Source organism: Mesorhizobium marinum (genome assembly GCF_040813675.1).
GTDB classification, from domain to species: domain Bacteria; phylum Pseudomonadota; class Alphaproteobacteria; order Rhizobiales; family Rhizobiaceae; genus Mesorhizobium_K; species Mesorhizobium_K marinum.
In genome coordinates, this window is the sequence record NZ_JBFOCI010000003.1 from 1 (window position 1) to 57220 (window position 57220).

The 57220-nt window shown below is 66.0% G+C and carries 50 protein-coding genes and 2 tRNA genes (1 of these 52 cut by a window edge); 27 read left to right on the forward strand and 25 right to left on the reverse strand.

All coding sequences use genetic code 11. From position 1 onward, the window contains the following. Window positions 1-209 precede the first annotated feature (209 nt). Window positions 210-2000: an aspartate--tRNA ligase gene (aspS, locus tag ABUE31_RS10925; protein ID WP_367723633.1), complete on the reverse strand. Its 1791-nt coding sequence runs from the start codon at window positions 1998-2000 to the stop codon at window positions 210-212. A 185-nt stretch (window positions 2001-2185) separates the two neighbouring features. Between aspS and ABUE31_RS10930 the strand changes: the two genes are divergently transcribed. Further along, on the forward strand, window positions 2186-3433 hold the full coding sequence (locus ABUE31_RS10930) for an MFS transporter (protein ID WP_367723634.1): 1248 nt from the start codon (window positions 2186-2188) through the stop codon (window positions 3431-3433). Window positions 3434-3516: 83 nt separating this feature from the next. Further along, a complete protein-coding gene (gene rnd / locus ABUE31_RS10935; protein ID WP_367723635.1) occupies window positions 3517-4674 on the forward strand; it encodes a ribonuclease D in 1158 nt (385 codons plus the stop codon). A 32-nt stretch (window positions 4675-4706) separates the two neighbouring features. On the opposite strand, the gene guaB is transcribed toward rnd, so the two are convergent. The 3 genes from guaB to ABUE31_RS10950 form a co-directional block, all read right to left on the reverse strand. Then, a complete protein-coding gene (gene guaB, locus ABUE31_RS10940) occupies window positions 4707-6203 on the reverse strand; it encodes an IMP dehydrogenase (RefSeq protein WP_367723636.1) in 1497 nt (498 codons plus the stop codon). A gap of 153 nt (window positions 6204-6356) precedes the next feature. Beyond that, complete coding sequence (locus tag ABUE31_RS10945; RefSeq protein ID WP_367723637.1) at window positions 6357-7052, reverse strand: RlmE family RNA methyltransferase; 696 nt, start codon at window positions 7050-7052, stop codon at window positions 6357-6359. Then, window positions 7049-8383 carry a Ppx/GppA phosphatase family protein gene (locus ABUE31_RS10950; protein ID WP_437344110.1) on the reverse strand — a complete coding sequence of 445 codons (1335 nt, stop codon included), beginning with the start codon at window positions 8381-8383 and terminating at the stop codon, window positions 7049-7051. Before ABUE31_RS10950 ends, ABUE31_RS10945 begins: the two co-directional genes overlap by 4 nt. Window positions 8384-8709: 326 nt before the next feature. Between ABUE31_RS10950 and ABUE31_RS10955 the strand changes: the two genes are divergently transcribed. From ABUE31_RS10955 to ABUE31_RS10985, 6 genes are all read left to right on the forward strand, one after another. Then, window positions 8710-8783 (forward strand) — tRNA-Gln (locus ABUE31_RS10955). A 209-nt stretch (window positions 8784-8992) separates the two neighbouring features. Beyond that, window positions 8993-10252: an ABC transporter substrate-binding protein gene (locus ABUE31_RS10960; RefSeq protein WP_367723638.1), complete on the forward strand. Its 1260-nt coding sequence runs from the start codon at window positions 8993-8995 to the stop codon at window positions 10250-10252. A 29-nt stretch (window positions 10253-10281) separates the two neighbouring features. Continuing rightward, on the forward strand, window positions 10282-11220 hold the full coding sequence (locus ABUE31_RS10965) for a carbohydrate ABC transporter permease (protein WP_367723639.1): 939 nt from the start codon (window positions 10282-10284) through the stop codon (window positions 11218-11220). Next, window positions 11217-12059, forward strand: coding sequence for a carbohydrate ABC transporter permease (locus ABUE31_RS10970; RefSeq protein ID WP_367723640.1), 843 nt, complete (start codon window positions 11217-11219; stop codon window positions 12057-12059). Before ABUE31_RS10965 ends, ABUE31_RS10970 begins: the two co-directional genes overlap by 4 nt. Before the next feature lie 15 nt (window positions 12060-12074). Continuing rightward, window positions 12075-13130: an ABC transporter ATP-binding protein gene (locus ABUE31_RS10975; protein ID WP_367723641.1), complete on the forward strand. Its 1056-nt coding sequence runs from the start codon at window positions 12075-12077 to the stop codon at window positions 13128-13130. 235 nt (window positions 13131-13365) lie between these two features. Then, window positions 13366-13806, forward strand: coding sequence for a hypothetical protein (locus ABUE31_RS10985; protein WP_367723642.1), 441 nt, complete (start codon window positions 13366-13368; stop codon window positions 13804-13806). A 24-nt stretch (window positions 13807-13830) separates the two neighbouring features. Here the strand turns inward: ABUE31_RS10985 and ABUE31_RS10990 are convergent, their stop codons facing one another. The 4 genes from ABUE31_RS10990 to ABUE31_RS11005 form a co-directional block, all read right to left on the reverse strand. Further along, window positions 13831-15405 (reverse strand): FAD-dependent oxidoreductase, encoded by a 1575-nt coding sequence (locus ABUE31_RS10990; protein ID WP_367723643.1) that lies wholly within the window; start codon window positions 15403-15405, stop codon window positions 13831-13833. A 10-nt stretch (window positions 15406-15415) separates the two neighbouring features. Beyond that, a complete protein-coding gene (locus ABUE31_RS10995; RefSeq protein WP_367723644.1) occupies window positions 15416-16753 on the reverse strand; it encodes an MATE family efflux transporter in 1338 nt (445 codons plus the stop codon). Window positions 16754-16817: 64 nt separating this feature from the next. Next, complete coding sequence (locus ABUE31_RS11000; RefSeq protein WP_367723645.1) at window positions 16818-17978, reverse strand: mandelate racemase/muconate lactonizing enzyme family protein; 1161 nt, start codon at window positions 17976-17978, stop codon at window positions 16818-16820. A 126-nt stretch (window positions 17979-18104) separates the two neighbouring features. After that, on the reverse strand, window positions 18105-19019 hold the full coding sequence (locus ABUE31_RS11005; RefSeq protein ID WP_367723646.1) for a LysR family transcriptional regulator: 915 nt from the start codon (window positions 19017-19019) through the stop codon (window positions 18105-18107). A gap of 156 nt (window positions 19020-19175) precedes the next feature. Here ABUE31_RS11005 and ABUE31_RS11010 point away from each other — a divergent pair, with 156 nt between their 5' ends. The 7 genes from ABUE31_RS11010 (at window position 19176) to ABUE31_RS11040 (ending at window position 26490) form a co-directional block, all read left to right on the forward strand. Then, a complete protein-coding gene (locus ABUE31_RS11010) occupies window positions 19176-20372 on the forward strand; it encodes an aminotransferase class V-fold PLP-dependent enzyme (RefSeq protein ID WP_367723647.1) in 1197 nt (398 codons plus the stop codon). Window positions 20373-20409: 37 nt separating this feature from the next. Next, on the forward strand, window positions 20410-21513 hold the full coding sequence (locus tag ABUE31_RS11015) for an ABC transporter substrate-binding protein (protein ID WP_367723648.1): 1104 nt from the start codon (window positions 20410-20412) through the stop codon (window positions 21511-21513). A gap of 53 nt (window positions 21514-21566) precedes the next feature. Next, entirely contained in the window at window positions 21567-22490 is a 924-nt protein-coding gene (locus ABUE31_RS11020; RefSeq protein WP_367723649.1) for an ABC transporter permease, read from the forward strand. After that, on the forward strand, window positions 22487-23302 hold the full coding sequence (locus tag ABUE31_RS11025) for an ABC transporter permease (protein WP_367723650.1): 816 nt from the start codon (window positions 22487-22489) through the stop codon (window positions 23300-23302). The genes ABUE31_RS11020 and ABUE31_RS11025 overlap by 4 nt, the downstream gene beginning before the upstream one ends. After that, window positions 23299-24387, forward strand: a complete 1089-nt coding sequence (locus ABUE31_RS11030) for an ABC transporter ATP-binding protein (protein WP_367723651.1) — start codon at window positions 23299-23301, stop codon at window positions 24385-24387. The genes ABUE31_RS11025 and ABUE31_RS11030 overlap by 4 nt, the downstream gene beginning before the upstream one ends. 47 nt (window positions 24388-24434) lie before the next feature. Next, window positions 24435-25409, forward strand: coding sequence for an ornithine cyclodeaminase family protein (locus ABUE31_RS11035; RefSeq protein ID WP_367723652.1), 975 nt, complete (start codon window positions 24435-24437; stop codon window positions 25407-25409). 82 nt (window positions 25410-25491) lie between these two features. After that, window positions 25492-26490 carry a LysR substrate-binding domain-containing protein gene (locus tag ABUE31_RS11040; RefSeq protein ID WP_367723653.1) on the forward strand — a complete coding sequence of 333 codons (999 nt, stop codon included), beginning with the start codon at window positions 25492-25494 and terminating at the stop codon, window positions 26488-26490. A gap of 10 nt (window positions 26491-26500) precedes the next feature. Here the strand turns inward: ABUE31_RS11040 and rbsK are convergent, their stop codons facing one another. From rbsK to ABUE31_RS11055, 3 genes are read right to left on the reverse strand one after another with little or no spacing between them, the layout of a single operon-like run. After that, window positions 26501-27433, reverse strand: a complete 933-nt coding sequence (gene rbsK / locus ABUE31_RS11045) for a ribokinase (protein ID WP_367723654.1) — start codon at window positions 27431-27433, stop codon at window positions 26501-26503. A 6-nt stretch (window positions 27434-27439) separates the two neighbouring features. Next, window positions 27440-27895: an RbsD/FucU family protein gene (locus ABUE31_RS11050; protein ID WP_367723655.1), complete on the reverse strand. Its 456-nt coding sequence runs from the start codon at window positions 27893-27895 to the stop codon at window positions 27440-27442. Window positions 27896-27936: 41 nt separating this feature from the next. Further along, window positions 27937-28986 (reverse strand): ABC transporter ATP-binding protein, encoded by a 1050-nt coding sequence (locus ABUE31_RS11055; protein WP_367723656.1) that lies wholly within the window; start codon window positions 28984-28986, stop codon window positions 27937-27939. 283 nt (window positions 28987-29269) lie between these two features. Between ABUE31_RS11055 and ABUE31_RS11060 the strand changes: the two genes are divergently transcribed. The 3 genes from ABUE31_RS11060 (at window position 29270) to ABUE31_RS11070 (ending at window position 33034) form a co-directional block, all read left to right on the forward strand. Further along, window positions 29270-30913, forward strand: a complete 1644-nt coding sequence (locus tag ABUE31_RS11060) for an extracellular solute-binding protein (protein WP_367723657.1) — start codon at window positions 29270-29272, stop codon at window positions 30911-30913. Between the two features lie 103 nt (window positions 30914-31016). Next, complete coding sequence (locus tag ABUE31_RS11065; protein ID WP_367723658.1) at window positions 31017-32120, forward strand: carbohydrate ABC transporter permease; 1104 nt, start codon at window positions 31017-31019, stop codon at window positions 32118-32120. Then, entirely contained in the window at window positions 32117-33034 is a 918-nt protein-coding gene (locus ABUE31_RS11070) for a carbohydrate ABC transporter permease (protein ID WP_367723659.1), read from the forward strand. Before ABUE31_RS11065 ends, ABUE31_RS11070 begins: the two co-directional genes overlap by 4 nt. A gap of 37 nt (window positions 33035-33071) precedes the next feature. On the opposite strand, the gene ABUE31_RS11075 is transcribed toward ABUE31_RS11070, so the two are convergent. Genes ABUE31_RS11075 through ABUE31_RS11095 form a run of 5 tightly spaced genes read right to left on the reverse strand, consistent with a single transcriptional unit; the run spans window position 33072 to window position 37804 of the window. Continuing rightward, window positions 33072-33818, reverse strand: coding sequence for a creatininase family protein (locus ABUE31_RS11075; RefSeq protein WP_367723660.1), 747 nt, complete (start codon window positions 33816-33818; stop codon window positions 33072-33074). A gap of 2 nt (window positions 33819-33820) precedes the next feature. Further along, window positions 33821-34384, reverse strand: coding sequence for an SIS domain-containing protein (locus ABUE31_RS11080; RefSeq protein ID WP_367723661.1), 564 nt, complete (start codon window positions 34382-34384; stop codon window positions 33821-33823). Further along, on the reverse strand, window positions 34381-35874 hold the full coding sequence (locus ABUE31_RS11085; RefSeq protein WP_367723662.1) for an FGGY-family carbohydrate kinase: 1494 nt from the start codon (window positions 35872-35874) through the stop codon (window positions 34381-34383). The genes ABUE31_RS11080 and ABUE31_RS11085 overlap by 4 nt, the downstream gene beginning before the upstream one ends. Next, on the reverse strand, window positions 35871-36995 hold the full coding sequence (locus ABUE31_RS11090; protein ID WP_367723663.1) for a M42 family metallopeptidase: 1125 nt from the start codon (window positions 36993-36995) through the stop codon (window positions 35871-35873). Before ABUE31_RS11090 ends, ABUE31_RS11085 begins: the two co-directional genes overlap by 4 nt. Next, window positions 36992-37804, reverse strand: coding sequence for a BtpA/SgcQ family protein (locus tag ABUE31_RS11095; RefSeq protein WP_367723664.1), 813 nt, complete (start codon window positions 37802-37804; stop codon window positions 36992-36994). The genes ABUE31_RS11090 and ABUE31_RS11095 overlap by 4 nt, the downstream gene beginning before the upstream one ends. 156 nt (window positions 37805-37960) lie before the next feature. Between ABUE31_RS11095 and ABUE31_RS11100 the strand changes: the two genes are divergently transcribed. From ABUE31_RS11100 to ABUE31_RS11130, 7 genes are all read left to right on the forward strand, one after another. Then, entirely contained in the window at window positions 37961-38983 is a 1023-nt protein-coding gene (locus ABUE31_RS11100; protein ID WP_367723665.1) for an aldo/keto reductase, read from the forward strand. Window positions 38984-39060: 77 nt separating this feature from the next. Further along, the gene (locus tag ABUE31_RS11105; RefSeq protein ID WP_367723666.1) at window positions 39061-40599 is read left to right on the forward strand and encodes a UxaA family hydrolase; all 1539 of its coding nucleotides are present in this window, start codon (window positions 39061-39063) and stop codon (window positions 40597-40599) included. An 82-nt stretch (window positions 40600-40681) separates the two neighbouring features. Then, the gene (locus tag ABUE31_RS11110) at window positions 40682-42154 is read left to right on the forward strand and encodes a class I adenylate-forming enzyme family protein (RefSeq protein ID WP_367723667.1); all 1473 of its coding nucleotides are present in this window, start codon (window positions 40682-40684) and stop codon (window positions 42152-42154) included. A gap of 17 nt (window positions 42155-42171) precedes the next feature. Further along, a complete protein-coding gene (locus ABUE31_RS11115) occupies window positions 42172-42729 on the forward strand; it encodes a GNAT family N-acetyltransferase (RefSeq protein WP_367723668.1) in 558 nt (185 codons plus the stop codon). Next, a complete protein-coding gene (locus ABUE31_RS11120) occupies window positions 42722-42967 on the forward strand; it encodes a hypothetical protein (RefSeq protein ID WP_367723669.1) in 246 nt (81 codons plus the stop codon). The genes ABUE31_RS11115 and ABUE31_RS11120 overlap by 8 nt, the downstream gene beginning before the upstream one ends. A gap of 13 nt (window positions 42968-42980) precedes the next feature. Next, entirely contained in the window at window positions 42981-44042 is a 1062-nt protein-coding gene (locus ABUE31_RS11125) for a nucleotidyltransferase family protein (RefSeq protein ID WP_367723670.1), read from the forward strand. 16 nt (window positions 44043-44058) lie between these two features. Beyond that, the gene (locus ABUE31_RS11130; protein WP_367723671.1) at window positions 44059-45330 is read left to right on the forward strand and encodes an RNA polymerase sigma factor; all 1272 of its coding nucleotides are present in this window, start codon (window positions 44059-44061) and stop codon (window positions 45328-45330) included. A 5-nt stretch (window positions 45331-45335) separates the two neighbouring features. Here the strand turns inward: ABUE31_RS11130 and ABUE31_RS11135 are convergent, their stop codons facing one another. Further along, window positions 45336-46538: an MFS transporter gene (locus ABUE31_RS11135; protein WP_367723672.1), complete on the reverse strand. Its 1203-nt coding sequence runs from the start codon at window positions 46536-46538 to the stop codon at window positions 45336-45338. A 115-nt stretch (window positions 46539-46653) separates the two neighbouring features. Next, complete coding sequence (locus ABUE31_RS11140) at window positions 46654-48303, reverse strand: DEAD/DEAH box helicase (protein WP_367723673.1); 1650 nt, start codon at window positions 48301-48303, stop codon at window positions 46654-46656. A gap of 162 nt (window positions 48304-48465) precedes the next feature. On the opposite strand from ABUE31_RS11140, the gene ABUE31_RS11145 reads away from it, so the two are divergent. Further along, window positions 48466-49335, forward strand: a complete 870-nt coding sequence (locus ABUE31_RS11145; protein ID WP_367723674.1) for a TrmH family RNA methyltransferase — start codon at window positions 48466-48468, stop codon at window positions 49333-49335. A gap of 91 nt (window positions 49336-49426) precedes the next feature. Here ABUE31_RS11145 and ABUE31_RS11150 read toward each other — a convergent pair whose 3' ends face one another. Together ABUE31_RS11150 and ABUE31_RS11155 are read right to left on the reverse strand one after the other, a co-directional pair. Beyond that, a complete protein-coding gene (locus tag ABUE31_RS11150) occupies window positions 49427-49738 on the reverse strand; it encodes a BA14K family protein (RefSeq protein WP_367723675.1) in 312 nt (103 codons plus the stop codon). A gap of 139 nt (window positions 49739-49877) precedes the next feature. Next, window positions 49878-50051 (reverse strand): hypothetical protein, encoded by a 174-nt coding sequence (locus ABUE31_RS11155; protein WP_367723676.1) that lies wholly within the window; start codon window positions 50049-50051, stop codon window positions 49878-49880. 122 nt (window positions 50052-50173) lie between these two features. Here ABUE31_RS11155 and ABUE31_RS11160 point away from each other — a divergent pair. After that, window positions 50174-50248: transfer RNA gene (locus ABUE31_RS11160), tRNA-Thr, on the forward strand. Between the two features lie 2399 nt (window positions 50249-52647). Here the strand turns inward: ABUE31_RS11160 and ABUE31_RS11165 are convergent. From ABUE31_RS11165 to ABUE31_RS11185, 5 genes are all read right to left on the reverse strand, one after another. Further along, complete coding sequence (locus tag ABUE31_RS11165; RefSeq protein ID WP_367723677.1) at window positions 52648-53322, reverse strand: GntR family transcriptional regulator; 675 nt, start codon at window positions 53320-53322, stop codon at window positions 52648-52650. Between the two features lie 77 nt (window positions 53323-53399). Next, a complete protein-coding gene (locus ABUE31_RS11170) occupies window positions 53400-54404 on the reverse strand; it encodes a sugar-binding protein (protein WP_367723678.1) in 1005 nt (334 codons plus the stop codon). Between the two features lie 139 nt (window positions 54405-54543). Next, window positions 54544-55659: an ABC transporter permease gene (locus ABUE31_RS11175; RefSeq protein WP_367723679.1), complete on the reverse strand. Its 1116-nt coding sequence runs from the start codon at window positions 55657-55659 to the stop codon at window positions 54544-54546. Further along, entirely contained in the window at window positions 55649-56389 is a 741-nt protein-coding gene (locus tag ABUE31_RS11180; RefSeq protein ID WP_367723680.1) for an ATP-binding cassette domain-containing protein, read from the reverse strand. Before ABUE31_RS11180 ends, ABUE31_RS11175 begins: the two co-directional genes overlap by 11 nt. A gap of 84 nt (window positions 56390-56473) precedes the next feature. Next, window positions 56474-57220: the 3' portion of a Gfo/Idh/MocA family protein gene (locus ABUE31_RS11185; protein ID WP_367723681.1), read on the reverse strand. 432 nt of this gene lie beyond the right edge of the window; 747 of the gene's 1179 nt are visible here — the last part of the coding sequence; its start codon lies beyond the right edge, outside the window; it ends in the stop codon at window positions 56474-56476.

A 57220-nucleotide genomic window follows, 5' to 3' on the forward strand; every position in this document is an offset into this window, starting at 1 on the left:
CTCGACAATCCGCCACTCCGCCTCGTTCAGATCGTATCGCGCCATTTCAAGGCCTCCTTCCGGAACCCTTGAATCAACACCGCGACCAATCAGCAAGGCCTATTGAGTACGCGCCCTAGCCCGGGGCCATCGACCGTCAAACGAAAAGCCCGGCTTGGAAGCCGGGCTTTTTTTGAATCGGATGAACCGCTTGGCGGCGATCCCTGATCCTATTTCTGCGGCGGGATCGACCGCAGGTGCAACTCGCGCAGCTGCGTGGGCGTCGCCTCGGACGGGGCATTCATCAAGAGGTCGACGGCCTGCTGGTTCATCGGGAACATGGTCACCTCGCGCAGGTTCTTCGCGCCGACCAGCAGCATCACCACGCGGTCGATGCCGGCGGCCATGCCGCCATGCGGCGGCGCGCCGTACTGGAAGGCGCGATAGAGGCCGCCGAACTCCGTCTCGACCGTCTCGCGGCTGAGGCCGACCAGCTCGAACGCCTTGACCATCGTTTCCGGCAGATGGTTGCGGATGCCGCCCGACGCGATCTCGAAGCCGTTGCAGACCATGTCGTACTGGAACGCCTTGATCGACAGCGGCTCCTCGCCGTTCAGCGCGTCGATGCCGCCCTGCGGCATGGAGAACGGGTTGTGCGCGAAGTCGATCTTCTTCTCGTCCTCGTTCCATTCGTAGAACGGGAAATCGACGATCCAGCAGAGCTCGAAGCGGTCGCGGTCGACGAGGTTCAGTTCCTCGCCGGCGCGGGTACGCGCCGCGCCCGCGAAGCTGGCGAACTTCCTGGGGTCGCCGGCGACGAAGAAGGCGGCGTCGCCGTCGTCGAGGCCGAGCTGGACGCGGATCGCCTCGGTGCGCTCCTCGCCGATGTTCTTGGCGATCGGACCGGCCCCTTCGAGCTTGTCGCCCTCCTTGCGCCAGAAGATGTAGCCAAGGCCCGGCTGGCCCTCGCCCTGCGCCCAGGAGTTCATACGGTCGCAGAACGCCCTGGAACCACCGGTCTTCGCCGGGATCGCCCAAACTTCCGCCTTGGCGTCGTTGGCCAGGATGTTGGCGAAGACCTTGAAGCCCGAGCCCCGGAAGTGGTCGGAGACTTCCTGCATCTCGATCGGGTTGCGCAGGTCCGGCTTGTCGGAACCGTATTTGCGCATCGCGGTGTCGTAGGGGATGCGCGGGAACTGCTGCGTCACCGGCTTGCCCTCGGCAAACGTCTCGAACACGCCGCGCAGCACCGGCTCCATGGTCGAGAGCACGTCGTCCTGCTCGACGAAGCTCATCTCGAGGTCGAGCTGGTAGAACTCGCCCGGCAGGCGGTCGGCGCGGGGATCCTCGTCTCGGAAGCAGGGCGCGATCTGGAAGTAGCGGTCGAAGCCCGACACCATGATCAGCTGCTTATACTGCTGCGGCGCCTGCGGCAGCGCATAGAACTTGCCGGGGTGGATGCGGCTCGGCACCAGGAAGTCGCGCGCGCCCTCGGGCGAAGATGCGGTCAGGATCGGCGTCGAAAACTCGGTGAAACCCACGTCGCCCATGCGCCTGCGCATTTCGGCGATGATCTTCGTGCGGCTGACGATGTTCCTGTGCAGCGTCTCGCGGCGCAGGTCGAGGAAACGGTACTTCAGGCGGATGTCTTCCGGGTAGTCCGGCTCGCCGAAGACCGGCAGCGGCAGTTCCTTGGCCGCCGACAGAACCTCGATCTCGCGCGCGAACACCTCGATCTCGCCGGTCGGCAGGTTCGGGTTGACGGCTTCCGCCATGCGCGCCTTGACCTCGCCATCGACGCGGATGACCCACTCGCCGCGCACCGCCTCGGCCGTCTTGAACGCCGGCGAATCCGGATCGGCGACGATCTGCGTCATGCCGTAGTGGTCGCGCAGGTCGATGAACAGCAGCCCGCCGTGGTCGCGCACGCGATGGACCCAGCCGGAAAGCCGGACATCGCTGCCGGCGTCGGACTTCTTCAATTGTGCGCAGGTGTGGCTGCGGTAGCGATGCGTCGTCATGTCTCGATCCGGGATTCTGGAGCGCCGGCAGCCAAAGCCGGCCGAAATTCGCGCGGAAAAGCGCATGGGCACCCTGATTTGTCAAGGCAAAGGCGGTTTCACGCCATCGGCCGACGATATTGCGCTGGCAATCGATCTCGCCATGGCCCAAGAAGAGCCGGCCAAGCCGGGCTATCCAGTCGAACATGTCCTCCATCCGCCCCCTGATCCCGCTTCTCATCGCTGCAGGCATTTTGCTCGGCGGCAATGGGCTGCAGGGGACGCTGATCGCGCTGCGCGGCGCACAGGAAGGGTTTTCGCCGGCCACCATCGGCTTCATGGGAACCGCCTATTTCGGCGGCTTCCTGCTCGGCTGCGTCTTCATCACCCGCATCATGAAGGCGGTCGGGCACGTCCGCTCCTTCGCCGCGCTGGCGGCGATCGCGTCCGCAGGCACCCTGCTTCTCGTGCTGATCATCGATCCAGTATTCTGGTCGGCGATCCGCTTCACCACCGGCTTCTGCTTCGCCGGCCTTTTCACCATCATGGAAAGCTGGATGAACTCCAGTGCCCAGAACCATGACCGGGCGCGGGTGCTCGCGCTCTACCGGATCATCGACATCGGCTCGGTCACAGGCGCGCAGTTCCTCATCCCGGTCTTCGGCGCCGACGGCTTCGCGATCTTCGCGATCATGTCGATCATGATCACGCTGTCGCTGGTGCCGGTTTCGCTCGGCGACCGCTCCAACCCGTCGCCGCCCGAGGACGTCAAGCTCGACCTCGCCCGCGTCTGGCGCATCTCGCCGCTGGCGGCGATCGGCTGCGTGGCCGTCGGCATGACCAACAGCGCGTTCCGGACGCTCTCGCCCGTCTATGCCGAGCAGATCGGCATGTCGGTCGCCGACGTCGTCACCTTCGTCAGCATCGGCATCATCGGCGGCGCCGTGATCCAGTACCCGCTCGGCCACCTCTCCGACCTCTGGGACCGGCGGCGCATCCTGCTGGTGACCACCGCCTGCGCCATGGCCGCCGCGCTGGCGATCGTGTTTCTCGCCGGTACGGGGCCGCTTGCCAACTTCGCGCTGGTCTTCGTGTTCGGTTCCTTCGCGATGCCGCTCTATTCGCTGTCGGCGGCGCACGCCAACGACCGCGCCGGCAAGGGCGAGTTCGTCCTCGTCAACGCGGCGCTCATGATGTTCTATTCGTTCGGCGCGATCGGCGGCCCGATGATCGCGTCCACCTTCATGCAGCGGTTCGGCCCGCAATGGCTGTTCATCTTCTGCGCCGCCGTCTACGCCATCCTGATCCTCATCATCGTCTACAGGATGCAGGCACGCGAAGCCGTTCCGGCAAACCGTCGCGGCGTGTTCACCGCGCTATTGCGGACCTCCACCGTGTTCGCCCGCCTGGCCCGCAGAAGCGGCGGCCCGGGCAAGGGCGCGGACGGGGAATGACCGCCCGTGCGACGCCGGCGACCTTGACGAACGCGTCCATGGCTGGGATGGAAGCAGGCGACGCCGCAGACCGAAGTCCTTTCATGCATGTGATCACCACCCAAACCGAACTGGAAGCCGTCATAGGCGAATTGGAGAAATCCGATTTCGTGACGGTCGACACCGAATTCATCCGCGAGACGACGTTCTGGCCGGAACTCTGCCTGATCCAGATGGCAGCGCCGGGCGTCACCGCGCTGGTCGACCCGCTTTCGCCCGACATCGACCTGAAGCCGTTCTTCGGGCTGATGGCCAACGAGGCGGTCACCAAGGTCTTCCACGCTGCGCGCCAGGATATCGAGATCGTGTTCAACCTGGGCGGACTGATTCCGCATCCGGTGTTCGACACGCAGGTCGCGGCCATGGTCTGCGGTTTCGGCGACAGCGTCTCCTACGACCAGCTGGTGCAGAAGATTACCGGCACGCATCTCGACAAGTCGTCGCGCTTCACCGACTGGCGCCATCGCCCGCTGTCGGACAAGCAGCTGGCCTACGCGCTGGCCGACGTGACGCACCTCATCGACGTCTACCGGCACCTCGTGGCCGAGCTGGAGCGCGAGGGCCGCGCACACTGGCTGAACGAGGAAATGGACATCCTGACCTCGCGCTCGACCTACGACCCCAAGCCTGAGGACGCCTGGAAGCGGCTCAAGATGCGGCTGCGCAAGCCGCAGGAGCTGGCGGTCATGCAGTCCGTCTCGACATGGCGCGAACTCGAGGCGCGCGAACGCAACGTGCCGCGCGGGCGCGTGCTGAAGGACGACGCCATCTACGAGATCGCGCAGCAGCAGCCGCGCGACGCGGCCGCCCTGGCAAGGCTGCGGACCACGCCGAAGGGCTGGGAGCGCTCTGCCGCGGCCGGCGCGCTGCTCGGCGCCGTCAACGCCGCGCTGGCGACGCCGCGCGAGCAGATGCCGCGCCTGCCCAAGGCGCCACAGCAGACCGAAGGCTCGAGCGCGGCCTCCGAACTCTTGAAGGTCCTGCTGCGCCTCGTGGCGGAGAAGGAAGGCGTCGCCGCCAAGGTCCTCGCCTCGAGCGACGACATCGACCGCATAGCCAGCGAGGGCGAGGCTGCGGACGTGCCGGCCATGCATGGCTGGCGGCGCACCGTATTCGGCGAACAGGCGCTGCGGCTCGTCCAGGGCAAGATCGCGATCCGCTTCGAGAAGCGCCGGATCGCCGTGTTCAACGTCGGCGACTGAGCGGCCGCTACCAGCCGCCCAGGCCCACCAGATCACCCCGAATAATTCGGGCTTTCGCGCGTGATGGTCACGTCGTGCGGGTGGCTTTCGCGCAGGCCGGCCGTGGAGATGCGCACGAACGTCGCGCGCTCGCGCAGCGCCGCTAGGTCGGACGCGCCGACATATCCCATCGCGGCCCTCAGTCCGCCCGCCAGCTGGTGCAGAACGCCGGAGACCGGCCCCTTGTAGGGCACCTGTCCCTCGATGCCCTCGGGCACCAGCTTCAGCGTGTCGCGCACCTCGGCCTGGAAGTAACGGTCGGCCGAACCGCGCGCCATCGCGCCGACGGAACCCATGCCCCGATAGGCCTTGAAGGAGCGTCCCTGGTACAGATAGACCTCGCCGGGGCTCTCGTCGGTGCCGGCGAGCAGCGAGCCGACCATGGCTGCGGTCGCGCCGGCGGCAAGCGCCTTGGCGAGGTCGCCGGAGAACTTGATGCCGCCGTCGGCAACGACGGAAACGCCGGAGCGGTGCGCCGCCTCGACGGCCGCCATGATGGCCGACAGCTGCGGCACGCCGACGCCGGCGACCACGCGCGTCGTGCAGATCGAGCCCGGCCCGATGCCGACCTTGACTGCGTCGGCGCCGGCGTCGATCAGCGCCTGCGTGCCTTCCGCCGTCGCGACGTTGCCCGCCATGACGCGCACCGAGTTCGAAAGCTTCTTCACGCGGGTGACGGCATCGAGCACGCGCTGCGAATGCCCGTGCGCGGTATCGACGACCAGAAGATCGACGCCGGCGTCGATCAGGCGCTCGGCGCGCTCGAAGCCGTCATCGCCGACGCTGGTCGCCGCGGCGACCCGGAGGCGCCCCTGCGCGTCCTTCGACGCATGCGGGTTGAGCTGCGACTTCTCGATGTCCTTGACCGTGATCAGGCCGACGCAGTTGCCCTCGCCGTCGACGACGAGCAGCTTTTCGATGCGGCGCTGGTGCAGCAGGCGCTTGGCCTCGTCCGGATCCACCGTCTCGCGCACCGTGACGAGGTTGTCCCTGGTCATCAGTTCGTGCACCCGCTGCTGCGGGTCGGAGGCGAAGCGGACGTCGCGGTTGGTGAGGATGCCGACCAGCCGGCCGGCCTTCTGCCCGCTCGCGCCCGCGTTCTCGACCACAGGGATGCCCGAAATGCCGTGCAGGCTCATCAGCGCGCGGGCGTCGGCGAGCGTCGCCTGCGGCCCGATGGTCACCGGGTTCACCACCATGCCGGATTCGAACTTCTTGACCTGACGGACCTGCTCGGCCTGCTCGTCCGGCTTGAAGTTGCGGTGGATGACGCCGATGCCGCCGGCCTGCGCCATGGCGATCGCCAGGCGGGCTTCGGTGACCGTGTCCATCGCGGCCGACAGGATCGGGAGGTTGAGCTCGATGTCGCCGGCGATTCGGGTGCCGACGTCGGTTTCGCCCGGCATCACCTGGGAATGCCCGGGCTGCAGCAGCACGTCGTCGAAGGTCAGCGCGGTGGCGCCGGTTGCAGTCTCGATGATCTTCGCCATTGCCGATCCTTCTAATGCGAAACGGGCGCGGGACCACTGGACCGCGCCGACTCGAAAGTTCCCTTTCAGGATTGGCAGCGGCTGGTACCATGTCCCGCAGGCGAAGGAAAGCGGTTGATTGCGGGCGTCCGCCCGGGGGCGCCCCGCGAGGCGTCAGCCCCTGCCCTTGAAGTCCTTCGCCAGCAGGTAGAGCTCGACCGATTCGCCGCGCGAGGCCGGCGGCTTGACATGGTGCACCGAGCGGAAATTCTTCTTCAGGAGATCGAGCACCGTGTGCTCGGTGCCACCCTGGAACGTCTTCGACAGGAAATGCCCGCCCGGCTTCAGCACGGAAATGGCGAAATCGGCGGCGACCTCGCACAGGTGTTCGGTGCGGATGTGGTCGGTGCGGCGGTGGCCGGTGGTCGGCGCGGCCATGTCGGAGAGCACGATGTCGGGCTCGCCGCCGAGCGCCTCGACCAGCCGCGCGGGCGCCGCGTCGTCCAGGAAATCCATCTCCAGAACGGCCGCGCCCGGCACGGCGTCCATGCCGAGATAGTCGATGCCGACGACGGTCGGGCTGGCCGGTTCGGACTTGGTGCGGGCAGCGGCAACCTGGCACCAGCCGCCCGGCGCGGCGCCGAGGTCTATCACCTTCATGCCCGGCTTCAGCAGCTTGTAGCGGTCGTCGATCTCGATCAGCTTGTAGGCGGCGCGCGACCTGTAGCCGTCGGCCTTGGAGCGCTGCACGTAGGGGTCGTTCATGTGGCGCTCGAGCCAGCGGCGCGACGATTCCTTCAGGCCCCGCTTCTTCTTGACCTTGGTGCGCAGGACGCGGGTGGCGCCGGGATCCACGGGTTTCTTGGTCACGGCCGCGCTCCGGCGTTCCAGTCGCGGCGCCAGACGCCGGCGTCGCCCATCAGTTCGGAAAGGATGCCTTCGCGCAGGCCGCGATCGGCGACGCGCAGCCGCTCGGACGGCCAGACCGCGCGAATCGCCTCGAGGATGGCGCAGCCCGCCAGCACAAGGTCCGCCCTGTCGGCGCCGATGCAGGCGTTGCCGACGCGCTGGCCGAAATCCCAGCCGAGCAGCTTGGCGACCATGGCATCGACGCTCCGGCGGTCCATCCAGAGGCCGTCGACCCTGCGCCGGTCGTAGCGGTCGAGGTCGAGATGAACGCCGGCGAGCGTGGTGACGGTTCCCGACGTGCCGAGCAGGTGGAAACGCCCGCCATCCAGCAGCGCATTCAGGCGGTCGCGGCCGGAAAAGCCGTCGAGCAGGTCCTTCACATGGTCGACCATGGCGGCGAAGATCTGCGGGGTCACGTCGCGGCCGCCGAATTTTTCGGCGAGCGTCACCACGCCGACCGGCAGCGAGGTCCAGGCGACGATGTGGCTGGCCAGGCGCGGCGAGCGGCGGCCGCGCACGTCGATCAGCGCGATCTCGGACGAGCCGCCGCCGATGTCGAACAGCACGACGCCCTCGGTGTCGCGCTCGACGAGCGAACCGCAGCCGGACACGGCCAGGCGCGCCTCGGTCTTGCGGTCGATCACCTCGAGTTCGAGCCCGGTCTCGGCCGTCACCCGGGCAAGGAAGTCCTCGCCGTTCGCGGCCACGCGGCAGGCCTCCGTGGCGACCAGCCGCACGCTCGCGGTGCGGCGGATGCGCAGCTTGTCGGCGCAGACCTTCAGCGCCTCGACGGCGCGGTCCATGGCCGCCACCGACAGGCTGCCGCTGGCCGCCAGCCCCTCGCCGAGGCGGACGATGCGCGAGAAGGCGTCGATGACGCGGAACTGGCCGGGCCGCCCTGGAACGGCGACGAGCAGCCGGCAGTTGTTGGTGCCGAGATCGAGCGCGGCGAAGACCGGCAGGTCGAAGGGCTGCGGCCGGCGCGGCTCGCGCCTTTGCGCCATGGGCGGCGGCGCGACGGGCCTTGCCGGCGCGACGGCCGGCTTCGGCGCGCCGGGCAGCGCGGAAGCGCCTGCCGGCGCGCCCTCTTCGCGCGCAAAAACCTTGCGGCCGCGCTTGCGCTTGCGACGGCGCTTGCCCTTGGTTTTCGGGGGTTGTGCGCGGTCGGGGCCGTCGCCCTGCGCGAACGCGCCGGCTCCTCCCGTCAACCTGGTTTCCTGGCCGTCCGCCGGCTGGAGACCTGAATGCACACCCGGCGTCGACGCATCGACGCCGATATCGCGGTCTTCCACTGTGCTGTCCTTTTGCGCCGCGCGAGACCTTTCGGACGCAGCAGGCGCTCTGTTCTTCAGTTGTTGCGAAGATAGCAGCGCCAGCGCCAATCACCAAGCGGCGCGCCACGCCAATTTCGCGACGGCAGGCCGAGAAATGCGCAAACCGGCCGAACGCCGCGCCGAAACCGGACCGGTTGCGCCCGGCCCGCCCCCCGGATGCGAGCAAGAGGCGACATTGAATGTGGCGGCGCACTTGACTATTTTCGGTACGTGGCTACAAGGCAGCCGTCCCGCGCCGAACCGGCGCGCATACCGCGTGGCGTCTGAATCGCGCCCGACCCTGCTGGGGAATAGGTTAACGGTAGACCCACGGACTCTGACTCCGTTAGTCCTGGTTCGAATCCAGGTTCCCCAGCCATACCGTTTCCCGACTACGGCGACCCGCGTGGGGTTGACGTTCTGCCGCCTGCAACCGCGCCTGCGCCTTTCACCCCATCACCGATTATCCATCGCTTATTCCAAAACGTAGTTGGTCCCCTCCGGATGCCTCATGCGATCCTTCGCACAAGGGCTGTTCGCGCATGCGCCAAGACAAGGCCCGCCGTCGGACTGAAACAGGGGAAAGCTATGATCGACGCATCGAGAAAAGTCCTATCCGTCGCAGGCCTGCTGGTCGCGACGTCGCTGTCGACCACGAGCCTCGCGCTCGCCGACAAGATCAGCTTCATGGTGATCGGCTACAACGAGCCCGGGCTGGGCGAGTGGTGGCAGAAGCTCGTCGCGCAGTACGAGAAGAACACCGGGAACACGGTCGAGATCGTCAACACGCCGGCCGCCGAATACTATTCGCAGCTGACCCTGCTCGCCGCCACCAAGTCGGCGCCCGACGTCATCATCGTCAACGCCAACAACGTGCGCGAACTGACCGCCACCGGCACGCTGCTGAAGCTCAACGACTTCGTCGCGCGGCCCGGCGCCAAGGAAAAGCTGGTCGACGGCGCGTGGGACAACCTGGCGGTCGGCGCGGACTACTACGGCCTGCCGGTGACCGGACGCACGCTCGAACTCATCTACAATTCGTGCCACCTGAAGGAGGCCGGGTTCGACAATCCCCCGACCAATCCCGACGAGTTCATGTCGATGGCCAAGGCGCTGACGGTGCGCGACGGCTCGGGCAACGTCACGCGCTACGGCGCCAACATGGTCAATGCCAACGAAGACCCGACCTACGAGATGCTGCTGATGTGGACCATCGCGTTCGGCGGCTCGCTCACCGACGACCAGGGCAAGTTCCTGATGACCTCGGAGCCGGTGGTGAAGGCGCTTACCTACATGAAGGCGCTCTACGACGAGGGCGCGGTGCCGCGCGGCCTGACCGAGACCGAGCAGCGTTCGCTGTTCGCCACCGGCGCGACCGCGATGACCATCGACGGCCAGTGGCAGTTCCCGTTCATCGAGAAGAACAACGCCGCGAACTACGACTGCTACAAGTCGGCCAGGCATCCGTGGTCGGGGCCGGCGACCGGCGGCACCAACCAGGGGCTCGGCATCAATGCGAGCGCCGCCAACCCGGAAGCCGCCTGGGCCTTCCTCGAGACGGCCATGTCGCCGGAGATGCAGCAGACCTTCAGTGACTACTCGCCCTACATCCCCTACGGCGTCGGCGCGCTGACCAAGGCCCAGCTCGATGCGCGGCCCTACCTGACGCCTTGGGCCGAAAGCCTGCCGACGGCGAGCCCGATCGTGCCACGCGGGCACGAGGACGAGTTCAACACGATCTGGCCGATCGTCGCCGAGGCGGTCGTTGCCTCGCTGCATGACGGCGAGGCGCCGGAAAAGGTTCTGGCCGACGCCCAGGCGAAGCTCGAGGAATGCTGCGGCGAATGAGGCCCGGGCGCTAACCGGTGCCTCCCGACATGGCAAACGCGGCAGCGGCGGGCGTTTCGAGACGCCCGCTCCCGGCAGCCATCCGTGAGTTCTTCACGGATGGTCCAGGCTTTTTGTGGCTGATGATGACGCCGCCGCTCATGCTGCTCGCGCTTGTTGTCGGGCTTCCCGTCCTGGAGGCGGTGATGCTGAGCTTCGACCGCGTCGTGCTGACACGGCCGAAGCTTGCCGGCGACTTCACCTTCCACAACTACGCAAGGCTGGTGGGCGACGCCGACGCCTGGATGGCGGTGCTGCGCAGCTGCCTCTACATGTGCGGCACCGTCTTCGGCTCGATCGTACTCGGCCTGTCCGCCGCCCTCCTGACGCGGCGCATCGTGCGTTTCCGCGGTCTCTGGCGCAGCATCTTCATCCTGCCCTGGACGATGCCGGCGATCGTAGCGGCGATGGTCTGGGGCGTCATGTACGATGCCAATTTCGGCATCCTCAACCAGTTGCTGAGGATGTTGCCCTTCGTCGACGGCAACGTCGAATGGCTGCTCGACAAGTCGATCATCCTGCCGGCTCTCATCGTCGTCCAGGTGTGGAACGAGTTCCCGGTCGCCTACATCTTCTTCCTCGCCGCGCTGCACTCCATTCCCGATGAACTGTACGAGGCGGCAAGCGTCGACGGCGCCTCGCCATTCCAGCAGTTCCTGTTCGTCACGCTGCCGCAGATCCGCTTCGTTCTGTCGGTCATCGTGGTGCTGCTTCTGATCTTCGGCTTCAGGGCCTTTCCGGTGATCTTCCTCCTCACCGGAGGACGCACCGAAACGCTGACGGTCGCGACGTTCAACGCCGCCTTCCGCTCCTACGACTTCAGCTACGCCGCGACGCTCGGCGTGCTCGCGATCTGCGTCTCGATGGTGCTCGTGCTGATCTATCTCCAGCTGACCCTGCGCAACGGCAAGGCGGAGGCGGCGTCGTGAGCGCCGGGCCGGCCATGCGGCGCTCGGCGGCGGCGCGCACGCTGCACATGGTCGCGCTGACCGGCCTCGCCATCGTGGTGGCATTCCCGGTCTACTGGATGATCGTGCTGGCGATGACGCCGCTCGGCTTCAGCCGGCAGATCACCTCGATCCTGCCGAGCGACCTGACGTTCGACAACTTCGCATCGCTGGTGGTCGAGCGGCCGATGCTGCGCTGGCTGTGGAACAGCACGCTCGTCGCCACGCTCTCGTCGGGCATATCGATGCTGATCGGCCTGTCCTGCGGCTATGCGCTGAGCCGGCTGCGCTTCCGCGGCTCCTACGTCGTGCTCGTGCTGGTGCTGGCGTCGCAGATGGTTCCGTCGACCAGCATCCTGGTGCCGCTCTATACGCTGTTCATGGACCTCGGCCTGCTCAACACCATCCACGGCGTGGTTATCGGCCACATTTCGCTGGTCCTGCCGCTCGCCATCTGGATGAGCAAGGGCTTTTTCGACAGCCTGCCGGAGGAACTGGAGGGCGCGGCGCGCCTCGACGGCTGCAGCAGGCTCGGCGCGCTGTGGTTCGTGGCGATCCCCCTCGTCTCGCCCGGCCTCGCCGCCATCTTCGTCTACGGATTCGTCACCAGTTGGAACGATTTCCTGTTCCCGCGCCACTTCGTGCAGTCCGAAAACCTGTGGACCGCGGCAGCCGGCCTCACCTCCTTCCGCGGCGAGTATTTCACCCTGTTCGAACCCCAGATGGCGGCCTCGATTGTATTCGCCTTTCCGGTGGTCGTTCTGTTCTTCTTTCTGCAGCGGCGCATGGTCAGCGGCAGCCTGACCGGCGGCGTCAAATAGGTTTCGCGAGCGACCATGGCCCCCATCAAGATCACCAGCCTGCGCAAGGCGTTCAACGCGGTCGAAGTCGTGCACGGCGTCGACATCACGGTGGAGGACGGCGAGTTCTGCGTGTTCGTGGGACCGTCCGGCTGCGGCAAGTCCACGATCCTGCGCATGGTGGCCGGGCTGGAGGGCGTGACGTCCGGCGAGATCCGGCTGGGCGACAGGCTGATCAACGACCTGCCGCCGAAGGACCGCGACATCGCGATGGTCTTCCAGAACTACGCGCTCTACCCGCACCTCACCGTGGAGGACAATATCGGCTTCCCGCTGCGCATGCGCGGCGTCGATCGCGAGGTGATCCGCGCCGAGGTGCGCCGGGTCTCCGAAATCATCGGGCTGCAGGACCTCCTCGCCCGCCATCCCCGGCAGCTCTCCGGCGGTCAGCGGCAGCGCGTGGCGATGGGCCGGGCGATCGTGCGCAACCCGCAGGCGTTCCTCTTCGACGAGCCGCTGTCCAACCTGGACGCGCAGCTGCGCGTGCAGATGCGCACGCAGATCCGCGAACTGCACCAGCGCATCCGCACCACCACGATCTACGTCACCCACGACCAGGTCGAGGCGATGACCATGGCCGACCGCATCGTCGTGCTGAAGGACGGGCATGTCGAACAGTCGGGCCCGCCGCTCGAAATCTACGACCGCCCCGCCAACGCATTCGTGGCCCGCTTCATCGGCTCGCCCTCGATGAACCTTTTTACGGGCGCACTGACCGAGCAGGGCGTCCGGCTCGACGACGGCGCGGTGCTTCCGCTGCCGAAACGCTACGGAGCCACCGGTACGGCGCAGTACGGCGTCAGGCCGGAGCATCTAGAAATCGTCGAGATCGGGACGCCCGGCAGCTTCGAGGCCGAGGTCGCCGTGGTGGAGCCGACCGGGGCCGAGACGATGATCTTTGCGCGCCGCAACGGCCAGGACGTGACGGCGACCTTCCGCATGAGGCCGGCGGTGAAGCCGGGCGACCGCGTCGCGCTGAAGCCCGACGTCGACACGATCCACCTGTTCGGCGAGACCGGCAGGCTCGACTAGGACGTCGCCTCATTACCACCTAACCAGATGCGGATTGCGACGAGTTGAGGGCGGCAAGATAGTTCTCAGCGAGCTTGTCGTAGCGGGTTGCGATACGACGGTATTGCTTGGCCTTGTCTAAGAAGCGTTCGACGAAGTTGCGCGCCTTGTACGTGCGGAGCATGAATCCGAAAATGGCGTGATATGGAAGCCTCAACCGTTAAGCGACCCATTGCGGACAGATGATTCGACAGCAATGATCGGCACCATGGCGTTCGACTACCAAGTCTCACTTCAGGTGTATCACCCAGATGCCGATCCCGCTGACATCGTGGACGGCATAGCTATCCAAGCAAGCCGAAGCTGCAAGGTGGGTGATCGCCGATCAGCGCCCAACGGTGCCGACTTGTCGGGGCACTATCATGAGACTTACTGTCTCTTTCGGCTTGGTGGCGGAAACGACGGCAAGTTGGCAAAATGCCTCAGAGACGCCGTAAAAATCCTCCAGCCAAAGCGGCAATATCTGGACTGGCTGCGTGAAACAGGCGGCCGAATGAACTTTTATGTTGGCTGGACAGTCGGTGAGCGCGGTGAGGTCTTCGACACCCGCCTGCTGTCCGAAATTGCACAACTCGGCATCGATCTTGGGATTGAGCCCTTTCGTGTTCGACAACGCTCGGCGTCCCATCATATATGAGTTCGCGTCCCGGGATCGCGCACCCTAGCTGCGCCAATCGCCCTCGCCCGCCTGCATGTGGTAGCGGGCCTGGTAGGCCACGAAAGCGTCGATCTCCCTCTCGATCGCATCGTCGTCCCATCCCAGGACCGGCGCGACCGCTTCGGCGGCCCGCCTGACGGCTTCTGGCGGAATGGCCGCGTTCCAGCCAGCCGAGGTACGCCGGAACAGGATGTCGACGAGGTGCCTCGGCTGCTCGCGCTTCGCCGAATGGACGATGTCGGCGATGGTGACCTCGGGATAATGCGGCAGGAGCGGCGGCGAATTCTGGTTGTCGGGGAAGCGGCGCGCGGCAAACGAGGCAGGCTTGGGCGGGCCGGACGGCGCAAGACGCTTGCGCACGGCCTCGACGACTTCGCGCGCGGCCGAGCGGTGGAACATGATCGCCGCCCACGTCGTCGTGAGCACGTTCGGCAGGCCATCTCGGCCGAGGTCCTGAAACACGCTGAACGGGATGCGGCGGCCTTTCGGAAACGCCGGGTCGTAGGTGATCGGGCGTACTCCCGCCCACGCCTGGAGCACGTCGCCGCGCGAGAGCCCGATGCCCGGCATGAAATGGTTGACCTCGTCGAGAAGGAAACCGACTTCCTCCTCGGTCGGGCGGACGTCGTCCAGGCTGCCCTCGTAGGGCGTTTCGGTCGGCCCGACATAGTGCAGGTCGCCCCATGGCATGCAGGTGATGGCCTCTCCTTCCCGGTTCGTGCCCATGATGCCGTGTCCCCGGCATTGCTCCGGCAGGCGGACCAGGAAATGCGTTCCCTTGACGCCGATCACCTTGCGCGGCACCGGCCGACCGTCGGCCACCGTCTGGTTGACCCTGTCGATCCACGGGCCCGCCATGTTGAGCAGCACCCGGCCGTTGACGGACGCGGCGACGCCGCTGACGCCGTCCTTGAGATCGACGTCCCATGAGCGGTTTGGCTGCTGTCTGAGCCCGGTTGCCTCCGTGTAGTTCAGCACCGTCGCGCCGAGACGATCGGCGTCGAGGACGGCGTCGATGCAGACGCGTTCCGGCCAGTTGAAATGGTGATCCTCGAAGGTCACGACGCTTTCGATGGCTTCCCGGTCGCGGAGCCATCCCACGAAAGGAACCTTGCTTGCGGCTTGATCGGCAGAATGGATCTCTACCTTGAGCTTCTGTTTGCCCCGATTTGCCCACTCGAGCAGCCTGGCGCCGGCCTTCACGTGCCAGCCCCGATAGGGCATCGTCCGCGTGATGGCGAAGACCAGCGTCATCGGCCGCGCCAGTTCCGGGGTGGTGCGGCGGAATTCGGTGCTCGCCACGATCGACCGGTAGGCCGAACCCAGCGAGGCGAGGAAGCGCTTCGGATCGCGTGCGAACTCGAGCAGCGAATAGGTCGGCGCGAGGTAGCGCAGCCCGCAGTGCAGGAGGCGGCCCGACCGCGACGTCGCGGCCGACGCAAAGTCATCCTTCTCGACCAGCAGGACCGAATATCCGGCGGCGGCGAGATGCTGGGCGGAACTCGCACCGCTGATGCCGCCGCCGATGACGACGACATCGTAGGTCCGGCCATCGATCGTTCGCAGGTCTTTTCTCATGATGCCTCCTCTATGCCGGTGAAACCGGAAACGTCCGTGACGTCAGCGTCTCCAACCGGGCGCGAAACGCGATGCTGCGCATCCCGTGGAAGATCAGCAGCGCCAGCCAGAGCCCATGGTTGGCCATGAACGGCGCAAGGGCGGCCCAGGAAAGCAGATAGACCAGCAAGGACACGAGCATCATATTGCGCATCTCGCGCGACCAGGTGGCGCCGATGAAGACGCCATCCATCTGGAACGCCACCGCCCCGGCCAGCGGCAGCGCGACGACGTAGGGCAGGTAGACCGAGGCGAGGACACGGATATCCTCGATCGGCGTGACCCACGCCACCACCCGGTCGCTGGCAAGGTAGATGCCGGCGCTGGTGACCAGCGCGAAAAGGACGCTCCAGACCGTCGTCAGCCGGACGACACGGTCGAAGGTCGCGCGAAAACCCGCGCCGACCGCCCGGCCGGCGAGTTGTTCGGCCGCCATGGCGACGCCGTCGAGCATGGCGATCGCGACGAAGTAGAACCGGAGCAGGATGGTATTGGCTGCCAGGACGTCCGCGCCGAGCAGCGCACTCTGGCGCGTGAAAAAGGATAGGCCGACCAGCAGCGCCAGCGAGCGGATCATCATGTCGGTGTTGACGCCGCCGAGCCGCCGCAGCCTTCTCCTGTTCGCCAATTCGGAGAACCGCCAACCTGCTGCCGGCATGCGCGACGCGACGACCACCAGGCTAAGTCCGGCAGTCAGCACCTCGGCGAGCGCGCTCGCCCAGCCGGCGCCGGCGACACCGAAATCGTAGTGCAGGACCAGCAGCAGGCTGAGCAGGATGTTGGCCGCGTTGAGGACAGTCTGCAGCAGCAGTCCGACGAGCGCCTCGCCGCGCCCGAGCACCCAGCCGAAGACGACGAAGTTGATGAACACGAACGGCGCCGACCACACCCGCGCGGAGAAATAGTCGAGGGCCGGGCTGGCGGTGCTGCGATCGGCGCCCAGCAGGCTGACGCCGAGCACGCCTATGGGACCCTGGAACAGGACGAGAAGGATGCCCAGAAGAAGGGCGATGCCCAGCCCGGCCAGCAGCACGTCCTGCTCTTCCTGCCGGTCGCCCGCCCCTACCGCCTGGGCCGTGAACCCGGTGGTCGCGCCGCGCAGGAAGTTGCAGGAGGTGAAGACGACGTCGAAGACGACGGCGCCGATCGCGACGCCGCCCAACAGGGCCGCATCGCCGAGTTGGCCGATCACGCCGGTCGAGACCAGCCCGACCAGAGGCGTCGACAGATAGGCGATTGTCATCGGCACGGCGATGGTCAGTACGGCGCGATGCGTTACCGGAAAATCGCCGCCGCGCGCGCCGCTCATGTCGGTCGCAGGTCCGTGACAGCGAGCGGCGAAGCGCCTGAAACGACGGCCGCCGCCCGTACCATCAGAGGCCGACTGTCGCCCAACGGTGCGGCGCGACAGCGTCGCGGTCGAGCGTGACGCCGAGGCCCGGCCCGGCCGGGACCGGCATCTCGCCTTCGCGGATCGTCCGTTCGAGCGGCGCCGACACCACCGGGTTGTAGCCCGGCTCGACCTCGAAGTCGGGGAAGGCCTCGAGTACCATGAAATTCGGGATCGCCGCGGCGAACTGCGCGGCGATGGCGGTCGCCAGCGGGCTGCCGTAGTTGTGCGGAGCCACGCGGATGTTGTGGAGTTCGGCGGCCGCCGCGATCTTCAGGCCTTCGGAAAAGCCGCCAGTGTTGCAGATGTCGGGCTGTGCGATCGACAGGCCGCCGGCGCAAAACGCCTTGTGGAAGCCTGACCGACCATAGAAGCGCTCGCCTGCGGCCAGGGGGATGTGGGTCTTTCCGGCAACGGTCGAGAACACGTCCGGCAGCGCCGGGTCGACCGGCTCCTCGATGAAGCAGATGCCCAGCGGCTCCAGGCGCGCGATTAGCGGCACGAGCAGGTCCATCGTCAGGCCACCGCCGAAATCCAGCATGATCTCCACGTCCGGTCCGACCGCCTCGCGAACGGCCTCGCAGCGCTCGACGATGAGCTGCTCGCGGGCGCGCTCGACGCTGCGGCGCACCGGATGCTTGACGATCATGACTGGGTCGGCGACGCCGAGCGGATAGAGCTTCAGCCCACGAAACCCGCGCGTCGCGGTCCTGGCCGCGGCAGCGGCATATTCCTGCGGCGTATCGCAGCCCATCCACCATCCGTTGGCGTAGGTCTCCAGACTTTCCACGAACGGACCGCCGAACAGCGAATGAACGGGCACGCCGAGCGCCCTCGCCTTGATGTCCCAGAGAGCGTGATCGATTGCGCTGAGCGCGGCGAAGCAGATCGCGCCGCCGCCCTTGGTCCAGAAGCCGTTGTCGTAGATCGTGTGCCAGAGCAGCTCGACGGGACCGGGATCGCGGCCAACCACGAAGCGCTGGACCATTTCGCGGAGCATCTCGGCCGAGGCCATGGTCCCGGCGCCATAGGCGATGCCCGCCTCGCCGATGCCGGTGACGCCGGCGTCAGTCTCCAGCTCGAGGATGACGCCGCGCCGGTTTCCACACGGGACGACATAAATGTTGGCGGCGGATACGATCATGCGCAGGTCCCGACTGAATCAAACGACGCGACTATGTCGCGCCGGTCCGCCGATGGACCACGGAATAGTTCGCTCAGGCCCCCGCGCTTTTGGAATAGTGCGTGCGCCGACGCACCAGGACGCCGGTCAGGCGATACCCCGGGCCTTCAGTTGCTGCTCTTCCTCGAACATCTGCTCGGCGATCCAGTCGCGCACGGCCAGGACGAGCGGGCGCGGCTCGCTGCTCCCTGTCACCAGGTGATAGACTCGACCGGTTTCGATGACGGTATCGCTCGCCCTAACCAACTGCTCGTCGAGCATCAGCTTCGAGATCACCGACGTCCAGCCGATTGCCAGTCCCAACCCCCTGAGCGCGGTGTGGATGACGACCGAATAGTCGGAGAAGGTCAGCGTCCTCCAGGATGGGTCGATCGGCGCGCCGCCGGTGAAATCTGTCCAGTCGACGGGATGGCCCGACAGGTTGGTCAGGGTGTGCGGCTTCTTCGGCCGCTCGAAGGTGCCGAATTCCTCCAGATAGGCCGGCGAGCCGACGACCATGATGCGCTCCGGCGCAAACCGGCCGTCGAGGCGGCGCGACTCCTCGGGATCGGCGATCCTGAGGCCGAGGTCGCAGCCGTTCAGCGGGCCGTAGACGCGGATCGGCATCAGCTGGAACTGCAGCGTTGCCTCCGGGAAACGCTCGAGGAACTGCGAATAGCGCGGCATCAGCCAGTGCGTCGCCATGCCGGTCGAGGTCGACAAGGTGACAACTTCGCCGCGCTCCGAAGTGTTCTCCATCTCGATGATGACGTTCTCGACCGAGGCAAACGCGCGGGTCGTTGCCTGGCCCAGGCGCTGCCCGTTCTCGGTCAGGCTGAGGCGCGGCCCGTTGCGTACGAACAGTTGCTGGCCGAGGTGTTTTTCGAGCGCCGCGATCGCATGGCTGACCGCAGGTTGAGTTATATTAAGCTCTTCTGATGCCCGCGAAAAACTGCCCAACCGCGCCGCGGCTTCGATGACGAAGAGCGAGTTCGACGACGGCAGACGGCGACGCAGGACCATGAACCCAGCTTATAGTATCGATGAAACTTATCCACCTTTTTGCGGCATCGGATCGATGCAATCGTTGTGCCTGCGGCAACCTGAAGCGGCGCGAAACGCGACGCAGGACCGCACAGTACGAGAGCAATGGCAGTTCGAGAATTGGATATTGCGTGCTTGCGCGCAGAGACGCCCGGATGCAACGGGCAGTTCACGCACCTCAACAATGCGGGCGCCTCGCTGAAGCCACGGATGGTGGTCGAAGCGGTCGCCAGGCACCTCGAACGCGAGGAAGAAATCGGCGGGTACGAGGCCGCCACGGAGGCAGCAGGGGACGTCGGCGCGTTCTACGCTTCGGTCGCACGCCTGATCAACGCGCAACCATCCGAGATCGCCTTCGTCGACAGCGCGACGCGGGGCTGGCAGATCGCCTTTCTCGCGCTTGGCCTGAATCCCGGCGACGAGGTGCTCACGTCGAGCGCCGAGTACAATTCCAACATGATCAGCTTCCGCCATGCCGAACAACGCCTCGGCATCAGGACGGTGCTGGTCCCCGACGAGGCCGACGGCAGCATCGATTGCGCGGCGCTCGAGCGCGCCATCACCGGCCGGACGCGGTTGATCTCCCTGTCGCACATGCCGACCAATGACGGCATCGTGCAGCCCGCGGCAGAGGTCGGTCGCATCGCCAAAGCGCACGGCATCCCCTACCTGCTCGACGCCTGCCAGTCGGTCGGCCAGATGCCGATCGACGTGACCGGCCTCGGATGCACCATGCTGACCGCCACGGGACGCAAATATCTTCGCGGGCCGCGCGGCACCGGCTTCCTGTGGGTCGACAGGACATGGCAGGACCGCCTCGTGCCGGAAATGCTCGACATCCGCTCGGCGCGCTGGACCGAGGTCGACCGCTTCGAGATCATGGACGACGCAGGCCGCTACGAACTGTGGGAGAACAACGTCGCGGCGCAGATAGGCCTCGGAAAGGCGGCGGCCTATGCGGTGCGCCATTCGCTCGACCTCGTGTGGGAGCGCATCCAGATGCTGGCGGCGCGGCTCCGGTTGCTGCTCGCCGAACTGCCCGGCTTCGACGTCCACGACAGGGGCGCGGTCAAGAGCGGCATCGTGACCTTCAGCAGCCGCGCCGTTCCCGCCGCCGAACTGACGGCATGGCTGCGGCGCGAACACGCCATCAACACGTCCGTGTCGGCCGTCCAGTTGACGCGAACCGATCTCCTTTCCAGCGGCCTGACGCATGTGGTGCGCGCCTCGGTGCACGCCTTCAACACGGAAGACGAAGTCGACCGGCTGGCAGCCGCGCTGCGGCCGCTGGCGACCGGCCGGGACGCGGCGCAAGCCGTACCGGTTTCGTGACTTGATCAGTTCAGATGATAACAATGGGAGCACTGACATGACATTCCAGACGACACGCAGAACCCTCCTCGGCGGCATCGGCGCCACTGCCCTCGGCACGCTCGCCGCGCCCTACCTGATCCGCCCCGCCTTCGCCCAGTCGAAGGAGCTCAACGTGTGGAGCTACTCGGGCTTCGTCACCGACGAGTTCAAGGGCAAGTTCGAGAAGGACACCGGCATCACCGTCAACATCCGCCCGGTCTCCGACCAGGGCGAGCAGTTCAACCTGATGGTCGCCGAAAACGGCAATCACAGCGCCGACATTGTCTGCTGCGCCGGCCACCGCTTCTACCAGTTCGTGGACAAGGAACTGCTAGCCCCGATCGACTTCAACAAAATGACCAACTGGAACAAGATCGACGACTCCATCGCCAACGCGAAATGGGTGTCGCGACGCGACCAGGTGTGGGGCGTGCCGATCGTGCTCGTGTCGACCGGCCTGCTCTACAACAAGGAAGTGTCTCCTGCCGCTCCCGAGAGCTGGTCGGTGATGTTCGATCCGGCCAACGCCGGCAAGACGACCTACCAGATCCAGGACTTCTACCAGATCGTCATGAACTACCTGGGCTACGACGGCTCGGCCGCGTCCTATGTCGACGATCCGCAGAAGGCGCAGGACGCGGTCAACGCGACGCGCGACTTCCTGATCCAGCACAAGGACAAGGTGCGCCGCTACTACGACGCGGCGACCGAAATCCAGCAGATGTTCGTCAGTGGAGACGCGGACTTCGCGCAGGCCGGCTCCGGCCCCGCCTCGCAGATCATCCAGGAAGGCTTTGCCGCCGGCTACACGATCCCCAAGGAAGGCGGCCTCGCCTACGCCTACGGCTTCAACATCGCCAAGGGCGCGAAGAACCTCGACAACGCCTATCTCTTCCTCGACGCGCTCATCGCCTCGCCGGAGAACGGGGCGGCGATCGTCCGCTCGACCGGGTACAGCTCGACCATCAAGGGCACCGACGCGCTGCTCAACGACGCCGAGCGCGAGGCGCTTGGGCTGACCCCGGAAGAGACCGGACGGCTGTCCTGGGTGGACGTCGAGACGGCGCCGTTCATCTTCGACCTGATCGACAAGGCCGCGGAAGAAATCCGCGCCGCCTGACGAAACCGCGTCCGCCCTGGCCCGTTCGGGGCGGACGCTTTCTGGATTTTGCGATGACCCGCCTGCTCATACTCGCGAGACGTTTCGGTCCCTACCGCGCATTCGCGGACATGCTGTCGACGCATCCGCGCCTGCGCTATGCGCTTGTGGCCGTCGTGCCGCTGCTGTGGATCGTGGTCGCGGACATCGCGCCGCTCGTGCGCATGGTGCTGATCAGCTTCTACGAGCGCTTCCCTTTGCCTCCCGGCGAAACCCCGAGCTTCACGCTGGCGCAGTACCAGGCCTTCGTCGACCGCCCGCTCTACCTGTCGGCGTTCGTCAGGACGTTCGTGTTCGGCGGGCTCGCCACGCTGCTCACCCTCGTCGTGATCTTTCCGATCGCCTACTACATCTCCAAGGTGGTTCCGCGCGACAAGCGCCTGCGCCTGCTGCTGCTGGCGATCGCGCCGTTCTGGATCAGCGAGGTGATCCGCAGCTTCGCGTGGATCCTGATGCTGGCCAACAAGGGGGCCATCAATTCGTTCCTGATCTGGACGGGCCTCATCGGCCGCCCGATCGAGCTCCTCTACAACAACATCTCGCTGACCATCGGCGTGCTCTACCTGACGTCGCTCTACATGCTGCTGCCGCTCTACGCGGCGCTGGAAAAGATCGACGATCGCCTGATCGAGGCTGCCTCCGACCTCGGCGCTTCCCGCTTCGCCATCCTCAGGCGCATCATCATGCCGCTGTCGCGCGAGGGGATCATCACCGGCTGCGTCCTGGTGTTCCTGCTGGTCACCGGCCTCTACGCTCTGCCGCAACTGCTCGGCGGCCCCTCGAACACGCTGTTCGCCTCGATCATCGGGCAGGTCTTCTCGCGCGCCGGCGATTCCTGGCCGCTCGGCAGCGCCTTCAGCGTGATCCTGATCGGCACGTCGCTCGTCATCGTCGCCATCTTCATGGCGCTCTTCCAGTCACGCAGGAGCCGCGCATGAGGCTGCTCGACCGCTTTGCGCTGCCGGCCTATTTCTGGCTGTTCGTCGCCTACCTGTTCCTGCCGCTGGCGATCATGGCGGCCGTCGGCTTCCGCGATTCGAACTTTGTCGCATTCCCGATCCAGGCCTGGACCACACGCTGGTACCAGACGGTCATCTTCGAGCGCGACGTGATGTCGTCGATCTGGGTTTCGGTGAAGGTCGCCTTAGGCGCGACCGTGATGTCGCTCGTGATCGGCATTCCGATGGCGTTCTTCGTGGCGAGGCTACGCGGCTTCTGGCGCGCGGTGATGATCGCGATCATCGTGCTGCCGGCCTTCCTGCCGGTGGTCGTCGCCGCCATCTCGATGCGCATGTTCATCGGCGTGCTGGGCCTGCAGACGGGCATACCGGCCGTCATCTTCGGCCACGCCGTCTCGACCGTTCCCTTCGTCGTGGTGATGATCCTGACCCGGTTCGGCTCGATGAGCCCCAATCTCGCCGACGCCGCGCGCGACCTCGGTGCGGACGAATTCATCGTCGCCTACCGGGTAACGCTGCCGTACCTGATGCCGGCGATCTTCGGCGGAGCGGTGTTCTCCATGCTGCTGTCGTTCGAGGATTTCGTGCGCTCGTTCTTCCTCGGCGGCTTCGAGCCGACCTTCCCGGTGCTGCTCTTTGCCAAGCTCCGCTTCGGGTTCGATCCCGGCCTCGCCGCCATCTCCACGATGGTGCTGATCGTCAGCGTACTCGTCGGATTGTACGCCGAGCGCTTCATCCGTCGCCGCAAGCTCAACAGCTCCTCCGATATCCCAGCACTGGACAATACATGACTGCTCCTCTCCAGCCCGCCATCGAGGTCCGCAACGTCGTCAAGTCGTTTGGCAGCATGCGCGCCATCGACGACGTTTCGCTGTCCGTCGCGCCGGGCGTGTTCCTGACCCTGCTCGGACCGTCGGGCTGCGGCAAGTCCACCCTGCTGCGAACCATCGCCGGCTTCATCACCTCCGATTCCGGCAGCGTGCTGATCGGCGGACGCGACGTCACCAGCCTGCCGCCGAACGCGCGGCCCGTGAACATGGTGTTCCAGGACTACGCCCTGTTTCCGCACATGACAGTGCGCGAAAATGTCGGCTTCGGCTGCGAGATGCAGGGCCTGTCCCGGCAGGCCAGGGAGAAGCGTGTCGACGACCTGCTCAACCTCGTACAGCTGCCGCAACTCGGCCACCGCCGCCCGGACGAGCTTTCGGGAGGCCAGCGTCAGCGCATCGCGCTCGCCCGCGCACTCGCCCCGGACCCGGTGTCGCTGCTGCTCGACGAACCGCTCGGCGCGCTCGACCTGAAGCTTCGGCTGGAAATGCAGCGCGAATTGAAGTCGCTGCAGCGCAAGACCGGCAAGACCTTCGTGTTCGTCACCCACGACCAGGAGGAAGCCATGTCGATGTCCGACCTGATCGCCGTCATGCGCGACGGACACATCGAGCAGCTCGACCGGCCGGAAGTCATCTATTCGCGCCCCGTCAGCCTCTACGTCGGCAGCTTCGTCGGCGCGGCAAACCTGCTCGAAGCGACGGTCGACGGTGTCGACGGCGAACAGATGCGCGTCGTCTCGCGCGCCTTCCAGGCGGTGCTGCCGCGATCGTCGGTGACAACGCCGGGGGACGTGACGCCCGGAATGGCGGTGACGCTGCTGGTCAGGCCGGAGCATCTCCAGGCGTCCACGCCAGCGGCGGGCGGGCTCAGCCTCGCCGGCCGCGTGAGCGAACGCACCTACCTCGGCAATCGCGTGCATGTGCGCTTCGAGACCGAGGATGGACGCTCGCTGCTGGCGGACGCGCGCGCGGAGGACGTCGCCGAGGTCGGCGAGGTCTTCAAGGCAGCCTTGCGCCCCGAATCGGTGGCCGTGCTGCGGAGCTAGCCGCGCATCGCCGACATGTTGGAATTGAAATACGGAAAGGAATTGCAATGGAAATGATCGACGCTCGCCGGGTGCACGAACTGGGCGACTTCGCAGGCCTCGTCGAGGCGCTGCGCAAGGCGCACAAGGGCGGCATGCCGAAGCACTCGGACCGGTTGATCTACCAGGAGCCCAATCCCGCGGGGCAGCCGGACATCTTCATCATCCTGCCGGCGTGGGAACCGCAGGAAGCGATCCTCGCCAAGTTCGTGACCTCGTTCCCCAACAACAGGGAGCGGCACGGCGTGTCCAACGTCAATTCGCTCTACTGCATGATGAACGGCCAGACCGGGATCACCGAGGCGGTCATGGACGGCGAGGCCATCATCTTCCGCAAGACCTCGTCGGACTCCGCGCTCGGCTCCAGCATCCTGTCGCGGCCGGATGCCGAAACCTTCCTGATGATCGGCGCCGGCGCGCTGTCGCCCTACACTGTAGAGGCACATCTCACGGTGCGTCCCTCGATCAAGCGGGTCCTGCTGTGGAACCGGACATCGTCGAACGCCGAGGCGCTGGCCGCCAAGCTCGCCGAGAAGGGCATTTCGGCCGAAGTCGCCGGCGACCTGGACGCAGCGGTTTCCGAAGCCGACATCATCTGCAGCGCCACCATGGCGACGACGCCGCACCTCAAGGGCAAGCTGCTCAAGCCTGGCTGCCATGTCGACCTGATCGGCTCCTTCACGCCGGAGATGCGCGAAGCCGACGACGACGTGCTCAAGCGCGCAAAAATATTCGTCGACCACCGCCAGACGACGACCCGCTCCGGCGAGTTCCTGGGGCCGTTCGAGCGCGGTGTCATCGCGCCGTCCCACGTCAGGGCGGACCTGTTCGAGCTGATCCAGGGCAAGGCCGAAGGCCGCACCAGCGACAGCGACATCACGATGATGAAGAACGGCGGCGGCAGCCACCTCGACTACTGGGTCGCGAAATACCTGATGGACCGCCACTTCGGCAGGGAATTCTCGACCACCTGTTCTAGCTGATGCAACCGGGACGGTCGCGGGGCGGCCGTCCCTCCACCTGGACATTTGCACGATGGAACTTCCTCGACGATCCATACCTTCGGTGTCCGGCCTCATCGCATTCGAGGCGACCGCGCGGCATCTGAGCTTCTCGCGCGCGGCCGAGGATCTCGCGCTGACCCAGGGCGCGGTCAGCAAGCGCGTTCGCCAGCTCGAAGGCGTGCTCGGCTTCCAATTGCTGACGCGCAACACCAACCAGGTCTCGCTTACCGAGATCGGGCAGACCTACCTCGGACATGCCCGCAAGCTCCTGCGCCAGTTGCAGACCTCGACCGAGGACATCCGTGCGTCCGCCCAGGGGCGCGACAGCATCCGCGTCGCCGCGCAGACGGCCTTTGCGATTCGGTGGCTTGTGCCGAGGCTCGCGGGCTTCTCCGGCGCCTTTCCCAACTGCACCGTCAACCTCTTGTCGTTCTGTTCGTCCGACGACCCGCAGCTGGTCGAGGCCGACTGCATGATCTGCGACGGACCCCTGCCGTGGCGCGACGGCCAGACGAGCACCCTGGTTTCCGGACCGAGCATCGTCGTCGCATCGCCGGCCATGGCCGGCGGCGGGGTGCGCGCCGTGGACCCGCGGCAGCTTGCCGGCATGGCGCGCCTCGCATGCAACCGCACACCGGACCTGTGGCAGCAGTGGTTCGCGGCGGAGGACTGCAACGATTCGACGGCCAGCGAAGCACGCTTCGATGACCTTGCAGTGCTGATCGAGGCGGCCGTGGCCGGACAGGGCATCGCGCTGCTGCCCGAATTCCTGGTGGCCGACGACATCCGGCAGGGCCGGCTGAAAGTCCTCTGCGCCGAGAGCCGGACCGAACACAGCCGCTACCGCGTCGGCGCACCGCTTCGCCACAAGGGCTGGGCGCCGATCCAGGGCTTCGTCGAGTGGATCACCAGGCCCGAGCAGGCATGCGCAGCCAATGTCCGCCGCCTGCCCTCTCGCGATGCAGACCCGGTGCCGGCGATGCCGGCCTGGACCCCCGCGCAACCGGCAAAGCGCCAGGCGGCGGGGAGCGCGGCGCGAGCACCCTTCCCTCTCGGCTAAACGGGGACCGTTAGCCGCCGGCGCGCAACAGCGCTTCGACCTCGGCGAGCGACGGCATCGACGGCGCGGTTCCGGGCCGCGTCACCGAGATGCCGGCGACGGCGCAGGCGAAACGCACCGCCTCGGGCGGCGCGAAGCCGCGCGACAGAGCCGCGGCAAGACCGCCGTTGAAGGCGTCGCCCGCGCCGGTCGTCTCGACCACCGGACCCGCCGAAACGGCGGGCACGTGCTCCGACGCCCCCTTCGCGTGCAGCAGTGCGCCCTTCTCGCCCAGCGTGACGATCACCGTGCCGACACCCATCGCCAGCAGCCTGTCGGCCGCGCGGCGCGCATCGTCCACCGTTTCGACCGCCATGCCGGTCAGTTCGCCGGCTTCCGTCTCGTTCGGTGTCACATAGTCGCTGAGCGCGAACATCCGGTCTGGAAGCGTCGCCGCCGGAGCCGGGTTCAGGATCGTGGTCACGCCCGCCTGCCTGGCGATTTCCAGGGCATGCTGCGCGGCCGCGACCGGCTGCTCGAGCTGGGTAACGAACACGCCGGCGGAGCGAATGAGCGCGGCGTTGGCGTCGATGTCCTCGGGCGAGATCATGGAAGCCGCGCCCGGGCAGACGATGATGGCGTTGTTGCCTGTCGTCTCCTCGATGAAGATGTAGGCGGCGCCGGTGTAGCTCTCCGGGGTCTCGATGACGGCCGCCTTGACGCCCGCGTCCTTCCAGGTGGCGCGCGCCATGTCCGCGAACGGGTCCCTGCCGAGCCGCGTGACGAAGGTCACGTCGGCCCCGAGCCGGCCCGCCGCGACGGCCTGGTTGGACCCCTTGCCGCCCGGTCCGAGCTTGAAATCCGATCCAAGGATCGTCTCGCCCATGCGCGGCGCCCGGGCCGCGCGATAGGCCGTGTCGGCGACGAAGACGCCAAGGATTACGACCGGCTTCTGGTCAGGCATCTGGTGTCAGTCCGCGTCCGGAGGGATGACGCCCTTGCGGAAGGCGAAGCAGCCGTAGAAGCGACGCTCGCCGGTCTGGATCACGCAGTAGGCCTGCTTGGCGCGCTCGTAGAAGGCGTAGCGTTCGATCGAGATCATCGGCCAGCGCTTGCCCTCGGCCTTGTCGATCGCCTTCTGCACTTCCTTCTGGACAGGCGGTATCTCCTTCGGCTTCCCGACGATCTCCATGCGCGCGGCGGCGTCGTCGACGAAGCTGTCGAGCGGGTAGACCGAGAGGATCGCCGCCGCGGCTTCGGCGGCCGTTGTGTTGTCGATCCTGAGCACCCTGCCGAGCCGGGTCTGACGCGCCACCGAATCGGAGGGAAAGTTGGTGTCGGCGATGATCAGATCGTCGCCGTGGCCCATGGCGCGCAGCGCGTAGAGCACGTCTGCATTGAGCAGCGGATGGACACCCTTAAGCATTCACTCAATTCCTCCCGAACTGGTTTGGCCCGAAGGGCCGGTCAGAGCCGCTTGCCGCCGTCCGGGTCGAACAGATGGACGGCATCGGCGCGCGGCCGCAGGTGGAGCGTGTCGCCAGGCTTGAAGTCGTGGCGCTCCCTGAACAGGGCGACGACCTCGCTCGAGCCGAACCGCAGCACGACGGTGGTTTCCGACCCGGTGGGCTCGACCACGGAGATGCGAGCCGCAAGCCCCTCGTCCGCGATCTCGAAATGCTCGGGCCTGACGCCATAGATCACGTCGCGGCCCTCGGCCACCTGCTGGCTGCCGGACATCGGCAGCAGGGCGCCGTCGACGCGGACGCCGCCGGCCTCGACCTTGCCCTTCAGCATGTTCATCGCCGGCGATCCGATGAAGCCGGCGACGAAGGTGTTGGCAGGACGGTCGAAGAGCTCCAGCGGCGCGCCCATCTGCTCGATCCGGCCCGCCTGCATGACGACGATCTTGTCGGCCATCGTCATCGCCTCGACCTGGTCGTGGGTGACGTAGATCGTCGTGGTCTTGAGGCGCTGGTGCAGTTCCTTGATCTCGGTGCGCATCTGCACGCGCAGCTTCGCGTCGAGGTTGGACAGCGGTTCGTCGAACAGAAAGACCTGTGGATCGCGCACGATGGCGCGGCCCATTGCCACACGCTGGCGCTGGCCGCCGGAAAGCTGGCGCGGATAGCGGTCGAGATACGGCGCCAGATCGAGAATCTCGGCCGCGGCGCGAACGCGCTCGCTGATCTGCGCGCGATCGATGCCGCGCAGCTTCAGCGCGAAGCCCATGTTCTGAGCCACGGTCTTGTGCGGATAGAGCGCGTAGTTCTGGAACACCATCGCAATGTCGCGCTTGCTCGGCGGCAGATGGTTGACGACGCGGTCGCCGATGGCGATGTCGCCGCCGGAGATGGCCTCGAGACCCGCGATCATGCGCAGCAATGTGGACTTGCCGCAGCCGGACGGACCGACCAGCGCGACAAACTCCCCGTCGGCGATATCGACGCTCACTCCATGCAGGACCTGAACGGACCCGTATGCCTTCGACACATTGCGGATTGCGACCTGCGCCATCGTCCCCCCGATGCAAATTTCCGGCCGAAACTAGTCAACTGGACAGGCCGAGTCCACTGGTCGATTCAATCGATGCAAACAACATTGCGCATCGCGTTGACTTCAAGCGGAATTGCCCCTTAGTGTCGGACGCTTTCTATCGATTTAGCATCTCCGACATCCCGCGCGGACACGGGCAGACAGTCTAATTCGATCAGCCCGGGCCGGCAGTGGGAGTGACAGTGATATTCGGCCTCGGAGAGCGACCAAACGCAACCCTGAACCAAGCTTGGGAGGAACCTAGATGAAAACTGGAATCTACGATCAATTGATGCGGGCGGGCGCTACGCGTCGGCAGCTGCTGAAGGGCGCTGCCAGCGTCGCGGCCGTTGCCGCTGCGTCGACCGGCCCGCTCGGCATGCTGACGCGTCAGGCGTCCGCGGACGCGGCCCTGCGCGCGCAGATCCTGCAGATCCCCGGCGTCGGCAAGGGCTCGCCCACGGACGCCGACTGGCAGAAGGTCGGCGAGCTGTGCCTCGGTGCGACCAAGGCCAACGTCGCCGAGGGCGAATTCGCCGGCGTCGAGCTCACCTTCATGGGCCTGAACAACCAGAACCTGCACAACTTCCTGTTCCGCGGCTTCCTGAAGCCGTGGGAGGCCTATACCGGCGCGAAGATCAACTGGATCGACCTCGCCCAGGCCGACTACAACGCCCGCCTGCAGCAGTCGATCGCCACCGGCACCGTCGACTTCGACATCATCGAGATGGGCGCGCCCTTCGAAGGCGACACCGCGAGCAAGGGACTGCTGGACGAGATGCCCGACTGGGTCGCGACCCAGATCGAGGCCGACGATCTCGTCGGCTACCTGAAGCCGCCGGTCGGCACCTGGGACGGCAAGAGCTATCGCATCACCATCGACGGCGACTGCCACACCTTCGCCTACCGCAAGGACTATTTCGGCGACGGCTCCATCACCGGCATGGCCGAAGTGCCGAAGTTCTGGGACGACGTGAACGCCGCGTCGATCGCCGTCAAGGGCAAGACCGACCCGCTGACCGGCCTGCCCGCATACGGCTTCCTCGACCCGCTGAAGGGCTGGGGCGGCTTCGGCTTCTACTTCCTGGAAGACCGCGCGTCGGCCTATGCCAAGCATCCCGACGACAAGGCCTGGCTGTTCGATCCGGACACCATGAAGCCGCGCGTCAACAACCCGGCCTTCGTGCAGGCGATCCAGGACGTCATGGACCTGATTGCGGCCGGCGCCTATCCGCCGGACCAGATCAACGCCGACCCCGGCACAACCGCCTTCCAGCAGTTCCTCGCCGGCACCGGCGCGGCCCTGACCTGGTGGGGCGACGTCGGTTCGAACGCACGCACGTCCGACACCTCGGTCGTCGGCGATGTCGTCGGCTTCTCGATCAACCCCGGCGCCAAGAAGGTCTACAACTCCAAGACGAGCGCCTGGGAAGAGAAGGAAAACTTCGCGCCGAACATGGCCTACATCGGCTGGGGCGTATACGTGACCTCGCGCGTCTCGTCCGACGAGAAGAAGCGCAAGGCCGCATGGTCCGCGGCTGCCCATCTGGGCGGCAAGGACCTGTCGCTCTGGACGGCAGCCTATCCGTCCGGCTTCCAGCCCTACCGCCAGTCGCACTTCAACTACGACGAGTGGGAAGCAGCCGGCTACGATCGCGCCTTCATCGAGGACTATCTGGGCTCGAACGCCGACAGCTACAACCACCCGAACGCGGCGATCGAGCCGCGCATCCCCGGTATCTTCCAGTACTATTCCGTGGCCGAAGACGAACTGGCGAAGGGCTTCGCCGGCCAGTACAAGTCGGCGCAGGAAACCGCGGACGCCATCGCCGCGGCCTGGGAGAAGATCACCGACCAGATCGGTCGCGAGAGCCAGATCAAGCTCTACAAGGCCTCGCTGGGCATGTAACACGGCGGGGTGCGCGCCCTGAGGCGCGCACCCCATACATTCGGTCGGGCGGCGACACGCAAGCCGCCTTTTGCAATTTCAGGAATATGGCTATCGGGGGCGCATGAGCCAGGGGGATCTCCTTCACGTCGTCACGGCTGACGACATATCCGACCGGCGCAAGGCCTTCGGCCGCGCCATCGTATGGGGCTCGGCGCTCATCGTCGCGCTGGTGGCGGCCGCCCAGACGGCGCAGCAGATGGGCTATGCGCAGTTCGGCTTCGAGACCTGGCGCCCGACGCTCTACGCCTACATCCTGTGGGCCATCTGCCTCTGCTGGAGCCAGGTTCTGATTCGCGGCGAACAGGGCAAGCGCACGCTCTTCGTTCTGCCTGCGGCGCTGTTCGTCATCTCGCTCACCGTATTCCCGCTCCTGTTCGGACTCGTCATCGCCTTCTCGAACTGGAACCTGTCGTCCCCGCTCGGACGCCAGTTCAACGGGCTCGACAACATCCGCCAGATGTGGGCCGACCCGTTCTACTGGAACGCGCTCACCAACATGGTCCTGTACAGCCTCGCCATCCTGGTCGAGTACGCCGTGGCGTTCGGCCTGGCGCTGCTGCTCAATGCCGAGATCCGCGCCCGCAAGTTCTTCCGCGTCGCGTTCCTGCTGCCGCTGATGCTCTCGCCGGTCGCGGTGAGCTGGATGATCGGCAAGTCGATGCTGGAAATCCGCTTCGGGCCGATCGCGCGCTTTGCGCGCTGGGTCGGCTGGGAGAACCCGTCCTTCTTCGGCTCGCCTGAGATTGCGCGCCTCACCATCATGTTGCTCGACGCGTGGACCTTCATTCCGTTCATGATGATCATGATCCTGGCCGGACTGCAGGCGATCCCGAAGGAATTGACCGAGGCCGCCCGCGTCGACGGCGCAGGTCCCTGGAAGACCTTCTGGGAAGTCACCCTAACGTTGATGCTGCCGGTGTCGATCACGGCGATCCTCATCCGCATCATCTTCAAGCTGAAGCTGGCGGACATCGTCATCAACCTGACCGCCGGCGGCCCGGGCGGTGCGACCGACACCGTCACCTCTTTCATTTTCCGTGAATATCGGGATCGATCCAACGTCGGCTACGGAACGTTGCTGGCGATGGTCTATCTCGTGATCATCATCATCGCGATGACCATATTGATGAAAATTGCAGACCGCTTCGCGAGGCCACGCACATGAGCGAAGCCATCTTCCGCGACGGCGAATCGGACCGCTCCTTCAAGGCGCAGCGCTTCGCCGGCAAGACCCTGATCTACCTGCTGCTGATCGTGTGGGCCATCATCTGCCTGTTCCCGATCTACTGGACGATCACGACCAGCTTCAAGATCGCCCCGAACGTGATGAAGGGCAACATGATCCCCTGGGTCGACTACACGCCGGCCTGGCTCGGCTGGCGGTCGCTCGGCATGTCGCCCGACACGATCTGGGCCGAGAGCACCGTGCGCGACGAGTTCCTGAAGCGCTTCTTCAACTCGACGATCACCGCGATCGCCTCGTCGTCGATCGCGGTCATCCTGGGTTCGCTCGCCGCCTACGGCCTGTCGCGCTTCTCCTACAAGTTCGGCTTCATGCGCAACTCGGACATCTCGTTCTTCTTCCTGTCGCAGCTCATCCTGCCGCCGGTCGTGCTCGCGCTGCCGTTCCTCGTCCTCTACAAGCAGCTTGCGCTGCTCGACACGCGCATCGGGCTGATCCTGCTCTACACGCTGACCGTGCTGCCGATCGTCATCTGGATCATGCGCGACCAGTTCGAATCGATCCCGACCGAACTGGAGGAAGCGGCACTGGTCGACGGGCTGTCGATCTGGGGCGCCTTCTTCGGCGTCATCCTGCCGATCGCGCTGCCCGGCATGATCGCGGCCTTCATCCTCAGCCTGGTGCTGACCTGGAACGAGTATTTCTTCGCCGCGCTGCTGACCTCCACCCACGCCAACACGTTGCCGGTTATGGTCGCATCGCAGACGGGAAGCCAGGGCATCAGCTGGTGGTCGATGGCCGCGCTGTCCTTCGCAGCCATCCTGCCGCTGATCGTCATCGGCGTGGTGCTGGAGCGCTACCTGATCAAGGGCATGACCGCCGGCGCGGTGAAGTAGGCCGCGCCGGAGCCACCGCCATGCGAAGGCGGTTCCGCTAGTCCTGCTTCAACAGGGTGAGGAGGCGCGCCAGGATGAGGTCGCGCCCCCTGGCGCCGAGCTCGGCGCTCGCATCCTTCGCGGTCGCCGTGTACCAGCCCTTGTTCTCGGCCAGTCGCGCCATGTCGACCGCCTCCGGGCAGAGCGCCAGCATCAGCGACGTTTCGCCCTGGCCGGCATGGTCGAAGGGATATTCGGCCAGGATTTCCGGGCTCATCAGGGGATGGACCTGGATCCAGTTGAACGGGTTGCGCCCCTCGCCGTGCTCGGAATAGTAGCTGGCCATCGCATCGTCGCCCCACCACCCCTCTCCGCTCTTTTCCTCGAGCAGGCGGAAGATCGCCTGGCGGCCCGCCGCCTTGAATGCGAGATCGGTCGGCATGCCGGCGACGAAATTCTCGGTCTGGTGGTGGATGATCGCGTGGATGTTGCGAAAGCCGATACGCAGAAGGCCGTGGAACAGCGCCTCGCCGAAGGGCGCCAGGACATTGCCGCCCACCTGCACCGTTCCGGACCCTTCGGGCCCGGCAACCGCATAGCTTGCCGCGCCGTAGTAGAAGGGCGGAAGGATGACGATGTTCATCTCGGCTTCGACCAGCTCAAGCATACGGACCACGGCCAGCGTGTCCATGCCGACAGCCATGTGCTCTCCGTGATACTCAAGCACGCCGAGCGGCAGGACGACCGGCCAGCGCTCCTCGATGGCCGTGCGTATCTGGTTCGGCAGCATGAGTTCGTAGCGCATGGCTACTCCATGTTGGTGTGCCGGGCGCGCATCGCCTCCGCCGGCTCGTCGAGCATCGACTTGAACCTCAGCACCATCACCTCGAAGAGCAGGAAGAGCGCGCCTTCGAAGATCGATCCCATCGGCAGGAACGACGTCACGGCGGGGCCCTGGTCGTCGGCCATGGTCTGCGCCGGAACGACCAGCACGAAATCGGCGAGCGCGGCTGCGCTGGCCTCGGGCTGCGCGGTGACCAGCACATTGGTCGCGCCGGCGTCGCGTGCGACCTTCATCAGCGTCAGCACCGTCGTCGTTTCCCCCGGCCCCGAACTGGCGAAGAAGACGTCGCCCTCTCCCACCGGGGGCGTCGTCATGTCGCCGACCACCGCAACCGGCAATCCGAGGTGATAGAGGCGCATCGCGAAGCCCTTGACCTGCAGGGCTTCCCGGCCGCAGCCGTAGACCACGATGCGGCGCGCCTCGGCCAGCATCCGGCAGGTCTTTTCGATGGACGTCCCATCCACCCGCCGCAGCACGCCGGCGAGTTCGCCGAGGGCCTGGCCGAATGGGTCGTCCATCGTCGTCATGGCAGCTCCGCCATCAGGTCGCGGTTGCGATCGTAGAGTTCGCGGAACACGCGGTAGCGCTTGCGGTAGGTCGCGCGGGTCTTCTTGTCCGGCACGATCCGCCGATCCTCGCTGTTCCAGCTGAAGATATCCTTCCTGGCCACGTCGCCGACGGCAAGCGCGGCGAGGAAGGCGTCTCCATAGCTCGCGCCGATCGTCTTCTCGCAGACGGTCTGCGCCATGCCGGAGACGTCGGACGTCGCCTGGAGCCACACGCGGTTCTTGGTGCCGCCGCCGACCGCCAGGAGCTTCTTCGGAACGGTGCCGATCTCGCGATAGGTGTCGACGATGTGGTTGGTGCCGTAGGCGATCCCTTCGAGCAACGCGCGGTAGAGGTCCCCTCGCCCGTGCGTCAGGTTGAGGCCGAAGACCGCGCCCTTGGCGTCGGCGTCGTGGATCGGCGTCCGCTCCCCGGAAAAATAGGGAAGCATGACGAGACCGTTGGCCCCCGGCGGGGACGCTTCCGCCTCCTTCGCGAGCGCCGCAAAGGCGGCGCCCCTGTCGAGTTCGCGCGCGGTCGTGTCGCGGAACCAGTGGGTGAGCGTGCCGCTGGTGGCCAGACCGGCCATCGAGGCGTGCACGTTCGGCACGAGCCAGGGCGCGTACCACAGGCGCGCGTCCTCGATGCGCTTCCTGGACAGCATGATGGTGAAGATGGTCGAGCCGTACATCACCATCATGTCGCCGGCGTTCACGACGCCGACGCTGACGGCCTCGGCGGCGGCGTCGATGGTGCCGACCGTGACCGGCGTGCCCTTCGCCAGCCCCGTGGCGCGTGCGGCCGCCGCCGTCACATGGCCGGCGATGTCGGTCGCCCACATCACCTTCGGCAGCCGCTCGATCTCGATGATGTCGGAGCTGAGCTCGGTACTCCATCCCTGCCGGTCGAGCAGGTAGAGCGGCGAGAAGTTCGCCGCCGAATAGTGGTCGATGACGCATTCGCCGGTCAGCTTCTGCACCAGATAGGTCGTCGAAGTGACTATCTTTGCGGCCTTGCGGAAGATGTCCGGACGGTTCTTGCGCAGCCACAGGATCTTGGGGCCGACCGACTGCGACGTCAGCGCGTTGCCGCAGCGCTCGAGGATGCGCTCGCGGCCGATCGCCGCGTCGAGTTCCTCGATCTCCCTGGCCGAGCGCGTGTCGACGCCGTAGAGCGCAGCGTTGCACAATGCCTCGCCCTTCTCGTCGACCGGCAGCATGCAGGGGCCGATCGCGCTGGTGGCGACCGCCCGTATGCTCTCGGGCGCGACGCCGCTTTCAGCCAGCATCTTCTTGCAGATGAAGGTGAAGTCGCCCCACCAGTCCTGCCTGGGACGATGTTCTGCCCAGCCCGGCTGGGGAACCAGCATCTTGTGCGACCTGGACGCGCTTGCAACCACGCGGCCATCCGCATCGACGATAACGCCCTTTGATTCGAAGGTGCCTATGTCGATCCCGAGATAGTGGTTCATTCGTAGTCGTCTCGGTCGAGGCTGAACCCCGCGTCGATCCGGCCGATGCCCTCGACGAGCAGCGTCGTCAGCGCATCGAGATCGCCGATGTCGCAGACCTCGAGCGAGGAGTGCGAATAGCGCATCGGGAAGCCGAGATCGATCGCCGCCACCCCCTGCCCGACAAGCTGCACGTAGGACGTCTCGGTCAGCGCGCCGGTGTGGGCGCTCCGCTGCAGCGGCATGCCCAGGCTTTCGCTGACGCCGCCGAACAGCGACACCAGCGCCGGATGCGGGATCGTGCCGTTCAGCGTCCCGCGGCCGTGGAAGGAGTACATGCTCATGCCGGGGCCGCCGCCAAGCTGCACCTCGCCCCGATAGCCCATGTCGGGCGTGTCGGTGGCCAGGATGATGTCAAGCTGGATCGCGATGTCCGGCTGCAGGATCTGCGCCGCCGTCAGCGCGCCGCGCAGGTTGAACTCCTCCTGGACGGAAAACACGAAATGCACCGTCGGCGCCTTGCGTCCCGCCAGCTGCCGGGCGACCTCCACGACAACCGCGCAGCCGGCCCGGTCGTCGATCGCCGTGCCGGCGACGCGCTCCGCCGACAACTCGACGAAATGCGGCCGGTAGACGATCGGCTGGCCGACATCGATGCCGGCGGCCAGCACCTCGTCGGCGCTGCCGAAACCGGCGTCGACATAGAGATCCTGGTACGGCACGACCCGGTATTTCTCGTCGGGCGTCGTCGCGTGGTGGCTCTTGTTGGCGATGACGCCCGGGCGGTCGCGCCCCGGCGCCACGCAAACCAGCACTTCCTGCGACGGCAGGGCGCGCTCCGGCACGCCGCCCAGTCGCTCGATCCTCAGGAAGCCGTTCGGCTCGATCTTGCGAACGATGAAGCCGAGCTGGTCCATGTGCGTGAACAGCATCACCGAAGGCGCGCCGGGATCGCCCTCTCGCGTGGCGATCAGGTTGCCGAGGCGGTCGGTTCGGGTCTCCAGCCCGAGCGCCTTCATCTGCGCCGCGAGGTGACGCCGCACCCTGCCCTCGTAGCCCGCAAGCCCGGGTATCAGCATGAGGTCGCGGAGTTCGCTTTTCAGTCGAGCCGAGACCTCTCCCTTCGCTTCGCCGCCGCTCATGATCCGCGCGCCGTGCGCACGATGCGCATGAACTCGATGGCGCGCTCCGGATCGACCGCGTTCCACGTGTTGCCGTCGACCTTGAGCGAGGAGCCGACGATGCAGCCGTCGGCGATCCTCAGCACGTCCGCGACCGTCGCATGCTTGACGCCGGTGTTGGCCAGAACAGGCGTGTCCGGCAGTGTCTTCTTCACCGCCTCGAGATCGCTCAGCGCCGCGGCTTCGCCGGTGATCTGGCCGGACACCAGGATCGCATCGGGGATGCTTGAGAACACCGCGCTGCGGGCGCGGTCGGGCAGGCTGCGCTGGTCGAGCGAATGGGCGAACTCCGCCGAGACGTTGTAGAGCAGCGCCAGGTCCTGCCGGTGCAGGCGGTCGCGGTAGCGCATCGCCTTTCCGGCGTTCGGCGTCCACGGCCCCATGTCGGAGGCGTAGGTGCCGGTGAAGATTTCGCGAACGAACGCCGCGCCGGTCGCGGCGGCGAGCGCGATCGAGGACATCGGGTCCCAAAGGACGTTGACGCCGAACGGCACCGTGATCCTTTCGCGCACGCGGCCTACGACATAGGCCATCGTGGCCGTCGACGCCGTGTCGACCGCGAATTCGTACGGGCGATCGTTCTCGTTGCCGAACATGATCGCGTCGAAGCCGGCCTTCTGCAGCGCATCGACATCCTTGACGACGCCCTCGACCAACCCGTCGATTCCAGCGTCGACGTCGAACAGCGGCGACCCCGGCAATGCACCGAGGTGCACCATGCCGATCACCGGCTTTCCTGCGCCAAACACATGCCTGAACTTCTGCGTCACGATCTCTCCCTTTCCATGCACTTTGATGCTAGCAACCATCGGAATCCGTGTCCAACGGCCGACGGCGGGCGCCCAACGAATCTGCTGGACCGGCCCCGCCGAATTTGCATCATCCGCCGCTAACTGTTTACGCACGTCAAGACTGGAGGAGCGCTCGTGAAGACAAAAACCTGGGATCGCATCGGAAACGGCGGCCTGACCTTCACCGAACTCGGTTTCGGCACCGCGCCGCTCGGCAACCTCTACCGCCCCGTCTCCGACGCCGATGCGCAGGCGACGCTGGACGCCGCGTGGGACGCAGGCGTCCGCTACTACGACACGGCTCCCCTTTACGGCCTAGGCTTGTCGGAAGCGCGCCTCAACCCGTTCCTGCGCGGCAAGAAGCGCGAAGACTATGTGCTGTCCACCAAGGCCGGGCGCCTGCTTGAGGTCTGTCCTCCCGACCAGCGCACCGGCATCGGCAAGTTCTTCGACACGCCATCCCGGCGCGAGGTCTACGACTACAGCTACGACGGGGTGATGCGCTCCCTCGAGGCGTCCTTCGAGCGGCTCGGCGTCGACAGCGTCGACATTCTCTTCGCGCATGATCTCGACATCTTCACGCACGGCTCGAAACAGGCTTCGGACGCGCGCATCGAGGAGTTCATGCGCTCCGGCTACTACGCCATGCTGGCGCTGCGCGACCAGGGCGTGGTCAAGGCCTTCGGCGCCGGGGTCAACGAATGGGAAGTCTGCCAGACGCTTGCCGAGCGCGGCGATTTCGACCTGTTCCTGCTCGCTGGCCGATACACGCTGCTCGAGCAGGAGGCGCTGCAATCCTTCCTGCCGCTCTGCCAGAAGCGGGGCATCGGCATCGTGCTGGGCGGCCCCTACAATTCCGGCATCCTGGCGACGGGGCCGAAGCCAGGAGCCTACTACAACTATTCCGAAGCGCCGCGCGACATCCTCGAACGGGTCGCCCGGATCGAGGCCGTGTGCCGGCGTCACGGCGTGGCGCTGATCGAAGCCGCGCTGCAGTTCCCCGCCCTGCATCCCTCCGTCGTTTCGCTGATCCCCGGCGGCCAGCGCCCGGAAGAGGTCAAGAGCAACCGCGCCATCCTCGACGCCGCCATTCCGCAGGACCTCTGGCGCGACCTGAAGGCCGAGGGGCTGATGCGCGAGGATGCGCCGACCGGCTGACGTCGGGCGTCAAGTCTACGGTAGCGCTGCCAGACCTGCTGTTGTAAATGGTCTGGTCCCAAACGTGGAACGATACGATGCTTGACAAGGTAGCCAGGACCCTTCGCCTGAGCGACGAGGACAATGTCGTCGTCGCGACCGAGAGGACAGAGCAAGGCGTGACGGTTGCACCCGGCATCGTCGCCCGGCAGCGCATTCCCTTCGGCCACAAGGTCGCGATCGCCCCGATCGGCGCCGGCTCCCCGGTCAGGAAGTTCGGGCAGATCATCGGCTTCGCCAGCCAGCCGATCGCACCGGGCGACTGGGTGCACGAGCACAATTGCGACATGGGTCCCGAACACGGCGCGTTCAACCGCGACTACCAGATCGCCGAGGGCGCCCGGCCGGAAAACATCCTGCCGGTCGAGGAACAGGCGACGTTCCAGGGCTTCCGGCGCGCCAACGGCAAGGCTGGCACGCGCAACTATGTCGGCATCCTGACCTCGGTGAACTGCTCGACCACGGTCGCCGGCTTCATTGCGCGCGAAATCGAGCGCTCGGGCATCCTCGACGACTTCCCCAACATCGACGGCATCGTCGCGCTCAAGCAGGCCAACGGCTGCGTGATCGACTACCGCGGGGTCATCTTCGACACGCTGAAGAAGACCACCTGGGGCTATGCGACGAACCCCAACATGGGCGGCGTCATCATGGTCGGGCTCGGCTGCGAGGGCTTCCAGATTCCCCGCTTCAAGGAGGCCTACGGCGTCCAGGAAAGCGAAACCTTCCGCACGATGACCATTCAGGAGACCGGCGGCACCAGGAAGACCGTCGAGGCCGGCGTCGAGGCGGTCAAGGCGATGCTGCCGACCGTCAACGCGGCGCGGCGCGAGACGCTGCCCGCATCCGAACTGATCCTGGCGCTCCAGTGCGGCGGCTCGGACGGCTACTCCGGCATCACCGCCAACCCCGCGCTCGGCGTCGCCGCCGACATCCTGGTCCGCAACGGCGGAACGGCAATCCTCTCCGAGACGCCCGAGATCTACGGGGCGGAGCATCTGCTGACGCGGCGCGCAAAGAACAAGGAAGTGGGCGAGAAGCTCATCGAGATCATCCACTGGTGGGAGGACTATACCTCCCGCAACAACATGGAGATGAACAACAACCCCTCCCCCGGCAACAAGCTCGGCGGCCTGACGACGATCCTCGAGAAGTCGCTCGGCGCCGCGGCCAAGGGCGGTTCGACGACGATGAACGCCGTCTACCATTATGCCGACCCGGTGACGGAGAAGGGTTTCGTGTTCATGGACACGCCCGGCTACGACCCGGTCGCGGCAACCGGCCAGGTCGCCGGCGGCGCCAACGTTCTCGCCTTCACCACCGGTCGCGGATCGGCCTACGGATGCAAGCCGACGCCGTCGATCAAGCTGGCGACCAACACGCCGATGTACGAACGCATGGTCGACGACATGGACATCAACTGCGGCGACATCCTCGACGGCGTCACCCTGCAGGAAAAGGGCGAACAGATCTTCCGCGAGATCCTGGCCGTCGCCTCCGGCAAGAAGACCAAGTCGGAAGAGCTGGGATACGGCGACAACGAGTTCGTTCCCTGGCAGATCGGCGCGACCATGTAGCGGGGGCGACGCCCCGCCGCCGTCGCGCGGCCGAAGCCGATGTGAGGCAACCCACGCAGAGCGCACGACCGCCGGAGACCTGTTGAGCCAGCCCCCGCCGACCGCATTGCTCCCCGCCATCGTCGCCGGCCTTCCGGATACGGCGGCGCTCGTCGACGTGCGCTCCGGCCAACGGCTTTCGCGCGACGAGATTTGGCAGGCGACGTGCGACCGCGCCGCAGCGCTGGTGGCAGGCGGCGTCGAGCGCGGCGACGCCGTCGTCATCGGGCAGCCGGAGGGCGTCCGCTTCATCCTCGACGTCTTCGCCGGCTGGACGGCCGGAGCAGTCGCGGTCGCGGTCAACCCGAGGCTGACCGCCGACGAACAGGCCCGCGTCCTGGCCGCGACCGGGGCGACCGCCTGGCTCGGCCCGACCGGCCAGGAAACCCGCGCGCGGCTCGACGCGGAGGCGCGACCCGCGGCGGAACTCCTCGCCGGGCGCGCGCTCGGCCTCGACGCGCCGGCGCTGATGCTGATGACGTCGGGCACGACCGGCGCGCCGAAGGGCGTGGTGCACAGCCTTCGTTCGCTGTCGGCGCGGCTCGCCCTCAACATCGCCGCCATCGGCCGAGCCGACCTCGTGCGCACGCTGAACGTTCTGCCCGCATTCTTCGGACACGGGCTGATCGGCAACTGCCTGACGGCGCTTGCCGCCGGCGGCGCGCTGCACGTCTGGACCGACCCCGACATGACCGAGTTGCGCTCGCTCGCCGACCTGATCGACCGCGAGCACATCACGTTCATGAGTTCGGTGCCGTCCTTCTGGAAGATCGCCATGCGCCTGTCCGGGCAGCCGCGACACCCGCTGCAACGCGTCCATGTCGGCTCGGCGCCGCTGTCCATCGAGCTCTGGGAAAGCATCGCCGCGTGGACTGGAACGCGGCGCGTCTTCAACATGTACGGCATGACCGAGACGGCGAACTGGATCGGCGGCGCGTCCCTGGACGAGCCCTCGGCGCGCGACGGACTGGTCGGGCATGCCTGGGGCGGGAGTTTCGGCGTTGTCGGCGAAGACGGTCGCGTCCGCGCGGCCGGCGCCGGCGAAGTCGTCCTGAACTCGCCGACGATCATGCTTGGTTTCCACGGCATGGCCGACAAGACGGCGGAGGTGTTCCACGGCGTCTGGTTCAGGACGGGCGACATCGGCGAGATCGACGCGGAGGGGCGGCTGACCCTGGTCGGACGCATCAAGAACGAGATCAACCGCGGCGGCGTCAAGGTGCCGGCCGAGGAGATCGACATGCTGCTCGAACGCCATCCCGCCATCGGCGAGGCCAGCGCATTCGCGGTCCCGGACCCGGTGTCCGGCGAGGCCGTCGCCGCGGCGATCGTGATGCGGCCCGGCGCCGAGGCGAGCGACGACGCCATCAAGGCGTGGTGCCGGCTGCACATTCGCCCCGAGGCGGTGCCGTCGCAGCTTTTCCGGCTCGACGAGATTCCGCGCAACGAACGCGGCAAGATCGTCCGCGCCGTCGTGCGCGAGGCCGCGCTGGCGCAATCGGGCGCGCGCCGCTGATGGGCAAGCCGCACCCCATGCTGCAGAGGCTTGAGACGGAGCGCTTCGTCCTGCGCCCTCTCGGCCGCGTAGAGGCCTACCGCATCGGCCGCAGCAACTGGAACCACGACCAGGAGATCATGCGCAACCTGATCCACTCGGCAAAGCCGCTCGATCCGTGGCGCTGGCTGAAGAAGATGGTCTGGGTCAACGGCAAGACGAAGTTCTCGTACGCGATCGTGCCGAGGGACGGCGGCGAGCCGATCGGCATTCACGGCATGACGCTGCAGAAGCATCGCAGCGCGACCCTGGTCGTCGCGATCCACGACCGCGCCTACTGGGGCAAGCAGGTCGTGGCCGAAATCCGCAGGGCCATAATCGACCATGCCTTCGAGCACGGCGTCATCGACCGCCTGTGCTGCACGGTGAACGCGCGAAACATCGCCTCGGTCTTCAACTACAAGAAGCTCGGCTTCAGGCATGTCGGCACGCTTCACCAGGCGCACTACGATCCGGTGAGCAAAGAGCTTTTCGACACGCTGATCTTCGAACTCCTGAAGTCCGACTGGCAGAAGCAGAGGATGGCGCATGCCTGACGATGTCGACCTCAGGGCCCGCGCGACGGTAGCGAATGCGCTCAAATGTTCGCTCGACGCCGTTGCCGCCGACGCGAGCGTCGCCAGCCTGCCGCAATGGGACAGCATCGGCCATGTCAACATCGTGCTGGAGATCGAGGCCGAGATCGGCAGGCCCCTCGCGCCGGAGGAGATCGCCGGCATTGCGTCGGTTGCCGACGTGGCGCTGCTCTATGCAGGCCGCAAGGCCTCGGCCTGACCGCGGCGTGGCCATGCCGACGGACGAACGCCACCCGCCCCTTTCGCCGCGCGAGCAGGTCCTGTTCGCCGGGCTTGCCGACCCCCGCAGGCAGATCGACGCGAACGATCTCCGAGACGGACAGCTGGCCGCGCGCATGCTGGCTGCGGCCCGGGCGCACGGCGTCCTGCCGATCGTCTGGAGGAAGCTGTCCGGCCTCGACGCCGATTTCGGCGAGCCCGTGCGCGACGCGCTGCAGGCAGCGGGCGACATGGTGGCGATAATGGCCGGGCAGTCTCTGTTGCTGCGCCACCACGGGGGGACCATCGCCAAGGCCTTCGCCGAAGCCGGCATTCCGGTGGCGATCGTCAAGGGGCCGGTCTTCGCCGAGCGTCTCTACGAGCATGCGTCCGACCGCCCGTTCACGGACATCGACCTGCTGACCGCGCCGGAGGAACTGGCCAGGGCGAACGCGATCCTGCCTTCGCTGGGCTACGTCGCGCTGACGAAACAGATCTGGGACAAGTCGGAAAGCAACCAGGAATACAAATGGGGGCGTTCGGACAACCCCAACCTCCTGATCGAGCTGCATGGCGACCTGGTTCACTACGCCTCGTTCAGACGGCTGCTGTCCTATTCCTACGCGGAGCTGATGCTTGCCGGCGGCGGCGATCCCGCAGCGCCGTCGGCGATGCTGATGACCGCCGTCATCCATGGCGCGTGCGGCCACAAGTTCCACCGGCTGCAGTTCGCCGTCGACATCCTGCAGGCGGGTCGCGCCGTAACGGATGCCGACCTGCCCCTGCTCCAGGCGGCGTCGCGGGCGATCGGCGCGGACCTCGAGCTCGCGGTATCGCTCAACCTCGCAGGCAGGCTGTTCGACGATCCGCAGGTGCTCGATCTCGCTGATCGCTTCTCGTCCAGCCTGGCCGCCGGACTGTCGAAGCGACTGGTCACGCCGGCCGCCATCCACGACGCCATGAGCACATCCGGCGCACTGTCGCATGCCCGGCGCAAGGCCTTCCGGGGATTGCAGTTGCTGTCGCGGCTTGGCCGCACGAAGGGCCCGGCAAGCCTGCCGGCCGCCAGCAGATGAGGACGAGCCGCTAGCCATGCCGGCTGCGTCGGTCGAGAAAACCATCGAAGCTGTCTGGCGTATCGAGCAGGCGAGGATCATCGCCGCGATCGCGCGTATGGTTCGCGATGTCGGCCTCGCGGAAGAGTTCGCGCAGGACGCCCTCGTCACGGCGCTTGCCCAATGGCCCGAGAAGGGCATGCCTGACAGGCCGGCGGCATGGCTGATGGCGACCGGCAAGCGCCGCGCCATCGACCACCTGCGCCGCGCAAAAATGCTCGACCGCAAGCATGGCCAGATCGGCCACGAGATGGAAATCGAGCAGATGCATGGCGGGGCCGATATCGATGCCGCGCTCGACGACGACATCGGCGACGACCTGCTCAGCCTCATTTTCACCGCCTGCCATCCGGTGCTGTCGCCCGAAGCGCGCGTCGCGCTGACGCTGCGGCTGGTCGGCGGCCTCGACACCGAAGAGATCGCGCGCGCGTTCCTCGTGCCGGAGCCGACGGTCGCCCAGCGCATCGTGCGCGCGAAGCGCACGCTGGCCCAGGCCGGCGTGCCGTTCGAGGTGCCCCGCGGGGCGGACCGCGCCGAACGGCTCGCCTCGGTGCTTTTCGTCATCTACCTGGTCTTCAACGAGGGCTATTCCGCGACGTCGGGCGAGGACTGGATCAGGCCGCAGCTCTGCGAGGAGGCGATGCGGCTCGGCCGCGTGCTGGCCGGGCTGGTCCCGGAGGACGCAGAGATCCACGGCCTCGTCGCGCTGATGGAGATCCAGGCCTCGCGGCTGAAGGCGCGGACCGGTCCGGGCGGCGCGCCGATCCTGCTCGCCGACCAGAATCGCGGTCGCTGGGACCGGGTACTGATCCAGCACGGGCTGGCTTCCCTCGACCGTTCAGAAGCGCTCGCGACGCGGCGTGGTCCCTATGCCCTCCAGGCGGCGATCGCAGCCTGTCATGCCCGCGCGCCGACGGCGGATGAGACCGACTGGCCGCGCATCGCCGCGCTTTATTTCGCGCTGGCGCAGGTTAACCCCTCGCCCGTCGTCGAACTCAACCGCGCCGTTGCGATCTCGATGGCCTTCGGGCCGCAGGCGGGCCTCGATCTCGTCGACCAACTGGTCGATGTACCCGAATTGAAGGCCTACCATCTCTTGCCCGGCGTCCGGGCCGACCTGCTGGCGAAGCTCGGCCGGCTGGAAGAGGCGGCGGCGGAATTCCAAAGAGCCGCCTCGCTGACGCGTAACGACCGCGAGCGGGCCGTTCTTCTGGAGCGGGCCGCGGCGATGGCCGTGCGGCCGGACTGACCGGATCAGGAGCGCGCTGCTTCAGGCCGTGCGTCGCGCGACGAGAGATAGACCAGCAGCGCCAGCCCGACCGCCAGGGCGTAGAAGCAGAACAGGGCGACGTAGCCGCTGGTCGGGTCACCCGGCGCCGACCACGCCGTCACCACGCCGCCCGTGGCGAACTGCATCATGCCGACGCCGCCGATGGAGAAGAAGTTCATCATTGTCACCCCGCGTCCCGTCAGGTGCGCCGGCACGAAAGCGCGGGCATGCGCCATCAGCACCCCGTAGCTGCCGCCGGCGAGCCCGATCGCAATGAACAGCAGCGTCGTCGTCGCCAGGCCGGCGGCTGGATTGAGCGCCAGGGTGATCAGCGCCAGAACGGTCACCGCATTGCCGGCGACCGCCACCCATTTGCGCGTCCTGAACAGTTGGTCGAGCGGACCGTAGAGGAACGACCCGGCGACCATCGCCAGCGCCATGAACATCGCGACCTCGCCGATCACGATGGAATCCGCGCCGTACACGTCAGCCAGGTAGGGGCCAGACCACAGGCCGCGAATGCCCGTGGTCGGCGCATAGTTCAGCGCGGTAATCGGGATGATCGGCCACAGCCGGCGGATGGAGAACAGTTCGCGGTAGCCCGACAGGCCGGTCGCGGCGTGGACGGCGCCTTCCGGCTTCGGCGGGTCGCGCAGGAAGATGGCGATCGCCGCGGCGGTCAGGATGGTGAAGATGCCAAGCGCGCCCATCGCCGTTCGCCAGCCGAAGATCTGCGCCGCCTCTGCAAGCGGCGCCGCGCCGATCACGTTGCCGGCGGTGCCGAACGCGATCGTCCACGAGGCGAGCACGGCAAAGCGCGCCGGTGAATGGTTGCGGGCGTAGATGAACAGCGCAGACATCAGGATCGGCGAGCAGCCCAGCCCGATCAGCGCCATCCCTGCGACGATCATCCATGGTGCGGAGGCGATCGCGAACAGGATCGCGCCCGCGCCGCCGAAAAGAGCCAGCATGATCGAGGCCGTGCGGCGCGGTCCGAACCGGTCGAGCCAGACGCCGACGGCGAACTGCGCCAGCGCGAACAGGGCGAACCACGCCCCGGACGCCACCGACAGGTCGACCTTGGTCATGCCGAGCTCGGTCGTCAGCACCGGCGTCAGCACCGCCAGGAACGAGCGATAGAACTGCGAAAGAACGTATCCGATCGCGAGGGCGGCGATGCCGGCCATCAAGCTCTCCCCACGCAATGCCCGATGCAAAAGGCGGCCGGGACAAAGCCCCGACCGCCTATCCTATTGATCCACCAACGGCAATTGGACCAGTGCCGGCAGTGTTTCGGTCAGCTTATGCGGCGCGCGCAGGCTTGCCGCCGAAACCGCCCTTGCGACGGTTGCGGAAACGCTTCTTGCCTGGCTTGCCCTCAGCCGGTCGCCCGGCTCCGTGCCTGCCGTCGTCGGGCTTGGCGGCATGCTGCCTGTGCTCGAAGCCCTGCGCAGGCTGGCCCTGCCGATTCGGCCCCTGGCCGCGGTGATGCGGCTTGCGCTGGCGCTGCTGTTCGCCCTGCCTTTCGCCGCGGTCGTTGGCCGCCGCCGGTTCGCGCCGCTCCGCGGCCGGACGCGCCGGATCGGGTTCGCCGGTATGGTCGGCCGCCACCGGCAGCTTCATGCGGATGATCCGCTCGACCTGGCGCAGCTTGGCGCTCTCTGAAGGGTCGACCAGCGTGATCGCAGCGCCGTCGCGCCCGTTGCGGCCGGTGCGGCCGATGCGGTGGACGTAGCTCTCCGCCTCGTCGGGCAGGTCGAAGTTGACGACATGGCTGATGCCGGGCACGTCGATGCCGCGCGCGGCGATATCGGTCGCCACAAGGATGCGCACCGAGCCGTCGCGGAAACCGTTCAGCGCCTTCTGGCGGGCATTCTGGCTCTTGTTGCCGTGGATAACCGCGGCGTCAAAGCCGTCGCGCTCGAGGTCACGCAAGACACGGTCGGCGCCGTGCTTGGTGCGGGCAAACACGATGACCGACGTCATCGCCGGATCGGCCAGCATGTCGGACAGGATCTTGCGCTTCTGCTTGAGGCGGGCAAGCACGACGCTCTGCGTGATCTCGGCCGCGGTCGTGCCCTGCGGCGCGACCTCGATATGGACCGGATCCTTCATGATGCCGCGCGCCAGTTCCTCGATCTCCGCCGGCATGGTGGCCGAGAAGAGCGCGGTCTGCCGGTCGCGATGCACAGCCTTGGCGATGCGCCGGACGTCGTTGATGAAGCCCATGTCGAGCATGCGGTCGGCCTCGTCGAGCACCAGCCAGCGCGTCTCGGACAGGTTCAGGTCCCGCTCGCGGACGAGGTCGGTCAGGCGGCCGGGTGTCGCCACCAGCACGTCGACGCCCGGCGCGATCTTCTTCACCTGGCTGCCCCGCGACACGCCGCCCAGCACCAGCGCGGTCGAGATGTGCAGGCCCTTGGACAGGAGTTTTACCGTGTCCTCGATCTGCACGGCGAGTTCGCGCGTCGGCGCCAGGATCAGGGCGCGCGCCGTCTTCGGCGAGCGCTTGCTGCCGAGGCCGATGATCTTGGTCAGGATCGGCAGCGCGAAAGCCGCCGTCTTGCCGGAGCCGGTCTGCGCGACGCCGAGCACGTCATGGCCCGCGAGATGCGGCGGGATCGCCTTTTCCTGCACGGGCTTGGGAGCGTCGAACCCGGCCGCCGCCGTCGTCTTCAGGAGCGGGCCGGTGATGCCGAGTTTCGCGAAACCGGTCAGTTCCGCAGTGTTTTCGATGGTCAATTCGTTTCTTCTTTCACGCGGGACGCGTGCCCGCAAACGGCCCGGGCCGCAGGCGCAGCCTGCGTCGGGCGGAGATGTCTTGTTGGACGACAAGGCGGCGGACGCTATTGTCCGCACCGGTTGCGCTGTCGCGCCCGCAGACCGTCCGCGGGACTTTCCCGCCGCGTTTCCGTTCGCCGGAAAGGGAGGAACAGACGCAACCAGTCCCATCCAGGGGAAAGCCGGAAACCCGGCCCAAGCGCCTATGGCGGCGCATATGGGCCAGTTCGCGGCAAATGGCAAGCCCGCCAGTGCAACGCAGCATTGCCGAAAGGCATGGGCTCGCCGATCGCGGCCATAGGCAATGCCGCGCCTTGCCGATATAGAACCGGCATGAGCGACAGCAAGAAGCCTGGCCCGACGGGCACCCCCAAGGACAAGCACTACGCCAACCTGCGGCGCGCGCACCGCGACCAGAAGGCCGGCGGCAAGCCTGGCGCGCCGGCTTTCCGGCAAAGGCCGGCGGTGCCGCCCGGCGAGGCGGCGGCGGACGGGCTGGTCAGGCTCTACGGCCTGCACACCGTGCGCGCCGTCCTCGACAATCCGCGGCGCAGGATTTCGCGCATGCTGGTGACGCGCAATGCCGCCGAGCGGCTCGGGCTGGCCGACCTCTCCGCCCTGCCCTTCGCGGCCGAACTGGTCGAGCCCCGCGAAATCGACAGGATCACCGGTTCGGAAGCCGTGCATCAGGGCGTCGTGGTCGAGGCGAAGCCGCTCAGCGCAAAGCCGCTCGACGCGCTCGGCGACGCCAAGCTCGTCATCGTGCTCGATCAGGTGACGGACCCGCACAATGTCGGCGCGATCATGCGCTCGGCGGTCGCCTTCGGCGCCGGCGCGCTGATCACCACCCAGCGTCACAGCCCCACCGAGTCGGGCGTGCTGGCGAAATCGGCATCCGGGGCGCTGGAGCATATCGACCACATCGAGGTGAAAAACCTCGCCGATGCGCTCGGCAAGCTGCACGCGGCGGGTTTCCAGACCGTCGGGCTCGATTCCGACGGCCCCGACGAGATGGAAAAGACGTTCTCGGGCGGGAAGATCGCGCTCGTTCTCGGCGCGGAAGGCAAGGGTCTGCGCCAGAAGACGCGCGAAACGGTCAGCGCGCTTGCCCGCCTCGACATGCCCGGCGCAATACGCTCGCTCAACGTTTCCAACGCCGCGGCGGTGGCGATGTACGCCGCACGAAAATACCTGGGCGGCTAGCAAGAAGACCGACACCGCGTCGCGCGGCGCAAGGGAGAGACGCAGCCGCGCCCCTCCCCTGAATGCGCTGAAGCCGGTCGATCACCTCCTCTCAGAGCTTGCAGCGATGCTCGTATCCGTCGTTACCCATGTAGGTGTCGGTGCGATGGTCGTAGGTCAGGTAGCGGGCATAGCAGCGTTCGACATGTTGTTCCCACGGGCTGCGGTGATAGTCGTAATATTCCGGCCCGTGGGCCGCGCTTGCGATGCCGAGGCCGAGCGCCAGCCCGCCGATCCCGGCGATGGCCGCGACCTCGCCCTTGCTGAGGCTGCCCGCCTGGGACTGGCCGGTCGCGCCGGCCATGGCGCCGGCGACGACGCCGAGCGAGAGAAGGCCGGAAACGAATGTGGTCCTGAACGACATGATGATCTCCTGTTTCGGGCGAGGCGTCGGCCGCCTCATGATCGTCAGTCGCGCGGACGCCGGAAAAGGTTCGACGCCTCCGAGGAATTTTCTGGAGGGCGGTTGCGCCCTGCCTGCCGGGCGCCGGCACTGGCCGGGTTCAGAAGTCGCCGATGCCGGTGATGTGCCTGAGGTAGAAGGCGAGCGCGATGAAGGCGGCGATAAAAGCCCAGCCCTTCCAGTCGACCTTGGCTGCGCGGATGTCGCGCGCCAGCTTGACCAGCACGATCCAGGCAACGAGCACGATCAGCGCGATGACGACGAGTCTGAGCATGTCAAGCCTCCGGGGTCGGCAACCACCGCCTGGATGTAGGACGCCGCGGCCGTGATTTCAGCAGCGGCGGCGACCTCACTTTTGTTTCCACTGCCGCGCGAGATATGCTAACGGGCGCCCGTGCCCTTGTAGCTCAGCGGTAGAGCAGCGGTTTTGTAAACCGAAGGTCGGCGGTTCAATCCCGTCCGGGGGCACCATCAATAATATAGCGATTTCAATACCCTGCGTGTTTGGCATTGGCTCATGCAATAGTACCGTGTCGCGTGCATGTTGCTAAAAAAAACCAAGGAGTTTCAACGCTTCCCAAAAAATCCCGGCGGGTCGACGCGACATGAAATGCAACATATGGGCGCGGCATGCTTTCTACATATTGTGGATTGGCTCAGAGTGGGCCGCAATATCTTGACATTCACGGCAATCGAATTTATGCACGAAACGGTAATGGGCGAAATGCGTTCGAGCCCATTGTACTAGGCGGAAAGTACGAGCTGCTGTGCGGACCTCCCATAAGGGGAGTGGAAAACTCAGGCCGGGCTCCAGGGAAGCAAGTCGCCGCTTCTCGCCATTGGGAAGTATTGTCCAAAACCTAGCGCCGCCCAGCATCCGCTGAGGCGGCCATCTCTGTTTCTGATGTCGCGGTGAAATCGCAGGCAGGCGGAAAAGAAGCGCGGCAACGTCCGCATCGTCCTCCCCTCACCTTAATGGAGCAACTCATGTCAACGCATGAGCCCTTTGTTGCGTCCGAGTCAGAGCGTCCTGTCTGGGGCGTCGCAGCCATTGCCGAGATTTGCGGGCTGAGACCAAAGCAAGCATATCACATGCTGGAACAAGGCTACCTGCCGGCTAAAAAAGTAGGCGGCAGATGGGCAGCGATGCCGTCCAGGCTTCGCGCGACCTTCTATGTCGAGAAGGACTGAGTTGTGGCTCGCGATGCGGCATACAACCCAGTTCAGCGGCCTCGATCGAGCCGCCATGCGCGCCTTTGGTGAGAACCCAACTGTTCACACGCCACGTCATGACCATAGCCCGAATAGCCGCATTATTTCAGTGACTAACGCGCGGCCAGCGCCAGCTCTAGCTCGTTTCCGATACATATATGGTTAGCGGGCGTAACGCATCCCTGCCGAAGCGCAGGGGGACTTCCAGACGCACGGCGAGACGACGGCGCAAGGGCGGCTGGCGTGCGTCCTCGGGACTGACTTGGACCGAAGTCAAAGACATTTCCCGGCTCGCCCATGCGGCGAGCTTCAACGTGTATCTCGACATGATGCCCTGCGAAGGCAGCGATCAACAGAGAAAGCGTTGGTGCGTTGATGTCGTCAGGAAGCTTGGGCAAAGCCTGAAGCGTCGCGGCCGGCCGCTTATCGGCGTTACCACATACGAAAAATCTTCGGCTGTATCCCTTCATGGCCATCACATGTGCAGACTGGACGTCAGGGATTTCGATCTCCTCGATCGCTATTCGGACGAAACGGTAGTCGCGCGGTCTTTCGCCAGAAGCCGTCTGGCTCAGGTGGTCGCGTACCGGACGAAGCAGCGACTCCCGCTATCGCCCGCATTCGAAGCGGTGACCAACCATCAGCGTCAGAAGGGTGCGCCGATCCGAGGACGGAGGGCATCGTTCACGGCGGCCGCGCGCGAGCTACTCGCGTCACTTCAATGAACCCTTTTTTCGGAGTTCCCTATGCCTCGATCTCGCGACCGCGCCACACTGGAGGCCGGACTGAAGCTAGACCTCAACAGGCTCCTCAGACGCGGGTCTATCCGGCGGGGTGCTTACTCTCGGAGCTGCATTGTTTGGACTCAAAACTACTCCGGCGACGAGATCGCCTCCGGCGTTATCACGGCTGACATGTCAGACGAATTTGGCGGATGGTTGAAGATCGACCTTGGCAGCTTGCAACAGACCGTGTCGCTGACCACGCAGTTTCGCCATCTCGGTGGTCGGCAGTGGTATTTCCTATGCCCACGAACCGGCAGGCGTGCATCTGTCCTTTGGATGCCGCCGGGTGCACAATCCTTCGCGTGTCGCCAACGCTGGGGAAGACAGGTGGCTTACCAATCTCAGTTCCTCGACTCGATTGGCAGAGCACATCTTGGACAGGACCGCATCAATCGCAAGCTTTGCTCAATCGGTTCATTCGATCCGGCCGAATGGTCGTTGCCGCCAAAGCCAAAATGGATGCGGTGGTCTACCTATAGAAGTGCAGAGGCGAAATTTGATCGATACGAAGCTGCATTAGACTGGGGTTGTATGCAGAGCGTTGCCAGGCTGCTTGGGCCTGACTGGTTTGAACAGTCAAGTTAGCCAACAGATTTCGATTCCGGACCTGCCGGCTACGTCCGCTTTGCGCCCCCGATCCGGACGTTCGGACAAAGTTTGCCTGCGCCTGAAACCGAACGGTCGGGCCGCTGCCAACTAGCGGCAGCAATGCGCTCCAATTCTTAGTCCTTAAAGACGCCGTACACAGCGTTCCGAAATAGACCGATCGGGTATGTCTCATCGGTCGATTTCCGGGCGTCACAAGCAAAGTCGAATCCTGCTCAGGAAGCCACTTTCACCAGCCGCGTCGGCAACCAGCTGATGAGCCGTTGATCATGCAATCAGGTCGGCCGCGATCTCGAGCGTGTTGCGCAGCGACGTTGCGAGATGCGCGCGCATATATCGCTCCGCTCCGGCGGCATCCCCGGACACGATCGCCTTCAATATCTTGTTGTGTTCGCGGATCGTCACGGCCCCGAGTCCGGGCTTCGGTATGGCGAGATGCCTCCCGCGATCCATCTGTGCCTTCGAGATGTCGACTGCGCGCCAGAGCATGTGCAAACCATTCACCTCGGCGATCATTCGATGAAACAGGTCATCCAGCCTGATCGCCTCGCCGAAGCGCTGGCGCTTGATCGCGAGTTCGTGGGCGGCGACGTTGTCGGAGAAGGCTTCCTTGTCCGCCTCGGTCAGGCGTCCCGCTGCGCGCGAAGCGCTTTCCGCCTCCAATGCGGTCCGGATCAGATAGGCCTCCTCCAGCGCCTTGAGGCTGATCGGTGCGATGAAGGTGCCGCTTTGGGCGAAGACATCGATCAGGCCCTCGTCGCTGAGCCGTTTCAGCGCTTCGCGCACCGGTGTGCGCGACACGCCGATCCGCGCTGCAAGGGCCGCCTCGATGACGGCCTCGCCCGGCCGCATGCGGCCTGTAACGATCAACGCACGGACAAAATGGTAAACCTGCTCGCTCAACGGAACGCCGCGTTTCAGAAGCGGGGTGTCGAGATCCATGGTCTTGCGTCCGCTGCGAACCTGCTGAGATCGAGGCGGATCACATCCGCCTCGATCTGTTCATACAAGGCGTTCTGCTACTTTGCGATGCAGGTGTCGGCGTTTGCAGGCGTACACACGTCGAGGCCCGTGTAGGTCGGGTCCGCCGGTGCCGGCTTGCCGGCCTTGATGTCGTTGAGCGCCATCATCGACTTGTAGCCCATCTCGTAGGGACGCTGGCCGACCTGGCCCTGAGACAGGCCTTCCTTCATCTGGTCGATCTGCGTCGGCAGCGTGTCTGCATAGACGACCGCGAGCTCGTTCTTGGCGATCTTGTCCTTGAACGGTTCCGTCGCGGCGCGATTTGCATCCGGCACGAACTGCGCGAAACCGCCGGTCGCTGCGAAGGCGTCAAGGTTCGGCATCTTGGTCAGCAGATCCTGGAACTGCTGCGCGGCGAGCGGAAAGTCGTCATTGGTGTAGAGAGGGCAGCCCTCGGCCTCGGTCCAGCCGTTCTGGCCGGTAAGCGGGTCACCGGGGGACGTGGCCGACTGCTGGCCCGAAAGGCCGTCGCGGATGCCCTGCATGCGTTCGTTGAGATTGGCCGCGGCAGCGCCGCCCGACTGAATGCAGATGGTGCCACCGTTCGGCTTGATGGTCTGCAGGATCTTGGCGATGTTGGTTCCGATCTCGTAGTTGTGTGTTCCGATATAGGCAACACGCAGATCCTTGTTCTCCGGCAGGACGTCCGAATCGAAGGTAATGACCGGAATGCCCGCATCCTTGGCGGCCTGAAGCGCCGGCAGGATCGCCACGGCGTTGGACGGCGAGACCGCGATGCCGGCTACGCGCTTGGCGACGAGGTCCTGCACGATCTGCACCTGCTCGTCGCCGCCGCCATGGGCACCGGGTCCGATGTACTGGCACTCGAAGCTGTTGCCCGCGTCCTCCACGGCCTTCTTGCAGCCGGCGAGGGCCTGGTCGTAGAACGGATTGTCCATAGCCTTCGGCACGAGCGCGAAGACGGGCTTGTCCTGCGCAAAGGCGTGTGCGCCCGCGAGGGCCGTAAAGGCGACTGTGGCGCCCAAAAGAACAGTCTTCATGCGATTCTCCTCCAGATTTTCACTCGATGCCCCGCAGGGCGACTTGCTGCACTTACGCTTGCCTAGATCGCGTTCGTCGGTTTCTTCTCAACACGCTCCTCCACTGATTTGACGATACGGTTCCACCTCCGTGGATTTCCTAGCGACGCCTGATTGGGACCCACTGCTGGGCCAGGGCGCGCAGCGACGTGCCTCCGGTCTGCATGCCAAGCAGAACCGCGAGAACGATGAAGGCACCGACAAAGGCGCCCTGCCAGTTGGAGTCGACGCCGGCCATCAGCAACGCGTTGCGGATAACCTCGAGGAAAGCAGCGCCGACCACGGCGCCGAAGGCCGTGCCATAGCCTCCCATCAGGCTGGCTCCGCCGATGACTGTTGCCGCGATAACTCGGAGTTCATAGCCGGTTCCGAGCGCGTTCAGCGCCGAGCCATTGTAGCCGAGCAGCAAGATGGCGGCGACCGACGCGGTGAACGCCGAGAAGACGTAGGCCTGGAACTTGATCCAGTCGACCGGCACGCCGGTCAGCCTGGCGGCGTCCTCGTTGCCGCCGATGGCAAACAGATGTCGCGCCCACGCCGTGAAATTGAATATCCAGCCGACGATCAGCGCGAGCACGATCAGCGTCCAGAAATGCGACGAGAACTCCGGCATCCAGTGGGGCGCCCAGCCGGCCGGCTCGCGCAGCGGCCACTTCGCCTGCCCGATCGCCTTGACGATCGGCGCATCCGGCCCGAACTGGTACAGCATCTGGTTGCCTGAAAACACAACGGCCAGAGATCGCGCGAACGACATCATGCCGAGCGTTACGACGAACGACGGCATGCGCAGGTAGGCGACGAAAAAGCCGTTGACTACGCCACAGGCGACCCCCGTGAGCATGCCCATAGAGAAGGCCACGTACCAAGGATAATGCCAAGTCAGGAAAAGGCCGGCGACGATTGCCACGAGCGCCATGATGGACCCCACCGACAGGTCTATGCCGCCGGTGATCAGGACAACCGTCATGCCGAGCGCCATGATGCCGAAGGGCGCGAAGTTGCGCGAGATGTTGCCGAGATTTTCGGCTGAACCGAATGTCGGCTCCAGCACGCTCATTCCAAGCATAAGGGCGGCCAGCGCGACGGTTACCCAGAACGACTGAGCCCGCAAGAGCTTCTGCAGCGCCGATTGCTCGCGCACATCGGAGACCTCGTCCAGGATCGCATGGCTGGCGGCCTTGGATTCCGAGGCGATGTCTGGATGGCTAGGCTTCACGTATCGCTCCCGTGATCAGTCCGGTAATCTCTTCCGGCGACGTCTCCGCCTTCGGCTTGTCGGCGACCTTTGTGCCGCGTCGCATCACGATGATGCGGTCGCACACGGCAAAAACATCCGGCATGCGGTGGCTGATCAGCATCACCGAGACGCCCTGCGCCTTGAGCCGTCGGATCAGGTCCAGAACCTCGGAGACCTGGCGTACCGAAATCGCGGCAGTCGGCTCGTCCATCATGACGAGTTTGGCGTTTGACAGCCGCGTGCGCGCGATCGCCACGGCCTGGCGCTGGCCGCCCGACATCTTTCGGACGAGATCGCGCGGGCGGGTCTCGGACTTGAGTTCGGCGAACAGCGCTGCCGACCGTTCGATCATCGCCTTCTTGTCGAGGATGCGAAACGGCCAGAAACCCTTCTTGATCTCGCGCCCCAGAAACACGTTCTGCGCGGCCGTCAGGTTGTCGGCGAGCGCGAGATCCTGGTAGACGACCTCTATGCCCTCCGCCCGCGCCTCGATCGGCTTGTGGAAGTGGCAGACTTGGCCGTCGACCAGCACCTCCCCCTCGTTTGGCGGAAAGTTGCCGGCGATCAGCTTCACCATCGTCGACTTGCCGGCGCCATTGTCGCCCATGAGACCGACCACCTCGCCCGGTTCGATGGCGAAGCTGACGTCCGTCAGCGCCCGGATGGCCCCGAAACTCTTCGATACGCCCCGCACTTCGAGAAGCGCCATTCTTCCTCCTTCGTCCGCTGCGCACGAACAATCGAACGCGGCCGTCGCTTCGCGCTTCCAACGCCGTTGCGACGGCGCCCTGCCCTAGCCTGCACCCTCATGCCGTAGCGTCGAGCCGACGTCTTCGACGACCTCCCATTGGCGCGACGTCGCCGAACGCAGCACCGCGTCCACCACCGCATCCACCGCCAGTCCGTCTCGAAAGTCCGGTACGCGCTTCTCGCCGACTCGCAGGCCGGCCAGGAAGTCGGCGACCTGGTGGACGAAGGTATGTTCGTAGCCGATCTGCAAGCCGGGCACCCACCATGCCTTCATGTAGGGGTGGTCGCCGTCGGAAACGTGGATGGACCGCCAGCCACGCAGCTTGCCGTCGTCGTCATGACTGAAGAACTGAAGCCGGTGCAGGTCGTGAAGATCCCAGGCAATCGAGCCGTGCTCGCCGTTCACCTCGAGGGTGAAAAGCGCCTTGTGGCCGCGTGCGAAACGCGTCGCCTCGAATGTCGCAAGCGATCCGTTGGCGAAGCGCGCAAGGAACAGGCTGGCGTCCTCGGCCGTCACCGCCTGCCGCTTTCCGCTTTGTGTATGAACGCGTTCGCGAATGAACGTTTCGGCGGTACCCGAGACCTCGGACACAGGGCCGACGAGCCAAAGCGCCGCATCGATACAGTGCGCCAGCAGGTCGCCGGTGACGCCGCTCCCCGCCACGGCCGCGTCGAGGCGCCAGGTGCCGGCGCCGCCTTGCGGAAGTTCAGACGACATCGTCCAGTCCTGCAGGAATTTGAAGCGGCTGTGAAAGATGCGACCGAGCCGCCCCTCCTCGATCATCTGCCT

What these genes read in the sequence shown, in the direction of transcription:
- aspS (WP_367723633.1), bottom strand. Translation starts at nt 2,000, where the DNA reads ATGACGACGCATCGCTACCGCAGCCACACCTGCGCACAATTGAAGAAG.
- ABUE31_RS10930 (WP_367723634.1), top strand. Translation starts at nt 2,186, where the DNA reads ATGTCCTCCATCCGCCCCCTGATCCCGCTTCTCATCGCTGCAGGCATT.
- rnd (WP_367723635.1), top strand. Translation starts at nt 3,517, where the DNA reads ATGCATGTGATCACCACCCAAACCGAACTGGAAGCCGTCATAGGCGAA.
- guaB (WP_367723636.1), bottom strand. Translation starts at nt 6,203, where the DNA reads ATGGCGAAGATCATCGAGACTGCAACCGGCGCCACCGCGCTGACCTTC.
- ABUE31_RS10960 (WP_367723638.1), top strand. Translation starts at nt 8,993, where the DNA reads ATGATCGACGCATCGAGAAAAGTCCTATCCGTCGCAGGCCTGCTGGTC.
- ABUE31_RS10965 (WP_367723639.1), top strand. Translation starts at nt 10,282, where the DNA reads ATGGCAAACGCGGCAGCGGCGGGCGTTTCGAGACGCCCGCTCCCGGCA.
- ABUE31_RS10975 (WP_367723641.1), top strand. Translation starts at nt 12,075, where the DNA reads ATGGCCCCCATCAAGATCACCAGCCTGCGCAAGGCGTTCAACGCGGTC.
- ABUE31_RS10985 (WP_367723642.1), top strand. Translation starts at nt 13,366, where the DNA reads ATGATCGGCACCATGGCGTTCGACTACCAAGTCTCACTTCAGGTGTAT.
- ABUE31_RS10990 (WP_367723643.1), bottom strand. Translation starts at nt 15,405, where the DNA reads ATGAGAAAAGACCTGCGAACGATCGATGGCCGGACCTACGATGTCGTC.
- ABUE31_RS10995 (WP_367723644.1), bottom strand. Translation starts at nt 16,753, where the DNA reads ATGAGCGGCGCGCGCGGCGGCGATTTTCCGGTAACGCATCGCGCCGTA.
- ABUE31_RS11000 (WP_367723645.1), bottom strand. Translation starts at nt 17,978, where the DNA reads ATGATCGTATCCGCCGCCAACATTTATGTCGTCCCGTGTGGAAACCGG.
- ABUE31_RS11005 (WP_367723646.1), bottom strand. Translation starts at nt 19,019, where the DNA reads ATGGTCCTGCGTCGCCGTCTGCCGTCGTCGAACTCGCTCTTCGTCATC.
- ABUE31_RS11015 (WP_367723648.1), top strand. Translation starts at nt 20,410, where the DNA reads ATGACATTCCAGACGACACGCAGAACCCTCCTCGGCGGCATCGGCGCC.
- ABUE31_RS11020 (WP_367723649.1), top strand. Translation starts at nt 21,567, where the DNA reads ATGACCCGCCTGCTCATACTCGCGAGACGTTTCGGTCCCTACCGCGCA.
- ABUE31_RS11025 (WP_367723650.1), top strand. Translation starts at nt 22,487, where the DNA reads ATGAGGCTGCTCGACCGCTTTGCGCTGCCGGCCTATTTCTGGCTGTTC.
- ABUE31_RS11030 (WP_367723651.1), top strand. Translation starts at nt 23,299, where the DNA reads ATGACTGCTCCTCTCCAGCCCGCCATCGAGGTCCGCAACGTCGTCAAG.
- ABUE31_RS11035 (WP_367723652.1), top strand. Translation starts at nt 24,435, where the DNA reads ATGGAAATGATCGACGCTCGCCGGGTGCACGAACTGGGCGACTTCGCA.
- rbsK (WP_367723654.1), bottom strand. Translation starts at nt 27,433, where the DNA reads ATGCCTGACCAGAAGCCGGTCGTAATCCTTGGCGTCTTCGTCGCCGAC.
- ABUE31_RS11050 (WP_367723655.1), bottom strand. Translation starts at nt 27,895, where the DNA reads ATGCTTAAGGGTGTCCATCCGCTGCTCAATGCAGACGTGCTCTACGCG.
- ABUE31_RS11055 (WP_367723656.1), bottom strand. Translation starts at nt 28,986, where the DNA reads ATGGCGCAGGTCGCAATCCGCAATGTGTCGAAGGCATACGGGTCCGTT.
- ABUE31_RS11060 (WP_367723657.1), top strand. Translation starts at nt 29,270, where the DNA reads ATGAAAACTGGAATCTACGATCAATTGATGCGGGCGGGCGCTACGCGT.
- ABUE31_RS11065 (WP_367723658.1), top strand. Translation starts at nt 31,017, where the DNA reads ATGAGCCAGGGGGATCTCCTTCACGTCGTCACGGCTGACGACATATCC.
- ABUE31_RS11070 (WP_367723659.1), top strand. Translation starts at nt 32,117, where the DNA reads ATGAGCGAAGCCATCTTCCGCGACGGCGAATCGGACCGCTCCTTCAAG.
- ABUE31_RS11075 (WP_367723660.1), bottom strand. Translation starts at nt 33,818, where the DNA reads ATGCGCTACGAACTCATGCTGCCGAACCAGATACGCACGGCCATCGAG.
- ABUE31_RS11080 (WP_367723661.1), bottom strand. Translation starts at nt 34,384, where the DNA reads ATGACGACGATGGACGACCCATTCGGCCAGGCCCTCGGCGAACTCGCC.
- ABUE31_RS11085 (WP_367723662.1), bottom strand. Translation starts at nt 35,874, where the DNA reads ATGAACCACTATCTCGGGATCGACATAGGCACCTTCGAATCAAAGGGC.
- ABUE31_RS11090 (WP_367723663.1), bottom strand. Translation starts at nt 36,995, where the DNA reads ATGAGCGGCGGCGAAGCGAAGGGAGAGGTCTCGGCTCGACTGAAAAGC.
- ABUE31_RS11105 (WP_367723666.1), top strand. Translation starts at nt 39,061, where the DNA reads ATGCTTGACAAGGTAGCCAGGACCCTTCGCCTGAGCGACGAGGACAAT.
- ABUE31_RS11115 (WP_367723668.1), top strand. Translation starts at nt 42,172, where the DNA reads ATGCTGCAGAGGCTTGAGACGGAGCGCTTCGTCCTGCGCCCTCTCGGC.
- ABUE31_RS11120 (WP_367723669.1), top strand. Translation starts at nt 42,722, where the DNA reads ATGCCTGACGATGTCGACCTCAGGGCCCGCGCGACGGTAGCGAATGCG.
- ABUE31_RS11125 (WP_367723670.1), top strand. Translation starts at nt 42,981, where the DNA reads ATGCCGACGGACGAACGCCACCCGCCCCTTTCGCCGCGCGAGCAGGTC.
- ABUE31_RS11130 (WP_367723671.1), top strand. Translation starts at nt 44,059, where the DNA reads ATGCCGGCTGCGTCGGTCGAGAAAACCATCGAAGCTGTCTGGCGTATC.
- ABUE31_RS11135 (WP_367723672.1), bottom strand. Translation starts at nt 46,538, where the DNA reads ATGGCCGGCATCGCCGCCCTCGCGATCGGATACGTTCTTTCGCAGTTC.
- ABUE31_RS11140 (WP_367723673.1), bottom strand. Translation starts at nt 48,303, where the DNA reads ATGGGACTGGTTGCGTCTGTTCCTCCCTTTCCGGCGAACGGAAACGCG.
- ABUE31_RS11145 (WP_367723674.1), top strand. Translation starts at nt 48,466, where the DNA reads ATGAGCGACAGCAAGAAGCCTGGCCCGACGGGCACCCCCAAGGACAAG.
- ABUE31_RS11150 (WP_367723675.1), bottom strand. Translation starts at nt 49,738, where the DNA reads ATGTCGTTCAGGACCACATTCGTTTCCGGCCTTCTCTCGCTCGGCGTC.
- ABUE31_RS11155 (WP_367723676.1), bottom strand. Translation starts at nt 50,051, where the DNA reads ATGCTCAGACTCGTCGTCATCGCGCTGATCGTGCTCGTTGCCTGGATC.
- ABUE31_RS11165 (WP_367723677.1), bottom strand. Translation starts at nt 53,322, where the DNA reads ATGGATCTCGACACCCCGCTTCTGAAACGCGGCGTTCCGTTGAGCGAG.
- ABUE31_RS11170 (WP_367723678.1), bottom strand. Translation starts at nt 54,404, where the DNA reads ATGAAGACTGTTCTTTTGGGCGCCACAGTCGCCTTTACGGCCCTCGCG.
- ABUE31_RS11180 (WP_367723680.1), bottom strand. Translation starts at nt 56,389, where the DNA reads ATGGCGCTTCTCGAAGTGCGGGGCGTATCGAAGAGTTTCGGGGCCATC.